This is a genomic window from Variovorax sp. 05T418 (genome assembly GCF_056396385.1).
In genome coordinates this window covers 55,438-111,928 of record NZ_JBFTLJ010000007.1, presented here as the reverse complement: position 1 = coordinate 111,928, position 56,491 = coordinate 55,438, and the positions used below count along the sequence as shown (strand labels likewise).

Annotated in this window: 47 protein-coding genes (2 of these 47 running past the window's edge); 20 read left to right on the top strand and 27 right to left on the bottom strand. The window is 68.6% G+C overall.

The genetic code is table 11. The annotated features are described in order from the left end of the window. The 3 genes from AC1DMS_RS16025 to AC1DMS_RS16015 form a co-directional block, all read left to right on the top strand. Positions 1–879, top strand: partial view of an ammonium transporter gene (locus AC1DMS_RS16025; RefSeq protein WP_478181380.1) — the 3' portion only. The gene continues 324 nt to the left of window position 1, outside the view; the window shows 879 of its 1,203 coding nt (coding positions 325–1,203); its start codon lies off the left edge, out of view; its stop codon occupies positions 877–879. Positions 880–951: 72 nt separating this feature from the next. Continuing rightward, positions 952–1,932 carry an MBL fold metallo-hydrolase gene (locus tag AC1DMS_RS16020; RefSeq protein WP_278879066.1) on the top strand — a complete coding sequence of 327 codons (981 nt, stop codon included), beginning with the start codon at positions 952–954 and terminating at the stop codon, positions 1,930–1,932. A gap of 122 nt (positions 1,933–2,054) precedes the next feature. Beyond that, complete coding sequence (locus AC1DMS_RS16015; protein ID WP_412511440.1) at positions 2,055–2,990, top strand: M14 family metallopeptidase; 936 nt, start codon at positions 2,055–2,057, stop codon at positions 2,988–2,990. A 90-nt stretch (positions 2,991–3,080) separates the two neighbouring features. On the opposite strand, the gene AC1DMS_RS16010 is transcribed toward AC1DMS_RS16015, so the two are convergent. Together AC1DMS_RS16010 and AC1DMS_RS16005 are read right to left on the bottom strand one after the other, a co-directional pair. Continuing rightward, positions 3,081–3,371: a nucleotidyltransferase family protein gene (locus AC1DMS_RS16010; protein WP_012748713.1), complete on the bottom strand. Its 291-nt coding sequence runs from the start codon at positions 3,369–3,371 to the stop codon at positions 3,081–3,083. Positions 3,372–3,403: 32 nt separating this feature from the next. Further along, the gene (locus tag AC1DMS_RS16005) at positions 3,404–4,300 is read right to left on the bottom strand and encodes a peptidoglycan DD-metalloendopeptidase family protein (protein ID WP_478181379.1); all 897 of its coding nucleotides are present in this window, start codon (positions 4,298–4,300) and stop codon (positions 3,404–3,406) included. 64 nt (positions 4,301–4,364) lie between these two features. Here AC1DMS_RS16005 and AC1DMS_RS16000 point away from each other — a divergent pair, with 64 nt between their 5' ends. Continuing rightward, positions 4,365–4,667 carry a hypothetical protein gene (locus AC1DMS_RS16000; protein ID WP_230537924.1) on the top strand — a complete coding sequence of 101 codons (303 nt, stop codon included), beginning with the start codon at positions 4,365–4,367 and terminating at the stop codon, positions 4,665–4,667. Positions 4,668–4,723: 56 nt separating this feature from the next. Here the strand turns inward: AC1DMS_RS16000 and AC1DMS_RS15995 are convergent, their stop codons facing one another. Beyond that, entirely contained in the window at positions 4,724–6,538 is a 1,815-nt protein-coding gene (locus AC1DMS_RS15995) for a glutamine--tRNA ligase/YqeY domain fusion protein (protein ID WP_062366289.1), read from the bottom strand. A gap of 134 nt (positions 6,539–6,672) precedes the next feature. Here AC1DMS_RS15995 and AC1DMS_RS15990 point away from each other — a divergent pair, with 134 nt between their 5' ends. After that, positions 6,673–7,023, top strand: a complete 351-nt coding sequence (locus AC1DMS_RS15990; protein WP_020610606.1) for a hypothetical protein — start codon at positions 6,673–6,675, stop codon at positions 7,021–7,023. An 88-nt stretch (positions 7,024–7,111) separates the two neighbouring features. Here the strand turns inward: AC1DMS_RS15990 and AC1DMS_RS15985 are convergent, their stop codons facing one another. Genes AC1DMS_RS15985 through AC1DMS_RS15965 form a run of 5 tightly spaced genes read right to left on the bottom strand, consistent with a single transcriptional unit; the run spans position 7,112 to position 10,988 of the window. After that, entirely contained in the window at positions 7,112–7,963 is an 852-nt protein-coding gene (locus tag AC1DMS_RS15985) for a LytR/AlgR family response regulator transcription factor (protein WP_478181378.1), read from the bottom strand. Continuing rightward, positions 7,960–9,027 carry a sensor histidine kinase gene (locus AC1DMS_RS15980; RefSeq protein ID WP_478181377.1) on the bottom strand — a complete coding sequence of 356 codons (1,068 nt, stop codon included), beginning with the start codon at positions 9,025–9,027 and terminating at the stop codon, positions 7,960–7,962. Before AC1DMS_RS15980 ends, AC1DMS_RS15985 begins: the two co-directional genes overlap by 4 nt. Next, positions 9,024–9,320 (bottom strand): 2TM domain-containing protein, encoded by a 297-nt coding sequence (locus AC1DMS_RS15975; RefSeq protein ID WP_012748706.1) that lies wholly within the window; start codon positions 9,318–9,320, stop codon positions 9,024–9,026. The genes AC1DMS_RS15980 and AC1DMS_RS15975 overlap by 4 nt, the downstream gene beginning before the upstream one ends. Continuing rightward, positions 9,317–10,270 (bottom strand): sterol desaturase family protein, encoded by a 954-nt coding sequence (locus tag AC1DMS_RS15970; protein WP_062366295.1) that lies wholly within the window; start codon positions 10,268–10,270, stop codon positions 9,317–9,319. The genes AC1DMS_RS15975 and AC1DMS_RS15970 overlap by 4 nt, the downstream gene beginning before the upstream one ends. A gap of 31 nt (positions 10,271–10,301) precedes the next feature. Continuing rightward, on the bottom strand, positions 10,302–10,988 hold the full coding sequence (locus tag AC1DMS_RS15965) for a DUF6622 family protein (protein ID WP_478181376.1): 687 nt from the start codon (positions 10,986–10,988) through the stop codon (positions 10,302–10,304). Positions 10,989–11,050: 62 nt separating this feature from the next. Between AC1DMS_RS15965 and AC1DMS_RS15960 the strand changes: the two genes are divergently transcribed. From AC1DMS_RS15960 to AC1DMS_RS15945, 4 genes are read left to right on the top strand one after another with little or no spacing between them, the layout of a single operon-like run. Beyond that, positions 11,051–12,367 (top strand): efflux RND transporter periplasmic adaptor subunit, encoded by a 1,317-nt coding sequence (locus AC1DMS_RS15960; RefSeq protein ID WP_478181375.1) that lies wholly within the window; start codon positions 11,051–11,053, stop codon positions 12,365–12,367. 43 nt (positions 12,368–12,410) lie between these two features. Further along, a complete protein-coding gene (locus AC1DMS_RS15955; protein ID WP_418145722.1) occupies positions 12,411–15,518 on the top strand; it encodes an efflux RND transporter permease subunit in 3,108 nt (1,035 codons plus the stop codon). Then, positions 15,515–18,757 (top strand): efflux RND transporter permease subunit, encoded by a 3,243-nt coding sequence (locus AC1DMS_RS15950; RefSeq protein ID WP_478181374.1) that lies wholly within the window; start codon positions 15,515–15,517, stop codon positions 18,755–18,757. Before AC1DMS_RS15955 ends, AC1DMS_RS15950 begins: the two co-directional genes overlap by 4 nt. Before the next feature lie 8 nt (positions 18,758–18,765). Then, complete coding sequence (locus tag AC1DMS_RS15945) at positions 18,766–20,274, top strand: efflux transporter outer membrane subunit (RefSeq protein ID WP_478181373.1); 1,509 nt, start codon at positions 18,766–18,768, stop codon at positions 20,272–20,274. Positions 20,275–20,364: 90 nt separating this feature from the next. Here the strand turns inward: AC1DMS_RS15945 and AC1DMS_RS15940 are convergent, their stop codons facing one another. Together AC1DMS_RS15940 and AC1DMS_RS15935 are read right to left on the bottom strand one after the other, a co-directional pair. Further along, positions 20,365–20,730 (bottom strand): SPW repeat protein, encoded by a 366-nt coding sequence (locus tag AC1DMS_RS15940; RefSeq protein ID WP_012748699.1) that lies wholly within the window; start codon positions 20,728–20,730, stop codon positions 20,365–20,367. A 107-nt stretch (positions 20,731–20,837) separates the two neighbouring features. After that, entirely contained in the window at positions 20,838–21,704 is an 867-nt protein-coding gene (locus tag AC1DMS_RS15935) for a MurR/RpiR family transcriptional regulator (protein ID WP_478181372.1), read from the bottom strand. A 136-nt stretch (positions 21,705–21,840) separates the two neighbouring features. On the opposite strand from AC1DMS_RS15935, the gene AC1DMS_RS15930 reads away from it, so the two are divergent. From AC1DMS_RS15930 to AC1DMS_RS15915, 4 genes are all read left to right on the top strand, one after another. After that, positions 21,841–23,175: an aspartate aminotransferase family protein gene (locus tag AC1DMS_RS15930; RefSeq protein ID WP_478181371.1), complete on the top strand. Its 1,335-nt coding sequence runs from the start codon at positions 21,841–21,843 to the stop codon at positions 23,173–23,175. A gap of 62 nt (positions 23,176–23,237) precedes the next feature. Further along, complete coding sequence (locus tag AC1DMS_RS15925) at positions 23,238–24,152, top strand: amino acid ABC transporter substrate-binding protein (RefSeq protein ID WP_062366304.1); 915 nt, start codon at positions 23,238–23,240, stop codon at positions 24,150–24,152. 13 nt (positions 24,153–24,165) lie between these two features. Then, positions 24,166–24,822, top strand: coding sequence for an aspartate/glutamate racemase family protein (locus AC1DMS_RS15920; protein WP_478181370.1), 657 nt, complete (start codon positions 24,166–24,168; stop codon positions 24,820–24,822). 80 nt (positions 24,823–24,902) lie between these two features. Continuing rightward, entirely contained in the window at positions 24,903–25,727 is an 825-nt protein-coding gene (locus AC1DMS_RS15915; RefSeq protein ID WP_012748694.1) for an undecaprenyl-diphosphate phosphatase, read from the top strand. A 21-nt stretch (positions 25,728–25,748) separates the two neighbouring features. Here the strand turns inward: AC1DMS_RS15915 and AC1DMS_RS15910 are convergent, their stop codons facing one another. Next, positions 25,749–26,570, bottom strand: coding sequence for an IclR family transcriptional regulator (locus AC1DMS_RS15910; protein ID WP_062366306.1), 822 nt, complete (start codon positions 26,568–26,570; stop codon positions 25,749–25,751). A 126-nt stretch (positions 26,571–26,696) separates the two neighbouring features. Here AC1DMS_RS15910 and AC1DMS_RS15905 point away from each other — a divergent pair, with 126 nt between their 5' ends. Then, on the top strand, positions 26,697–27,668 hold the full coding sequence (locus AC1DMS_RS15905; protein WP_478181369.1) for a Bug family tripartite tricarboxylate transporter substrate binding protein: 972 nt from the start codon (positions 26,697–26,699) through the stop codon (positions 27,666–27,668). A 10-nt stretch (positions 27,669–27,678) separates the two neighbouring features. Continuing rightward, complete coding sequence (locus AC1DMS_RS15900) at positions 27,679–30,027, top strand: cytochrome P450 (protein WP_478181368.1); 2,349 nt, start codon at positions 27,679–27,681, stop codon at positions 30,025–30,027. Positions 30,028–30,033: 6 nt separating this feature from the next. Here AC1DMS_RS15900 and AC1DMS_RS15895 read toward each other — a convergent pair whose 3' ends face one another. Together AC1DMS_RS15895 and AC1DMS_RS15890 are read right to left on the bottom strand one after the other, a co-directional pair. Beyond that, positions 30,034–30,711, bottom strand: a complete 678-nt coding sequence (locus tag AC1DMS_RS15895; protein WP_307591993.1) for a response regulator transcription factor — start codon at positions 30,709–30,711, stop codon at positions 30,034–30,036. Between the two features lie 187 nt (positions 30,712–30,898). Next, the gene (locus tag AC1DMS_RS15890) at positions 30,899–32,821 is read right to left on the bottom strand and encodes a sensor histidine kinase (RefSeq protein WP_478181367.1); all 1,923 of its coding nucleotides are present in this window, start codon (positions 32,819–32,821) and stop codon (positions 30,899–30,901) included. A gap of 85 nt (positions 32,822–32,906) precedes the next feature. Between AC1DMS_RS15890 and AC1DMS_RS15885 the strand changes: the two genes are divergently transcribed. After that, entirely contained in the window at positions 32,907–34,928 is a 2,022-nt protein-coding gene (locus AC1DMS_RS15885) for a YadA family autotransporter adhesin (protein ID WP_478181366.1), read from the top strand. A gap of 25 nt (positions 34,929–34,953) precedes the next feature. On the opposite strand, the gene AC1DMS_RS15880 is transcribed toward AC1DMS_RS15885, so the two are convergent. From AC1DMS_RS15880 to mutS, 4 genes are read right to left on the bottom strand one after another with little or no spacing between them, the layout of a single operon-like run. Continuing rightward, positions 34,954–35,661: a response regulator transcription factor gene (locus tag AC1DMS_RS15880; RefSeq protein ID WP_478181365.1), complete on the bottom strand. Its 708-nt coding sequence runs from the start codon at positions 35,659–35,661 to the stop codon at positions 34,954–34,956. Positions 35,662–35,675: 14 nt separating this feature from the next. Further along, on the bottom strand, positions 35,676–36,485 hold the full coding sequence (locus tag AC1DMS_RS15875) for an alpha/beta hydrolase (protein ID WP_436300420.1): 810 nt from the start codon (positions 36,483–36,485) through the stop codon (positions 35,676–35,678). Positions 36,486–36,499: 14 nt separating this feature from the next. Further along, positions 36,500–37,339: a proteasome-type protease gene (locus AC1DMS_RS15870; RefSeq protein WP_012748685.1), complete on the bottom strand. Its 840-nt coding sequence runs from the start codon at positions 37,337–37,339 to the stop codon at positions 36,500–36,502. A 27-nt stretch (positions 37,340–37,366) separates the two neighbouring features. Further along, complete coding sequence (gene mutS / locus AC1DMS_RS15865; protein WP_478181479.1) at positions 37,367–39,964, bottom strand: DNA mismatch repair protein MutS; 2,598 nt, start codon at positions 39,962–39,964, stop codon at positions 37,367–37,369. A gap of 157 nt (positions 39,965–40,121) precedes the next feature. On the opposite strand from mutS, the gene AC1DMS_RS15860 reads away from it, so the two are divergent. Together AC1DMS_RS15860 and corA are read left to right on the top strand one after the other, a co-directional pair. Next, complete coding sequence (locus AC1DMS_RS15860) at positions 40,122–40,736, top strand: hypothetical protein (RefSeq protein WP_478181364.1); 615 nt, start codon at positions 40,122–40,124, stop codon at positions 40,734–40,736. 36 nt (positions 40,737–40,772) lie between these two features. Next, positions 40,773–41,750, top strand: coding sequence for a magnesium/cobalt transporter CorA (corA, locus tag AC1DMS_RS15855; protein ID WP_478181363.1), 978 nt, complete (start codon positions 40,773–40,775; stop codon positions 41,748–41,750). Positions 41,751–41,790: 40 nt separating this feature from the next. On the opposite strand, the gene AC1DMS_RS15850 is transcribed toward corA, so the two are convergent. The 7 genes from AC1DMS_RS15850 to AC1DMS_RS15820 form a co-directional block, all read right to left on the bottom strand. After that, positions 41,791–42,630 (bottom strand): siderophore-interacting protein, encoded by an 840-nt coding sequence (locus AC1DMS_RS15850; protein ID WP_478181362.1) that lies wholly within the window; start codon positions 42,628–42,630, stop codon positions 41,791–41,793. A 15-nt stretch (positions 42,631–42,645) separates the two neighbouring features. Further along, positions 42,646–43,257 (bottom strand): PadR family transcriptional regulator, encoded by a 612-nt coding sequence (locus AC1DMS_RS15845; RefSeq protein WP_436300417.1) that lies wholly within the window; start codon positions 43,255–43,257, stop codon positions 42,646–42,648. Between the two features lie 98 nt (positions 43,258–43,355). Further along, positions 43,356–44,246, bottom strand: coding sequence for a 2OG-Fe(II) oxygenase (locus tag AC1DMS_RS15840; protein ID WP_478181361.1), 891 nt, complete (start codon positions 44,244–44,246; stop codon positions 43,356–43,358). A gap of 4 nt (positions 44,247–44,250) precedes the next feature. Further along, positions 44,251–44,859: a hypothetical protein gene (locus AC1DMS_RS15835; protein ID WP_478181360.1), complete on the bottom strand. Its 609-nt coding sequence runs from the start codon at positions 44,857–44,859 to the stop codon at positions 44,251–44,253. A 17-nt stretch (positions 44,860–44,876) separates the two neighbouring features. Beyond that, complete coding sequence (locus AC1DMS_RS15830; RefSeq protein ID WP_478181359.1) at positions 44,877–46,307, bottom strand: cytochrome-c peroxidase; 1,431 nt, start codon at positions 46,305–46,307, stop codon at positions 44,877–44,879. Further along, a complete protein-coding gene (locus tag AC1DMS_RS15825) occupies positions 46,304–48,598 on the bottom strand; it encodes an alkaline phosphatase family protein (RefSeq protein ID WP_478181358.1) in 2,295 nt (764 codons plus the stop codon). Before AC1DMS_RS15825 ends, AC1DMS_RS15830 begins: the two co-directional genes overlap by 4 nt. Positions 48,599–48,783: 185 nt before the next feature. Continuing rightward, complete coding sequence (locus tag AC1DMS_RS15820) at positions 48,784–49,611, bottom strand: HDOD domain-containing protein (protein ID WP_012748675.1); 828 nt, start codon at positions 49,609–49,611, stop codon at positions 48,784–48,786. A gap of 390 nt (positions 49,612–50,001) precedes the next feature. Here AC1DMS_RS15820 and AC1DMS_RS15815 point away from each other — a divergent pair, with 390 nt between their 5' ends. Together AC1DMS_RS15815 and AC1DMS_RS15810 are read left to right on the top strand one after the other, a co-directional pair. Next, positions 50,002–53,325, top strand: coding sequence for a bifunctional diguanylate cyclase/phosphodiesterase (locus tag AC1DMS_RS15815; protein ID WP_436300411.1), 3,324 nt, complete (start codon positions 50,002–50,004; stop codon positions 53,323–53,325). Between the two features lie 72 nt (positions 53,326–53,397). Continuing rightward, the gene (locus AC1DMS_RS15810) at positions 53,398–54,027 is read left to right on the top strand and encodes a glycine-rich domain-containing protein (protein ID WP_478181357.1); all 630 of its coding nucleotides are present in this window, start codon (positions 53,398–53,400) and stop codon (positions 54,025–54,027) included. Between the two features lie 51 nt (positions 54,028–54,078). Here the strand turns inward: AC1DMS_RS15810 and AC1DMS_RS15805 are convergent, their stop codons facing one another. The 3 genes in view from AC1DMS_RS15805 to AC1DMS_RS15795 are tightly spaced (at most 35 nt apart) and all read right to left on the bottom strand, a layout consistent with a single transcriptional unit that may run on beyond the window. Further along, on the bottom strand, positions 54,079–55,395 hold the full coding sequence (locus AC1DMS_RS15805; protein ID WP_478181356.1) for a sulfatase family protein: 1,317 nt from the start codon (positions 55,393–55,395) through the stop codon (positions 54,079–54,081). 14 nt (positions 55,396–55,409) lie between these two features. After that, entirely contained in the window at positions 55,410–56,402 is a 993-nt protein-coding gene (locus AC1DMS_RS15800; protein WP_012748671.1) for a Bug family tripartite tricarboxylate transporter substrate binding protein, read from the bottom strand. A gap of 35 nt (positions 56,403–56,437) precedes the next feature. Then, positions 56,438–56,491, bottom strand: partial view of a Bug family tripartite tricarboxylate transporter substrate binding protein gene (locus AC1DMS_RS15795; RefSeq protein WP_012748670.1) — the final stretch only. Its footprint extends 951 nt past the window's final position; 54 of the gene's 1,005 nt are visible here — the last part of the coding sequence; its start codon lies off the right edge, out of view; its stop codon occupies positions 56,438–56,440.

Below are 56,491 nucleotides of genomic sequence, written 5' to 3'. Positions count from 1 at the left end.
GAACGTGCCAAGTTCTGGCCGCAACTGATCGCTACCGCGGTCATCGTCGGCTTCGTCTATCCGCTGTACGAGGGCATTGCCTGGAACAAGGCCTTCGGCATCCAGGCCTGGATCGCTTCGGCCACGGGCAGCGAGTTCCATGACTTTGCCGGCTCGGTGGTGGTGCACGCGGTGGGCGGCTGGCTCGCCTTGCCGGCCGTGCTGCTGCTGGGCGCGCGCCGCAACCGCTACCGCGGCGACGGCTCGCTGAGCGCGCATCCGCCGTCGAACATTCCTTTTCTGGCGCTGGGTGCCTGGGTGCTGTGCGTCGGCTGGTTCGGCTTCAACGTGATGAGCGCGCAGAGCATCGACAAGATCTCCGGCCTGGTGGCCGTCAATTCGCTCATGGCGATGGTCGGCGGCACGCTGGTCGCGCTGGCGCTGGGCAAGAACGACCCCGGCTTTGTCTACAACGGCCCGCTCGCCGGCCTCGTGGCCGTGTGCGCGGGGTCCGACCTGATGCATCCGCTGGGCGCGCTGGTGGTGGGCGGCGTGGCCGGGGCCATCTTCGTGGTGATGTTCACGCTCACGCAGAACAAATGGAAGATCGACGACGTGCTCGGCGTCTGGCCGCTGCACGGCCTGTGCGGCACCTGGGGCGGCATCGCGGCGGGCATCTTCGGCACGCAGGCGCTGGGCGGCATCGGCGGCGTGAGCGTCTGGGCGCAACTCATCGGCACCTTGATGGGCGTGGCATGGGCTGCGCTCGCGGGCGCGGCGGTGTATGGCGCGCTCAAGGCCACGCTGGGGCTGCGGCTCACGCAGGAAGAGGAATACGACGGCGCCGACCTGTCGATCCACCACATCTCGGCGACGCCGGAGCGCGAGGTGAACTGGTAGGCCGGGTTCCTGCAGGGCCGGCCTGCTTGGGCTATTCTCGGCGCCCCTTACAACCGCCGAGGAGTAGAACCCATGACAACAACAACACCCGCTCGCTGGCTGCGCCGCGGCGTCGCCGCACTGGCCGGCAGCCTGCTGATGCTTTCGTTTTCTTCCACGGCGCAGGCCGGCGCTCCGCAGGTCAAGGCCCAGGCGCCGGGCTTCTACCGCACGATGCTCGGCGACTTCGAGGTGACGGCGTTGTTCGACGGCACCATCGACCTGGAGCCCAAGAAGCTGCTCACCAACACCACGCAGGCACAGGTCGGCAAGCTGCTCGATCGCGGCTTCGAGAAGGACACCGTGCCCACCTCGGTGAACGCCTATCTCATCAACACCGGCAGCAAGCTGGTGCTGGTCGACACGGGTGCCGGCGGCCTGTTCGGCCCCACGCTCGGCAGCCTGCAGGCCAATCTCAAGGCCGCGGGCTATCAGCCCGAGCAAGTCGACGACGTGCTCATCACCCATATGCACGGCGACCATGTCGGCGGCCTCGTGCAGGACGGCAAGCTGGTGTTCCCCAACGCCACCATCCACGCCGGGCAGGAAGACGCCGACTTCTGGCTCGACAAGGCCAACCTGGAGAAGGCTTCCGCCGAGATGAAGGGCTTCTTCCAGGGTGCGATGGCCTCGCTGAACCCGTATGTGGAGGCCGGCAAGTTCAAGGGCATGAAGGGCAACACCGACCTGGTGCCCGGCATCAAGGCCGTGCCCGCCCATGGCCATACGCCGGGCCACAACATCTACCTGGTCGAGTCCAAGGGCCAGAAGCTGGTGCTGTGGGGCGACCTGATGCACGTGGCCGCCGTGCAGTTTGCGCAGCCGCAGATCACCATCTCGTTCGACGTCGATTCGAAGCCGGCGGCGGCGGAACGCAAGAAGGCCTATGCCGATGCGGCCAAGGGGCGCTACCTGGTCGGCAGCGCGCACCTGCCGTTCCCGGGGCTGGGCCATGTGCGGGCCGAAGGCAAGGGCTACGTCTGGGTGCCCGTGGATTACCAGCAGGTGCGATAGACAGCCGGCCGGCCGGCCGGCTGAAGCTTGAACGGCGCGGGCAGGTGTTGCCGCGCCAGCAGCACGAATGTGCGCGCTGTAGCAAACTCGCCCGACCGCTCCGCTCCACACTCCACGCCAACATGACCCAAGCTCCCCCCGCCCTCGAAGTCCTCCCGCGCGATCTCTCCGCCTACCGCAAGGGCAACGTCGGCATCGACTATGTGCACCGCTTCGAGTCCGGCAAGCCGGGGCCCCACGTGCTGATCAACGCGCTCACGCACGGCAATGAAATCTGCGGCATGACCGCCGCCACGCACCTGCTCGACACCCAGGTGCGCCCCAAGATCGGCACGCTCACTGTGAGCTTTGCCAATGTGGAAGCCTACGAGTCCTTCGACCAGGCGCTGCCTTTCGACAGCCGCCAGCTGGTGCACAACCTCAACCGCATCTGGTCGCCCGAATGGCTCGACGGCACCGAGGACAGCCCCGAGCTGCGCCGCGCCCGCGCGCTGCGGCCGGTGGTGAGCGCGGCCGACCACATCCTGGACATCCACTCCACCAGCCAGCCGGTGATTCCGTTCTGGGTGTATCCCGCCTTCGAGCGCAACGCCGAGGCGGCGCTGGCCATCGGCCGTCCGTCGGTGCACCTGGTGATGCCCGACGGCCTGGGCTCCGGCACGCCGCTGATCCAGCATGGCCGCCATGGCCTGCCCGATGGCAAGGGCGTGGCACTGGTCGCCGAATGCGGCCAGCACTTCCTGCGCTCGGCCTCCGAGCTGGCCACCGCCATCTCGCTCGACTTTTTGGCGCACTTCGGCCTCATCGACAAGGACCCCGCCGCGCCGGCGCCCGGCCCGCAGCGCCGCTTCGAGCTGCTGCAGACGCACGTCATCAGGTCGGAAGACTTCGCGTTCGTGCGCCCGCTGATCGGCTTCGAGACCTTTGCCAAGGGCGAGCTGATCGCCACCAACGGCCCGGACGAGATCCGCGCGCCCTGCGACGAGTGCACGATCTTCATGCCCGCGCAGCGGGTGATCGTGGGGCGCGAGGCGGTTTATTTGACGAAGCCGATCTGAGTCGGCGATGAAGCCCTCAAGGCTCCATCAATTTCGAAATCTGTTCGCGAAGTGATGGCAGATCCACAAGACGCTGCGGATCACCTCGGCTCATACCGGCACCGCCTCGCGCAGCACCTGATCACGGAACTTCGGCGGCAAGCCGTTGGGCGTGAGCACGTCGACTTCCATGCCAAGAAGGGCCTTCAACTCGTGCCTGATGGCGCCGATGTCCATGAGAGTGGTCTGTTCCGTAGGTTCGACCAGCAGATCGAGATCGCTGTCGGGTCCGTCTTCTCCACGCGAAGCCGAGCCGAACACTCTCACGCTGCTGACGTGATGACGCAGTGCGATCTCGCGGATGCGGACGCGGTGCTGTGACAGAGCTTCAGAAGGACGCATGGGGCGCAGTGTAGTGCGGCTGCGGGTTCAATTCACGCCGCAACGAACAACGCCGGATCCACCATCGCCCGATTGAGCATCACGGACCAATGCAGATGCGGCCCCGTCACGCGCCCGGTGGCGCCGACGGCGGCGAGTTGCTCGCCGGTCTTCAGCACGTCGCCCACCTTTGAATCGATGCGGCTCAGGTGGCAATACATCGTGAGCAGGCCGCCGCCGTGGTCGAGCCACACCGTGCCGCCGTTGAAGAAATAGTCGCCAGTGTCGATCACGCGCCCCGGCAGCGGCGCCAGCACGGGCGTGCCGGTGCCGGCCGCGATGTCCATGCCGCTGTGCGGATTGCGCGACTGGCCGTTGAACACGCGGCGCAGGCCGAAGGAGCTGGAGCGGCGGCCGGGCACGGGCACGCGCATCTGCAGCGCGGCGTCGGGCCGCAGGTCGGTGAAGGTGGCCATCACGGTGGCGAGGTGCGCGCGCTCGCGCTCGTAGCGTGCTTCGTCCTCCGGCGACAGGTCGACGGTGCGCGGCGGCACCGTGAGGCGCTGCTCGCGGTATTGCTTGGGACTCACGGTGTAGGCGATCTGCTTTTCGTTGCCGCCCTCGGGGCGCACGGCGATGCTCGCCTCGCCGGGCACGGCCGCGAGTGGAATGCCCACGAGCGCGGTCCATTCGATGGCGTCGCCCACCACCAGCAGCGGCAGGTCGCCCGAGAAGGCCTGCGGGCGCTTGGCCGCCGGACCGAGCGACAGGCGGGCCACGCCGCCCGGCACCTGGGATGCATGCGGCCAGACCTCCGGCTGCTTCTTTTTGGCCGAGGGAGCCGCCGCAACGGCGCGCGCCGAGGCCAATGCCATGAGGCCGAAGGTGCCGAGCAGGGCGGAGCGGCGGCCGAGGCCGGACGGGGCGGATTCGGGAAGCAAGGGATGCATGGCGTTGAACTCGAGGCTTGCGAAGCGAACAAACAAGGGCGCAGCGAACACAAAGGAACCGGACATGAACATCCGAGCACTGGGCCGATGGGGCTTGATGGTAAGCGCGGCCGCGCTGGCTGCCGGGTGCAATAGCACCGCGATCCGTGTAGGCGGCGCGCCCGAGGCGAGCATCAAGAACTGCGTGGCCGCGGCCTCGCGCGAGTTTCGCGTGCCGGCGTCGAGCGTCGTTGCGGACAGGGGCACGACGCCGCGCGACGGCGTCTACACGATCAACCTGAAGATCGGCGCGCAGGGGCGACCGGCGCTGTGCACGACCGATGAGAACAGCGCGGTGCTGGGCGTGGTCTACAAGCGGGCGCAATAGGCAATAAAAAACCGGCGCCATTGCGGCCGCCGGTTTTGTACGAGCAGGGGGCGGTCTTACTTGCCCCAGCTGTCCCGCATGCCCGCAGCGCGATTGAACACGCGCTTGCCGCCGGCACTCGCCTTCGCATCGAGCACGAAGTAGCCGTGCCGCTCGAACTGGAATGCCGCACCGTCCTGCGCCTTGGCCAGCGACGGTTCGACATACGCGGAGCAAACCTCCAGGCTCGCCTTGTTGAGCTCGTCGAGCAGCTCGCCGCTGCCCGGATTGGCCGCCGCAAACAGCCGCTCATACAGCCGCACCTCGGCCTCGACCGCATCGGCCGCGGCCACCCAGGTGATGTTGCCCTTCACCTTGATGGCGTCCGCGCCCGGCGTGCCGCTTTTGGTGTCGGGCACCAGCGTGGCCTGCACTTCGACGAGCTTGCCGCTCGCGTCCTTGGTGCCGCCGGTGCACTCGATGACGTGGCCGTACTTCAGGCGCACCTTGTTTCCCGGGAACAGGCGAAAGAACCCCTTGGGCTGCACTTCCTCGTAGTCGGTGCGCTCGATCCAGACCTCGCGGCCGAGCTTGAATTCGCGTTTGCCCATTTCGGGGTGGTGCGGATGCACGGGGGCGGAGCAGTCGTCGAGCACGTCGTCGCCGCCCATCAGTTCGCCCCAGTTGGTGATCACCAGCTTGACCGGGTCGAGCACGGCCATGGCGCGCGGCGCGATGGGGTCGAGGGTGTCGCGCAGCGCGGCTTCCAGGCTCGCGTAGTCGATCCAGCCGCCGGACTTGGTGGTGCCGCTGCGTTCGCAGAACAGGCGCAGCGCCTCGGGGGTGTAGCCGCGGCGGCGCAGGCCGGCCAGGGTGGGCATGCGCGGGTCGTCCCAGCCGTCGACGTGCTTTTCCTCGACCAGTTGGCGCAGCTTGCGCTTGCTGGTGAGCACATGGGTGACGTTGAGGCGCGCGAATTCGTACTGGCGCGGATGCGGGCTTGCGATGAGGCCGCCTTCGGCCAGGCGGTCGAGCAGCCAGTCGTAGAAGGGGCGCTGGTCTTCGAATTCCAGCGTGCAGATCGAGTGGGTGATCTGCTCGAGCGCGTCCTCGATGGGATGCGCAAAGGTGTACATCGGGTAGATGCACCACTTGTCGCCGGTGTTGTGGTGTGTGGCCCGGCGGATGCGGTAGAGCGCCGGGTCGCGCATGTTGATGTTGGGGCTCGCCATGTCGATCTTGGCGCGCAGGATGGCGGCGCCATCGGGCAGCTGGCCGTCACGCATGGCGCGGAAGCGGGCGAGGTTTTCTTCCGCGCTGCGGCTGCGGAACGGGCTGTCGGTGCCGGGCGTGTTGAAGTCGCCGCGGTTGGCGCGGATTTCCTCTGCGCTTTGCTCGTCCACATAGGCCAGGCCGGCGCCGATCAGGTATTCGGCGGCCCGGTACATGAAGTCGAAGTAGTCGCTTGCGAAGTATTCGTGCGGCTGCAGGGTGCCGGGGGCCGTGGGGCGGTCGGCCAGGTGGGTTTCGTAGCCGAGCCACTGGACGGCGTCGCGGATGGAATCGACGTATTCCTGCTCTTCCTTCTCCGGGTTGGTGTCGTCGAAGCGCAGGTGGCAGACGCCGCCGTATTCCCTGGCCAGCTCGAAATTCAGCCAGATGCTCTTGGCGTGGCCGATGTGCAGGTAGCCGTTGGGCTCGGGCGGAAAGCGCATGCGCACCTTGGCCGGGTCGGGCATGCCCTGGGCGTGATGGGCGGCGTCGCCGGGCGAGCCACCCCATTTGCGGCCAGAATAGGCCCCCTGCGCAAGGTCGTTTTCGATCACGTGGCGCAGGAAATTGCTCGGTGCAGCGGCTGTTTTTGCGCTGTCTTTGTCGGTCGGGGAGGTCATTGCGGCATTCTAGAACGCACCCCCTGCCGGTTACCTTTGGCTACGTTCTTCACATTGCGGCGGGCAACCGCTTTGCATTTGGCGCGTTCAATACACACATGGGCGGGAAACGCCCCAACAAGGAGTCCAACATCATGAGCCTCACACGTTCAACCTTCTTCAAATGGGCCGCCGCGGGTGTCGTGGCAGCCGGTGCATTGTTTGCGGCCACCTCGGCCAGTGCCCGTGGCGACGTGAGCTGGTCGGTCGGCGTGGGCCTGCCAGGGGTTGCCGTGGGTGTGGGCGCTCCGGCCTACTACCCGGCGCCGGTCTATACGGCCCCCGCGCCGGTGTATTACGACGCGCCGCCGCCCGTGTACTACCGTCCGCCGCCGCCGGTCTACTACCGCCCGGCCCCGGTGTACTACGCGCCGCCGGCGTACTACGGCCCGCCGCGCTACTACGGTCCGCGCGGCTACTACCACGGCCATCGCCACTGGCGCTGAGCGGCTCCGCAGGCGGCAAGCAGCCGCCGGATGAAAAAGCCGACCTTCCGGGGTCGGTTTTTTTATGCGCGAACGCCGTTCCGCTATTTCACATGGCGCGAAACAGGTGGCCGTAGAGCCGGCTGACGGGGATTTTCTCGGGTCGGCCGCGCAGGTCGAGGTGCAGCTTGCCGGCCTCGTCGCGGTGCACGGCCTCGATAGCCGAGCTGCGCACCACCACGGCGCGGTGCACCTGCCAGAAGATTTCGGGGTCGAGCTGGGCCAGCAGCTGCTTGAGCGGCGTGCGGATGAGGTATTCGTGCGTGGCGGTGAGCACGCGGATGTATTTGTCGGCGGCTTCGAAGTACAGCACCTCGTCGATCGGAACCATGCGCACGGTGCTGCCGCCGGCTTCGCTGGCGGCAATCATCTTCAGCGGGGCGGTGGAGGCGGCGGGCGGCGCCGACGCGCCGTTGCCTGCTGCGGCGGCAAGCAGCTCGCGCCACTGCGCAAGCGTGCGCTCCAGGGCCTCGTCGGCGGCGGCAGGCGCTGGCTTGGCCTGTTGCTGCTGCTGCGCAGCCAGCGCCTGCTGAAGCCGCAGCACGGTCTTGCGCAGGCGCTCGGGCTGCACGGGCTTGAGCACGTAGTCGATGGCCTGCGTCTCGAAGGCGCGGGCGGCGTATTCGTCGTACGCGGTCACGAAGACCAATTGCGGCATGGGCGCCTCGTCGACGGGCCAGCGGTCGGCCAGTTCGGCGGCGGCGCCCAGGCCGTCGAGGCCCGGCATGCGGATGTCGAAGAACAGCACCTGCGGCAGCAGGCGCAGAGCCTCCCGCACGGCGCTGCGGCCGTCGCCCGCGGTGGCGAGCACCTGCAGTTGGGGCCATGCCGCGGCGAGTTCGGCCTTGAGGGCCTGGGCGAGCAGCGGTTCGTCTTCGGCGATGAGGGCAGTGGGATTCATGAACGGGGCTGCAATGGAAAGCTGAGTGTGGCAAGGGTTCCGCCCGAAGGCCCGGCGGCCAGGCTCATGCGGCCCTGGTCGCCATACACGGTGGCAAGCCGTTCGCGCACCTGCTCGAGGCCGAAGCCGCTGCCTTCGGAAGTCTGCGCTGCATCCAGGCCGACGCCGGTGTCGCTCACTTCGATGATCAACCGGCCGTCGAGCTGCCGCGCGCGCACGTCGATCGCGCCGCCTTCGACCTTGGGTTCGAGCCCGTGGCGGATGCTGTTTTCGACCAGCGGCTGCAGCAGCAGCGGCGGCACCGGCGTGCCGCGCAATTCATCGGGCAGATCGAGCGTGTAGCGCAGGCGCTCGCCCATGCGCACGGACATCAGCTCAAGGTAGTCGGCCAGCCGTTCGAACTCGGCCGACAGTGGGTGCGACAGGGCGCGCGAGCCGCTGAGCGTCATGCGCAGGTAGTTGTTGAGGCGGTCGAGCATGGCCACGGCGCGCGGCGGATCGGCCGTGATCAGCACGCGCAGGTTGGCCAGCGTGTTGAACAGCATGTGCGGCTCCAACTGCGTCTCCAGCAGCTTGAGCCGGGCTTCGGTGGCGTTGCGCTGCGCCAGGTCGAGCTGGCTGCGCATGTACTTGCTCCGGCCCAGGCTGTAGAAGAAGAAGCACATGCAGACGGTGGCCGTCAGCGTGATGACGATCGTGGTCGCGAGCTTGCGTTCCGTGAAGTTGCCGAAGTCGAGCAGGGGCTGGTGGGTCCAGGCATCGCCGATCGCATTGCCCCCCAGGAAGCCCACCGCCACGCCGCCTGCCACCAGCAGATAGCCCCAGGGGCCGGGCGGCCAGAGGACCTCCCGGTGGCCGCTGATCAGCAGCCGGCCCACGTCGATGAAGAGCCAGCTGATCAGCCCGATCGACAGCGAATACACCATCTGCGCCCCCCAGTCCCCGTGCTGTGTGATGGCCAGCGCAGCGGCAATGAAGCAGCAGAACACGACGGTGATCAGGCCATGCCGCAACATGCCCCGGACGTTCTCCGTGCGGAAACGAGGGAGCGCTTCAACACTCATCCGCGCTCCCCGGGATGCAGCGCTCGCCGTTCGCGTTCCACCAGCCGGTCATAGAAGCCGCCGCCGGGCGCGACGAACCAGATCACGGCGCCATGGATCAGCAGGCCCAGGCCCCAGCCCATGAGCGGATACACGGCCCAGGTGTGGCCGCGCGATGCGGAGAGGGCGACCAGCCCGAGGTTCACCAGCACATAGACGAAGGCATGGATGTACCAGCCCATCTTGGCACCGGCGCGGCGGCGGGCGAGTTTTTCGATGTCGGGACGGGACGCGTTCTGAAGGGTGGGGTTCATGACAACTCCTTGAATTGAACCGGAATGAATTCGGGGGCGGACGGCGGCTGCGCTGGCGACGATTGCAGCGCCGCCCGCTGCCGCAGCTCCTCGGTCGTCTCGCCGGGCCCGTCGGGCCGCCAGCCCGGCGGCTTGACGAGGTAGCCGACGAAAGCCCGCACCGAGCGCGCCGAGCGCAGGTCGCGCAGCAGCGCGCGCCAGTGGGTGAACTCGATCTCGAAGATGTTGTTGGAGACGATCGGCTGCACCAGCCCGTAGCGGCAGGGCAGGTCGGCGCGCTCGGGGATGTAGGTGCCGAACAGGCGGTCGAACACGATCAGCACGCCGCCGTAGTTGCCGTCCAGGTACTCGAGGTTCGAGGCGTGGTGCACGCGGTGGGCCGAGGGCGTGTTGAGCACCCATTCCAGCGGGCCGAGCTTGGGAATCCAGGCCGCGTGGATCCAGAACTGGTAGAGCAGGTTCAGCGTGAGCATCAGCAGGATCACCTTGGGCGGCATGCCCAGCAGCGGCGCGAGCATGAAGAAGGCGAGCGTGCCGCTGAGCCGGCCGGTCCAGCCGAAGCGGTAGGCGGCCGACAGGTTGAGCTGGTTCGGCGAATGATGGATGGCATGCGTGCACCAGAACCAGCGCACGCGGTGGGCGGCGCGGTGGTACCAGTAGTAGCAGAACTCCTGGCCGATGAAGCAGGCGACCCAGCCGCTCCAGTGGTCCATGGGCAGCGTGAAGAGCCGGTGGTTCCAGAACCAGTCCATGGCGCCGGTCCAGAAGGCCAGCGGCAGCAGCCAGCGCAGCGGGTATTCGCGCACCAGGAAGTCGACGACCGAGACGCCGGCCGCCTTCCAGTCGTAGCTGCGCCAGCCGTGGCGCCACGACAGCACCAGCGCTTCGGCGATGGAGGCGGCGAGCACCACCGTGACGGCAATCTTGAGGATCAGAAAGAGCACGGCCATGGTGGTTCCTGGAATGTGGGCGTCGGCGATCTTAGGCTGCGCGGGCACCGGCCGCCACGGCGTCGGTGCTGATCGCCAGCTTCCACAGCCGCACGGCGCGTGCCGCGAAGATGCCGCTGAAGGCGCCGTACAGCATCGGAACGCCAACCTCGAAGGCGGCCTGCTGGCGCAGCTCGGGGTGCATGGCCAGGGACGCGCCCACCACGTACTTGGTGAAGAAGATGCCCATCATCAGCAGCAGCGGCACCGCGCTGCCGGCCACGTGGAACTCGCGCGCCGCGCGGTCGTAGCGCGTGCTGGCGGGCAGCGGGCTCTGGAGCACCAGCAGCACCAGCGCGGCGGCCGCCACGGCCCAGCCGAGCAGGGCGCCGGGCGAGTCGCCGAAGGCCGAGATCACGCCGGCCAGCGAAAGCCCGGTCATGGCAATCGGTATCACTGTGACCTTGGCCAGGCTGACGCTGCCGGACAGCAGCTGCCTGCAGCCCAGCCACACGAGGAGGACGAAAACGGCGAAGACCCACTTGGGGGTGTGAAGAATGATCTGCAGCAGCATGGCGTTTCTCCGGGTTGAAAGACGATTCGATGGAGCGGACTGTGCCGGCGCCCCCGCGCCCCCGCCACGCTCCTGCGACGAAATGCAGATCGGCGGCGCCAGCCGCAGCGAACCGGCGCGAAATGCAGCCCTTGCACGCAGCTTTACCGGCGCTTTACGGTTCATAAGACAGGCGCGCTACGATGCGGCGCTCCACTAGCGGCTGTACTTGCGCACTGCCACACCTCATGGAATCTCCGAACTCCGAGCCTTCTTCCGGCGATTCGCCTGCCGTCCCACCGGCAACTCCCCCTTCTTCGTCTCCGCCTGCGCGGCCGCCCTCGCGCCGCAGGCTCTGGCTCGGCAGCCTGATCGCGCTGGTGCTGCTGCTGGTGCTGGGAGGCGGCGCCTGGTATCTCATCAACCGCAAAGGCAGCTCCGCCGGCGGGCCGGGCTTCGGCGGCGCCACCGTCACGGTGGGCCATGCCGCGGCGCGCGAGATCGAGCTGCCGGTGACCATCGATGCGCTCGGCACGGTCACGCCGCTGGCAACCATCACGCTCAAGGCGCAGGTCGGCGGCGTGCTGACCGAGGTGCTGTTCACCGAAGGGCAGACCGTGGCAAAGAACCAGCTGCTCGCGCGGATCGATCCGCGGCCCTACGAGCAGGCGCTGATGCAGGCCCGCGGCACGCGCCAGCGCGACGAGGCGCAGCTCGAAGCCGCGCGCGTCACGCTGGCGCGCTACCGCACCCTGCTGGGGCAGGACTCCATCGCCCGGCAGGACGTCGACACCCAGGCCGCGCTGGTCCGCCAGCTCGAAGGCACGGTCACCACCGACCTGGCCGCCGAGGCCGCCGCCAAGCTGAACCTCGACTACACCCGCATCACAGCGCCGGTGGCCGGCCGCATCGGCCTGCGCGCGGTGGATGCGGGCAACACCGTGACGGCCAACGCGACCACGGGCATCGCGGTCATCACGCAGATGAACCCGATCGACGTGCAGTTCTCGGTGCCGCAAGACCGCGTGCCCGACATCCAGGCGCAGCTGGCCAAGGGCGAGCCGTTGCTGGTCACGGCCTTCGACCGCACCCGCGCCGCAACGCTCGACACGGGCACCTTCTCCACGCTCGACAACGTGGTCGACACCACCACCGGCACGGTCAAGGCCAAGGCGCGCTTCGGCAATGCGCAGACCACGCTGTTCCCGAGCCAGTTCGTCAATGTGCAGATGCTGCTGCGCAAGGTGCGCGCGGTGGTGGTGCCGGTGACGGCGGTGCGCACCGGTCCCAACGGCGACTACGTCTATGTGATCAACGAGGACCGCACGGTGTCGATGCGCGCGGTGAAGCGCGGCGAGGCCAACGTCGAGGTGGTGGCCATCACCTCGGGCCTGAAAGCCGGCGAGAACGTGGTGACCGAGGGCGGCGACCGCATCAAGGACGGCGCGGTCGTGCAGCTGCAGGGCGACCGGCCTGCGGCCGGCCCGCGCGGCGGGGCTTCGGGTCCGCGCGGACCACGCGGCGAAGGCGGTGGGGAGCGGCGGCGCCAGCGTCCGCCGCAATGACCGGCAGCAACAGCAACCCACGGAACAAGCGAGCGCGTCCGCGATGAGCCCCTCCCGCCCCTTCATCGAACGGCCGGTGGCCACGGCGCTGCTGATGGTTGCCATCGTGCTGGCCGGCCTGGTGGGCCTGCGGCTCCTGCCGCTGGCCGCGCTGCCGCAGGTCGACTACCCGACCATCCAGGTGCAGACCCTCTACCCCGGCGCCAGCCCCGAGGTCATGAGCCGCACCGTCACGGCCCCGCTGGAGCGCCAGTTCGGCCAGATGGCGGGGCTCAACCGCATGAGCTCGGTGAGCTCGGCGGGCGTGTCGATCGTCACGCTGCAGTTCGCGCTCGACCAGACGCTGGACGTGGCCGAGCAGCAGGTGCAGGCCGCCATCAACGCCGGCGGCTCGCTGCTGCCGGCCGACCTGCCGGCGCCGCCCGTGTACGCCAAGGTGAACCCGGCCGACGCGCCCATCCTCACGCTGGCCGTGAGCTCCGGGACCATGCCGCTCACCGAGGTGCAGAACCTCGTGAACACACGGCTCGCGCAGAAGATCAGCCAGGTCGGCGGCGTGGGGCTGGTGTCGCTTTCGGGCGGGCAGCGGCCGGCGGTGCGCATCCAGGCCGACACCAACGCGCTCGCATCGGTGGGCATCGGGCTGGACACGCTGCGCAGCGCCATCACCGCGGCCAACGCCAACAGCGCCAAGGGCAGCTTCGACGGACCGCGGCGGGCCTACACCATCAACGCCAACGACCAGCTCGTGACGGCGGACGACTACAAGAACCTGATCGTCGCCTGGAAGAACGGCGCGCCGGTGCGCATGACCGACGTGGCGCGCGTGGTCGACGGCGCCGAGAACACGCAGCTGGGCGCATGGGCCGCATTGCGCGTGGGCGAGCGGGAACCCGTGCTGTATCCCGCGATCATCCTCAACGTGCAGCGCCAGCCCGGCGCCAACGTGATCGGCACGGTCGATGCCATCAAGAAGCAGCTGCCCGAGCTGCAGGCCTCGCTGCCGGGCTCGCTCAAGGTGGAGGTGCTGAGCGACCGCACTACCGGCATCCGCGCCTCGGTCTCGCACGTGCAGCTGGAGCTCGGGCTGGCCGTGGTGATGGTGGTGCTGGTGATCTTCTTCTTCCTGCACAGCGTGCGCGCCACGGTCATTGCCAGCCTGGCGGTGCCGATCTCGCTCGTGGGCACCTGCGGGCTGATGTACCTGCTGGGCTACAGCCTCAACAACCTGAGCCTGATGGCGCTCACCATTGCCACCGGCTTCGTGGTGGACGATGCGATCGTGATGATCGAGAACATCGCGCGCTACCTGGAGGAGGGCGACCCGCCGTTCAAGGCCGCGCTCAAGGGGGCCACGCAGATCGGCTTCACCATCATTTCGCTCACGGTGTCGCTCATCGCGGTGCTGATTCCGCTGCTGTTCATGGGCGACGTGGTGGGCCGGCTGTTCCGCGAGTTCGCCGTCACGCTGGCCATCACCATCCTGATCTCCGCCGTGGTGTCGCTCACGCTGGTGCCGATGATGTCGGCGCGCTGGCTCAAGCCGCAGGCCGAGGAGGGCGGGCGCTTCGGGGTCGGCGTGCAGCGCTTCCTTGATCGCGTGATTGCGCGCTACGACGTGTGGCTGCAATGGGTGCTGCGCCACCAGCCGCTGACGCTCGTCGTGGCGGTGGCCACGCTGGCGCTCACGGTGCTGCTCTACGTGGTGATTCCCAAGGGCCTGTTCCCGACGCAGGACACCGGCCAGCTGCAGGCGCGCATCGAGGCTGCGCAGGACGTGTCGTACACGCGCATGGCCGAGCTGCAGCAGCAGGCCGCCAACGCGATCCTGGCCGACCCCGAGGTGGCCAGCGTGAGCTCGGTGGTGGGCGTGGACGCCGCCAACAACACGGCGCTGAACACCGGCAGCATGCTCATCAACATGCGCGCCGACCGCGGCAACCAGGAAGCCACGATGCAGCGCCTGCGAGAGCGCGTGCGCGCCGTGGCCGGCGTCACGCTGTACCTGCAGCCCACGCAGGACTTGACCATCGACGCCGAAACCGGCCCGACCGAATTCCGCGTCTCGCTCGAAGGGGTGGACACCAACACGGTCGATGCCTGGGCGCAGAAGCTGGTGGAACGCCTGCGCACCGAGCCGCTGGTGCGCAACCCCACCACCAACGCGGGCGCGAAGGGCCTGGCCGCCTACGTGGACATCGACCGCAACACGGCCTCGCGCCTCTCGGTCACGGCCAGCTCGGTGGACGACACGCTCTACAGCGCATTCGGCCAGCGCATCGTCTCGACCATCTTCACCGAGACCAACCAGTACCGCGTGATCCTGGAAGCTCAGCGCGAGGCCCTGGCCTCGCCGCAGCTCCTGGGCAACCTGCAGCTGCGCACCGGCGGCGGCAGTGCCACCACGCTCTCGTCGATTGCCACGGTGCGCGAGCAGGCCGCGCCGCTGCAGGTGACGCACGTGGCGCAGTACCCGGCCGCCACCGTGGGCTTCGACACGGCCGACAACGTGGCGCTCGGAAAGTCGGTGGCGGCGATTCGCGCGGCGGCCAAGGAGATCGGCATGCCCGCGAGCATGACCATGAGCTTCCTGGGTGCGGCGGGGGCCTACGAGAAATCGCTTTCCAACCAGCTGTGGCTGATCCTGGCGGCGGTGGTGTGCGTGTACATCGTGCTGGGCGTGCTGTATGAGAGCTACATCCATCCGCTGACGATTCTCTCGACGCTGCCCTCGGCCGGCGTGGGCGCGCTGCTCGCGTTGATGGTCACGGGCAACGACCTGGGCGTGATCGGCATCATCGGCATCATCCTCTTGATCGGCATCGTCAAGAAGAACGCGATCATGATGATCGACTTTGCCATCGACGCCGAGCGGCGCGAGGGCAAGTCGCCGCAGGAGGCCATCCACCAGGCGGCGCTGCTGCGCTTCCGGCCCATCCTCATGACCACGCTGGCGGCGCTTTTTGCGGCGCTGCCGCTGATGTTCGGCTGGGGCGAGGGGGCCGAGCTGCGCCGGCCGCTGGGCCTGGCCATCTTCGGCGGGCTGGTGGTGAGCCAGGTGCTCACGCTCTTCACCACGCCGGTGGTCTACCTGGCCTTCGACCGCATGGGCCGGCGCTTCGGGCGCAAGCGGGAGGCCGCAGCCGCATGAACCTGTCCAGGCCCTTCGTCGAGCGCCCGATTGCGACGGTGCTGCTGACCATCGGCATTGCACTGGCCGGGATCGCGGCGTTCTTCGTGCTGCCTGTGTCGCCGCTGCCGCAGGTCGACTTTCCCACCATCTCGGTCACCGCCAGCCTCTCGGGCGCCAGCCCGAGCACCATGGCGTCGAGCGTGGCCACGCCGCTGGAGCGGCGGCTCGGGGTGATCGCGGGTGTCAACGAACTCACCTCGACCAGCTCCAACGGCTCCACCCGCATCAGCCTGCAGTTCGACCTCAAGCGCAACATCGACAGCGCCGCGCGCGAGGTGCAGGCGGCCATCAACGCGGCGCGGGCCGACCTGCCCGCCACCCTGCGCAGCAACCCCATCTACCGCAAGCGCAACCCGACGGCCGCGCCCATCGCGATCCTGGCGCTCACCTCCAGGACGCGCACGCCGGGCCAGATCTACGAGGCCGTGTCCAACATCGTGAGCCAGAAGCTCTCGCAGGTGGAGGGCGTGGGCGAGGTCGAGATCGGCGGCGGCTCGCTGCCGGCCGTGCGGGTGGAGCTGGAGCCTTTCTCGCTCAACCGCTTCGGCATCAGCAGCGAGGACGTGCGCGCCGCCATCCAGGCCAACAACGCCAACCGGCCCAAGGGCGCTATCGAGAACGACGAGCGCCGGCTGCAGATCTACACGCCCTCGCCGGGCCGCCATGCCGTGGAGTACCGCGACATGGTGATCGCCTGGCGCAACGGCTCGGCCGTGCGGCTGGGCGACGTGGCGCGGGTGATCGACAGCGTGGAGAACACGCGCACGCTGGGCCTGTTCAACGGCCAGCCCGCGGTGATCGTGCTGGTCACGCAGGAGCCGGGCGCCAACATCATCGACACCGTGGACGGCGTGCGCGAGCTGCTGCCGGAGCTGCGCGCGCAATTGCCGCAGGACATCGAGGTGCAGGTGGCCTCCGACCGCACCAACTCCATCCGCGCCTCGCTGCGCGAGATCGAGGCCACGCTCATGATCTCCATCGCGCTGGTGGTGCTGGTGGTGGGCCTGTTCCTGCGCCGCGCGCGCGCCACCATCATTCCGGCGGTGGCCACGGTGGTGTCGCTGCTCGGCACCTTCGGCGTCATGCACCTGCTGGGCTACAGCCTCAACAACCTGAGCCTGATGGCGCTCACCGTGGCCACGGGCTTCGTGGTGGACGACGCCATCGTGGTGCTGGAGAACACCAGCCGCCACATCGAGGCCGGCATGGGCCGCATCGAGGCCGCATTGCGCGGCGCGCGAGAGGTCGGGTTCACCGTGCTGTCGATCAGCCTGTCGCTGGTGGCGGTGTTCATTCCGCTGCTGTTCATGGACGGGCAGATCGGCCGGCTGTTCCGCGAATTCGCGGTGACGCTGTCGGTGTCGGTGCTGATCTCGCTGGTCATCTCGCTCACCACCACGCCCATGATGTGCGCCATGCTGCTGCGCGCCGAGGAGCCCGGCGCGAAGCCGCCGGGGCGCCTCGCGCGCATGGCCGAGAGCGTGTACCAGTGGAGCCTGCGCACCTATGCCCACAGCCTGGACTGGGCGCTCGCGAGCAAGGCCGTGGTCGTGGTGGTGCTGCTGGCGGTGGTGGGCCTGAACGTGTACCTGTTCTCCGCCATTCCCAAGGGCTACTTCCCCGAGCAGGACAACGGCCAGCTCAACGCGGGCCTGCGCGCGGACCAGAGCATTTCGTCGGTGGCGCTCAGCGAGAAGCTGCGCCAGGCCGTCGACATCATCCACAAGGACCCGGCCGTGGACACCGTGGTGGGCTTCTCGGGCGGCAGCCGTTCGGGCGGCGGCTTCATGTTCGTCAACCTGAAGCCGCTGTCGCAGCGCACCGAAAAGACCGCCGCCGTCATCAACCGGCTGCGGCCGCAGCTCAACCAGCTCACCGGCCTGCGGGTGTTCCTGAGCCCGGTGCAGGACCTGCGCATGGGCGGGCGTTCGAGCAATTCCACCTACCAGTACACGCTCAAGGGCGACAACCTGGCCGACCTGCGCACATGGACCGCCAAGCTGGCCGACCGGCTGCGCCAGGAAACCGCACTGACCGACGTCGACAGCGACCAGGCCGACAACGGCGTGGAGACCTTCGTCGACGTCGACCGCGAAAGCGCCGCGCGCCTTGGCGTGACTTCGAGCGCGGTCGACAACGCGCTCTACAACGCCTACGGCCAGCGCTCGGTCGCCACCATCTACGACGAGCTCAACCAGTATTCGGTGATCATGGAGTGGGCCCCGCGCTACCAGCGCGCGCCCGTGGTGCTGAAGGACCTGTACGTGCCTTCGACGCTCACCACCAGCACCACCGCGAGCGGCGCCACCACGGTGAGCTCGCTGGCCAACACCACCGACGCGAGCACCGGCACCTCGACCACCACCTCGGCCAACCCGGGCCTGCGCACCGCTTCCACCGGCCAGGCGCTGGCGGCCAGCACCACGCTGATGGTGCCGCTCTCGGCCATTGCCAAGGTCAGCGAGCGCGCGGTGCCGAGCTCCATCGACCACCAGGACACGGAGCTTGCGAGCACCGTCTCGTTCAACCTGGGCGAAGGCGTGACGCTGCAGGACGCGCGCCGCATCGTCGCGCAGGCCGAGGCCGACATTGCGATGCCGGTCAACGTGCGCGGCAGCTTCCAGGGCACGGCGCTTGCGGCGCAGCAGTCGCAGGGGCAGCAGCTGGCGCTCATCCTGGCGGCGATCGTGGTGATCTACATCGTGCTCGGCGTGCTCTACGAAAGCCTGATCCACCCCATCACGGTGCTGACCACGCTGCCTTCCGCGGGCGTGGGCGCGGTGCTGGCGCTGCTGCTGTTCCGCATGGAGTTCTCGATCATTGCGCTGATCGGTCTCTTCCTGCTGATCGGCATCGTGAAGAAGAACGCGATCCTGATCATCGACTTTGCGCTCGAGGCCGAACGTGCGCGCGGCATCTCGGCCGTGGAAGCGGTGCGCGAGGCCTGCATGCTGCGCTTCCGGCCGATCCTCATGACCACTCTGGCGGCTGCGCTGGGCGCGCTGCCGCTGGCCATCGGCTTCGGCCAGGGCGCCGAGCTGCGCCAGCCGCTGGGCGTGGCGATCATCGGCGGCCTGATCGCGAGCCAGCTGCTCACGCTGCTGACCACGCCGGTGGTCTACGTGCTGCTCGACAAGCTGCGCCGGCGCTCGGGCAACGAGCGGCACCTGAGCCGCGCTGCAGCCTCGCCGACCTGAACCGAAGAATGAACGAAGCCGCCATGACACACCGACAACGCATCCTTTCGCATCTGCCCGGCAGGCTGTCCGCCCTGGCATTGGCGGCCCTGCTGGCCGGCTGCGCCGTGGGCCCCGCCTATGAGGTACCCATCTCGGCTGCGCCCGCCGGCTGGAAAGAGCAGAAGACCGCCGAAGGCTGGCTGCCCGCAGCGCCGGCCGATGCGCTCGACCGCGGCGAATGGTGGAAGCTGTTCGGCGACGCCACGCTCGACGAGCTGGCTGCCCGCGTGCAGGTGTCGAACCAGAACATCGCCGCGGCCGTGGCCAACTACGCGCAGGCCCAGGCGCTGGTGCGGGGCGAGCGCGCCGCGCTGTTCCCCACGGTATCGCTCGACGGCAGCGGCCGGCGCAGCGGCAACATCGGCGGCACCAGCAACGCGTCCAATGCTTTTTCGGCGACGCTCGGGGTCGACTGGGCGCCCGACGTGTGGGGGCGCCTGCGGCAGGCCGTGAGCAGCGCGCAGGCCAATGCCGAGGCCAGCGAGGCCGACCTGGCGTCGGCGCGCCTGTCGGCCGTCGGCGACCTGGCCACCAACTACTTTTCGCTGCGCGAGGCCGATGCCGAGATCGTGCTGCTCGACCAGACCATCGAGGGCTACCAGCGCGCCTTCGAAATCACCAGCAACCGCTACAAGGCCGGCATCGCGGCCCAGACCGACGTGCTGCAGGCGCAGACCCAGCTGGTGAACGCGCAGGCCGAACGCGTGGGCCTGCAGCGCACCCGCACCACGCTGGAGCACGCCATTGCCATGCTGGTGGGCGTGGCGCCGGCCGATTTCAGCCTGCCCGCGGCGCAGTGGACGCCCACGGTGCCCGGCATTCCGACGGGCGTGCCTTCCACGCTGCTGCAGCGCCGGCCGGACATCGCGGCGGCCGAGCGCGCGGTGGCTGCGGCCAATGCGCAGATCGGCATCGCGCGCTCGGCGTACTTCCCCAACTTCGGGCTCAGTGCCTCGGTGGGCAGCAGCGCGAGCCGGGTGAAAGACCTGTTCAACGCGTCCAATACGCTGTGGGCGCTGGGTCTGTCGGTGGCGCAGGTGGTGTTCGATGCTGGCGCCATCGGCGCCACGGTCGACTCGGCCAAGGCGGCGCACGAAGCCAGCGTGGCGCGCTATCGCCAGACCGTGCTCACCGCCTTCCAGGCCGTGGAAGACCAGCTCACTGCCGGCGCTGCGCTGGCGCAGCAGGAGGGCCTTCGGCGCGAAGCCTCGGCCGCGGCCGACAAGACCGAGCAGCAGCTGCTCAACCGCTACCGCGCGGCCCAGGTGAGCTACACCGAGGTGGTCACGGCGCAGGCCGCCGCCCTCGGCGCGCGGCGCACGCTGGTGCAGCTGCAGGTGAATCGTCAGGCCGCCGCGGTGGCGCTGATCCAGGCCCTGGGCGGCGGCTGGCATGCCGGCGGGGCGGGCGGCACCGTGTCGTCCACGCCTTCGACGGCGCAGGCTGCCCCTTCTCCGCAGCGCGGAGTGAAGTAGCTGCCGGGGGAGGGGCGGCTGCCCCGTCCCCCTCAGCCCCGCTGCACGTGGCGCGCGGGGCCGCTTCTCACGACGCGATCGCCTGCGTGCTCAATGCGCGTGGCGATCCATGCTCCCGCCCAGGTAGTCCTTGTCGGTGACAAGCACCCACAGCGCGAGCACCAGGATGGCCGCAGCCACGAGCACCGCGTTGACCATCGCGTTCTCCACGGTGGCAAAGCCGAGCACCCAGGGCGACACGGCCAGCCAGATGGCGAGTGCGCCTTCGGTCCACTCTTCCCATGCACGCGGTACCAGGGTCGCTCCCAGCGCCACGGCGCCCAGCACGACACCCGTCGCCACTGCGCTCCACATCGCGGCAGTGACGCCCTGGAAGCCCAGGACCCAAGGCGAGATGATCAGCCACGCACCCAGGGCGACGTTGACCGGATCTTGCCAATGCTTCACTTGCTTCATGGTCATTACCTCCTGTCGCGACACACAACCGCGACAGCGGTTGGACCATGCCGACTTGGCGGGGTTCCGCGATGCGGCGCTGCAGCATGCAATCGGGCCTGCCGGGCCTAGCCTCCGCGTGCCACCGGCGCCACCAGGTACGCACCCGACTCGAACAGCTGCGCCTCGGCCTGGTCGATGCGCCGGATCACCGGCTTGCCCGCGCGGCTCGCGAGCAGCTCGACCAGCGCCTCGGTCACGGCCACGCCGGCCGCCACCGACGGAAAGAACGAGGGGCTGTTGATCGTGAAGAGCAGCGTTTCGTCCGCCAGCAGCGAGAGCGGCGAGGCCACGCTGTCGGTGATGGCCACGATGCGGCAGCCGGCCGCCCGGGCCGCCTGGGCCACCTGCAGCGCCTCGCGCGAGTAGGGCATGAAGCTGGCCACCACCAGCGCGTCGCCCTTGGCGAAGGCGCGCTGCTGCATTTCGAGCGAGCCGCCCTGGCCGTCGACCAGGTGCACGCTGGCGCGGAAGAGCCGGTAGACGTAGACGAACGAGAACGCGATCGGAAAGCAGGCCCTGAAGCCCGCCGCATGCACCGCCGGCGCCTTCTCGATCAGCGCGCAGGCCTTTTGCAGCGCCTGCTCGCTCTGCTGGTGCGTGGCCTCCAGGTTGCGGCGCTGCACCTCGAACATCTCGGCCGTGAGGCTGCGGTCCTGCGCGCGGCCGATCAGCTGCTTGGCGCGCCCGCCATAGGTTTCGCTGGCCAGGCCCATGTCGCCGGCAAAGGCTTCCTTGAGCTGCGGCCAGCCCGCATAGCCCAGGTGCTGCGCGAAGCGCACCAGCGTGGCGGGCGTGCTCTGCGCGCGCGTGCCCACGTTGCGCATCGACGCGGTCACCACCTCGTTGGGATGGTCGAGCACGTAGCGCGCCACCTGCTGCAAGGCGGGGCTCAGTTCGTTGAAGCGCTGGCGGATCTGGTCTCTGGCGCCCATGGCGGTGTCTCTCTTCTGGCGGTCGTTGGAACGAATGTACCGGACATGGAACGCTGGAACAGTTGACGGAACAAATGTTCCAAACAATAATCCGGTGGAAACGTTAGTTCCATAACCGGATCCGCAGCCACCCGCCATGACGCACGTCTTCCACCGCCACCTTCGCCACACCCCGCCGGTTGCCGCCGGCTCCAGCGGCATGTTCATCCGCGATGCCGAAGGGCGCGAATACCTCGACGCCTCAGGCGGCGCGGCCGTGTCTTCGCTCGGCCATGCGCACCCCGAGGTGCTGGCCGCCATGCACGCGCAGCTCGACAAGCTCGCTTATGCCCACACCAGCTTCTTCACCAGCGAAGTGGCCGAGCAGCTGGCCGACGAGCTGATTGCTTCCGCGCCCGAGGGCATGAGCCACGTGTACCTGGTGAGCGGCGGCTCCGAGGCGGTGGAGGCGGCGCTCAAGATGGCGCGGCAGTATTTCGTCGAGACCGGCCAGCCGCAGCGCACGCACTTCATCGCGCGCCGCCAGAGCTACCACGGCAACACGCTGGGCGCGCTGGCCGTGGGCGGCAACGCGTGGAGGCGCGAACCGTTCGCGCCCATCCTGGTGCCGGCCACCCATGTGCCGCCGTGCTATCCGTACCGCGAGCAGCGCGCCGATGAAAGCGCCGAGCAGTACGGCCTGCGTCTTGCGTCCGAGCTCGAAGCGGCCATCCTCGCGCAGGGTGCCGACCGCGTGATCGCCTTCGTGGCGGAAACGGTGGGCGGCGCGACGGCCGGCGTGCTCACGCCCGTGCCGGGCTACTTCAAGGCGGTGCGCGCGGTGTGCGACAAGTACGGCGTGCTGCTGATCCTCGACGAGGTGATGTGCGGCATGGGCCGCACCGGCACGCTGCACGCCTGCGAGCAGGAGGGTGTGGTGCCCGACCTGGTCACCATTGCCAAGGGCCTGGGCGGCGGCTACCAGCCGATCGGCGCGGTGCTGGCGCAGCGCAGGATCGTCGAGGCCATGTCCAGTGGCAGCGGCTTCTTCCAGCATGGCCACACCTACCTCGGCCATCCGATGGCCTGCGCGGCGGCGCTCGCGGTGCAGCAGGTGATCCGGCGCGACGGCCTGGTCGCCAAGGTGCGCGAAGACGGTGCGGTCTTTGGCGCGATGCTGGCCGAGGCGCTCGGCGGCCACGCCCATGTGGGCGACATCCGCGGCCGCGGCTTCTTCTGGGGTATCGAGCTGGTGGCCGACCGCGCGAGCAAGGCGCCGTTCGATCCGGCGCTGAAGCTCCACGCGCTCATCAAGAAGGACGCGATGTCGCGCGGCCTGCTGTGCTACCCCTTCGGCGGCACGGTCGACGGCCGGCAGGGCGACCACGTGCTGCTTGCGCCGCCCTTCATTGCCACGCGGCAGCAGCTGCAGGAGATCGCGGCCCGCCTCGCGGCTTCGATCGATGCGGTGACGCGCACCGCCGCGCGCTGACAGCTTCGCTGCCGATTTTCATTCGCCTGTTTTCTTCCACCGCCGTTCCGAGGAGCGCTTCCATGCCCAAGCTTCGTCTGCCGATCCCTTTCGGTGCTGCCGCTCTCGCGGTGGCCTTTGCCGCCCTGTTGCCGCACGTGGCCGCGCAGGCCCAGGAGAACGACACGCTCGCCAAGATCAAGGCGAGCGGCGCCATCACCTTCGGCTACCGCGAGTCGTCGTTCGGCTTCTCGTACCTCGACGGCAACCTGAAGCCGGTGGGCTACAGCATCGAGATCTGCAACCGCATCGTCGAGGCGGTGAAGACCGAACTCAAGTTGCCGGCCATCGAGATCAAGTACCAGGCCGTGACCTCGGCCAACCGCATTCCGCTGGTGCAGAACGGCACGGTGGACATCGAGTGCGGCTCCACCACCAACCTGGTCGAGCGCCAGAAGCAGGTGGCGTTCTCGCCCGACATCTTCCGCTACAACGTGCGCATGCTGGTGAAGGCCGATTCGGGCATCAGGAGCATTGCCGACCTGCAGGGCAAGACGGTGGCCACCACCACGGGCACCACCTCGTTCCGCCTGCTGCGCGAGGCCGACAAGGGCCGCAACCTCGAGGTCAACAACCTGGGCGGCAAGGACCACAGCGACTCCTTCCTGCTGGTGGAGAGCGGCCGTGCGCAGGCCTTCGTGCTCGACGACATCCTGCTGGCCGGCCAGATCGCGAATGCGCGCAATCCGAAGGACTTCATCATCACGGGCGAGAGCCTGCGCACCGAGAACCAGTCGCTGATGTTCCGCAAGGACGATCCGGCCTTCAAGGCGCTGGTGGACCGCGTGGTGTCGGGCATGATGAAGTCGGGCGAGATGGAGAAGCTCTACAACAAGTGGTTCATGTCGCCGATTCCGCCCAAGGGCATCAACATCAACTATCCGCTCAACGCCGAGACGAAGGAGGCCTTTGCCAACCCGTCGTCCAAGGGCATCTGACCCTTCCTGCCGCATGACCCGCATCGCACTGATCCACGCGCTCTCGCACTCGGTTGCGCCCATCAACGCCGCCTTCGAGCGCGACTGGCCCGAGGCCGTGCGCATGAACCTGCTGGACGACAGCCTCTCGGCCGACCTGGCGCGCGGCGGCAAAGGGCTCGACGCGGCGATGCACGAGCGCTTTCAGCGGCTCGCGCAGTACGCGGTCGACACGGGCGCCGAGGGCATCCTCTTCACCTGCTCGGCCTTCGGGCCCTGCATCGAGGCCGTGGCGCGGCGGCATGCGGGCATTCCGGTGCTCAAGCCCAACGAGGCGATGGTGGCCGAGGCCGCGCAAGGGCAGCAGGGCCGCCTCGGGCTCATCGCCACCTTCGCGGCCACGCTGGTGTCGATGCCGCCGGAGTTTCCGCCCGGCATCGCGCTCGAGCCCGTGCTGGCCGAAGGCGCGCTCGACGCGCTGAACGCCGGCGACACGCAGCGGCACGACGCGTTGATTGCCGCCCAGGCGGCGGCGCTGCGCGAGCGCGGCTGCACGCGCATTGCCCTTGCGCAGTTCAGCATGGCGCGCGCGCGTGCCGCCTGCGAAGCGGCCAGCGGCCTGCCGGTGCTCACCACCGTCGACAGCGCGGTGCGGGCCCTGCGGCTGCGCACGGATCAGGCTCTTCGATAAAGCCCGCAGATGCCAGGGGCCAGCTGAACCTGGCCTGACTCGATGCCTCGCCATAATTGCTGCTCTTTAAAGGAGTAAGCGTGGACATCGTTTTGCTGGTGAAGGCCGCCGTCATGGGCATCGTCGAGGGGCTGACCGAATTTCTTCCGATCTCGTCGACAGGGCATCTGATTCTTGCGGGCTCGCTGCTCGGTTTCGATGACGACAAGGCCAAGGTGTTCGACATTGCCATCCAGACCGGTGCGATCTTCGCGGTGATCCTGGTGTACTGGCAGAAGATCCACTCCACCGTAGTGGCGCTGCCAAGGCAGGCCAAGGCGCGGCGCCTCGCGCTCAACGTGGTCATCGGATTTCTCCCCGCCGTGGTGCTGGGCCTGCTGTTCGGCAAGATGATCAAGGCGCACCTTTTCATTCCCGTGGTGGTGGCCAGCACCTTCATCATCGGCGGCTTCATCATCCTGTGGGCCGAGAAGCGGCCGCCGGGCTCGGTGCGCATCGAGCATGTCGACGACATGACGATGTGGGACGCCCTCAAGGTCGGCCTGGTGCAGTGCTTCGCGATGATCCCGGGCACCAGCCGCAGCGGCTCGACCATCATCGGCGGCATGCTGCTCGGCCTGTCGCGCCAGGCGGCCACCGACTTTTCGTTCTTCCTGGCCATTCCGACGCTGATCGGCGCCGGCGCCTACAGTCTCTACAAGGAGCGCGCGCTGCTGTCGGTGGCCGACATTCCGCTGTTCTCGGTGGGGCTGGTGTTCTCCTTCATCAGCGCCTGGCTCTGCGTGCGCTGGCTGCTGAAGTACATCAGCACGCACGACTTCATTCCCTTTGCCTGGTATCGCATCGCCTTCGGCATCGTGGTGCTGGCCACGGCGTGGACCGGCACGGTGGTCTGGGCGGAATAAGCGCAGCAGCCGGCCCGGCGCTCAGGCGCCGTTCCCGTGCCCCAGGATGGCGCTCGCGGCACGGGCTTCCTGCCGCACCGCGGTGGCGATCGGGCCGTCGATGGCCGGGTCGAAGCCGCCCGTGGCGCCCAGCGCGGTCAGCACGGCGCACACCCGGCCCGCATAGTCGTAGACCGGCGCCGCCACGGCGCTGATGCCGCGCAGGTAGGTGTCCTTTACGCTCGCGCAACGGGCCAGTTGCACCTCGCGCCGCAGCTGGCCGATGGGGTCCTTCGCGTCCAGCGTGGCCCGCATGTCTTCCGGTGAATCGGCCAGTTCCTGCTCGGCCAGCGCCAGCACCCGCGACTCGTCGAGCAGGCCCAGGAACGCGCGGCCGGTGGCCGACCAGAGCATCGACATCACCGAGCCGGCGCGCACGTTCACCGTGACCGGCAGGCCCGGCTCCTCGAAGCGCACGATGGTCGGCCCCTTGTTGCCCATGACCGCGACGAAGCAGGTCACTTCCAGCGACTCGCGCAGCCGCACGAGGCAGGGCTCGGCCGCGCGGATCGGGTCCGCCTGGCGCATGGCGGCCAGGCCGATCTGGATGGCTTCCGTGCCCAGGTAGTAGTGCTGCGAGACGGCGTCCTGCAGCACCAGCCCTTCCTCCATCAGGCTGGCGAGGTAGCGGTGCACCTTGGCCGGGCTTTCGCCCACGTGGGCCGACAGGGCCGTGAGGCTGCTGCGGCCGCCCAGGTGGGCCAGCCCCTTGAGCACCGCCATGCCGGTTTCGGCCGATTGCACGCGCTGGCGGCGTTCGCGGGTCGCGGGTGAGAGAGGGGGGAGCTCCGGAGCTTGGGTCATGTGGGCTGCATGTTAGGTGCTGGGACCGGGCGCCGAGCGGCCGCTCGGGTTCAGGGTTGTCCCTTGAATCAAAATTACGCAATGCGTATGATAATTACGCAATACACAATCATGCCGGAGACATCCATGAAAAACCGCCTCGCTCGGTGCCTTGCCGTTCTTTCCCTTGCTGCCGCGGCAACAAGCGCCGGCGCCCAGGCCTTTCCCGCCAAGCCGATCCGCTGGCTCGTTCCGTACGCCGCCGGCGGCGGCTCCGACTTCCTCGCGCGCACGGTGGCGCAGACGCTTTCCACGCAGGTGGGACAGCCGGTGCTGGTGGACAACAAGCCCGGCGGCAACACCGCGCTGGCGGCGGCCGAGACGGCGCGCGCGCCGGCCGACGGCTACACGGTGCTGTCGGCCGACAACGGCACGCTGGTGTTCAATCCGGCGCTCTACAAGTCGCTCTCGTACAGCCCGACCAAGGACCTGGCGCCCGTCACGCTGATGGGCAAGTTCCCGATGATCCTGGTGGTCGGCGCCAATTCCGGCATCGCGACGGCCAAGGATTTCATCGCCAGGGCCAAGGCCAAGCCGGGCGACGTGAGCTACGCCTCGGCCGGCGCCGGCAGCCCGCACCACCTGGCAATGGAACTGCTCAAGGTGGAGGCCGGCCTTTTCATGGTCCATGTGCCGTACCGCGGCGCGGCGCCGGCGCTGGCCGACGTGGTGGGGGGGCAGCTGCCGGCCATGATGGTGGACCTGGCGGCCGGCGCCGGCTTCATCAAGGGCGGCAAGGTCCGCGCGCTGGCGGTGGCCAACCCGACGCGCCTGCCGCAGCTGCCCGACGTGCCCACCTTCGCCGAGCTGGGCTACAAGAACGTCGAGGCCGCCGCGCTGGTCGGCGTGGTGGTGCCCTCGGCCACGCCGCCGGAGGTGGTGAACACGCTCAACCGCCAGCTGGTGGCGGCCATCCATGAGCCCTCGGTGAACAAGCGCATGGTCGACTTCGGCGTCGAGCCGGTCGGCAACACGCCCGCGCAGTACACCGCGCTGCTGAAGGCCGAGACCGTGCGCTGGCACAAGCTGATCCGCGACTTGAAGATCACGCTGGACTGAGTCTGCTGCCATGTCCGATACCGCCATGCCTTCGCGCACTTCAGGCTGCCCCGTCGCGCACGGGCCGCTGTCTTCCGAGCGCACGCCCACCGGCTGCCCTGTGAGCGCGCGCGCCGCCGAGTTCGACCCCTTCGAGGACGGCTACCAGCAGGACCCGCCCGAATACGTGCGCTGGGCGCGCGAGAAGGAGCCGATCTTCTTCAGCCCCAAGCTCGGCTACTGGGTGATCACGCGCTACGACGACATCAAGGCGGTGTTCCGCGACAACATCACCTTCAGCCCCTCCAACGCGCTCGAGAAGATCACGCCCACCGGCGACGAGGCCAACGCCGTGCTCGCCTCCTACGGCTTCGCGCTGAACCGCACGCTGGTCAACGAGGACGAGCCCGCCCACATGCCGCGCCGCCGCGTGCTGATGGACCCGTTCACGCCCGAGGCGCTCAAGCACCACGAGCCGATGGTGCGCGAGCTGGCGCGCAGCTATGTCGACCGCTTCATCGACGACGGCCGTGCCGACCTCGTCGACCAGATGCTGTGGGAAATTCCGCTGACCGTGGCGCTGCACTTCCTTGGCGTGCCCGAGGAAGACATGGACACGCTGCGCAAGTATTCGATCGCGCACACCGTCAACACCTGGGGCCGGCCCAAGCCCGAGGAGCAGGTGGCCGTGGCGCATGCGGTCGGCAACTTCTGGCAGTACGCCGGCAAGGTGCTCGAGAAAATGCGCCAGGATCCCGACGCGCCCGGCTGGATGCAGTACGGCATCCGCAAGCAGAAGCTGCACCCCGAGGTGGTGACCGATTCGTACCTGCACTCGATGATGATGGCCGGCATCGTGGCCGCGCACGAGACCACCGCCAACGCCACCGCCAATGCAGTCAAGCTGCTGCTGCAGCATCCGCAGGTGTGGCAGGAGCTGTGCGAAGACCCGGGCCTCATTCCCAACGCGGTGGAAGAGTGCCTGCGCCACAACGGCTCGGTGGCCGCGTGGCGGCGCCTCGTCACGCGGGACACGCAGGTGGGCGGCGTCGACCTGCCGGCCGGCTCGCGGCTCCTGATCGTCACCTCGTCGGCCAACCATGACGAGGCGCATTTTTCCGATGCCGACCTGTTCGACATCCGCCGCGACAACGCCAGCGACCACCTGACCTTCGGCTACGGCTCGCACCAGTGCATGGGCAAGAACCTCGCGCGCATGGAGATGCAGATCTTCCTGGAGGAATTCACGCGGCGGCTGCCGCACATGCGGCTCTCGGAGCAGCGCTTCAGCTACGTGCCGAACACCTCGTTCCGCGGGCCCGAGCACCTGTGGGTCGAGTGGGACCCTGCGGCCAATCCGGAGCGCAGGAACCCCGCGCTGCGCGCGGTGCAGGTGCCGGTGCGCATCGGCGAGCCCTCGCGGCACGCGATCACGCGGCCGGTGGTGGTGGAGCGCGTGACGCCGGTGGCCGAGGGCATCGTGAAGCTGCGCCTGGTGTCGCCCGATGGCAAGCCGCTGCCGCGCTGGACCGCGGGTTCGCACATCGACGTGGAATGCGGCTCGCCCGAGCGGTCGCGCCAGTATTCGCTGTGCGGCGATCCGGGCGAAGCCGGCGTGCTCGAGATCGCGGTGCTGCATGAGCCCGAGGGCCGCGGCGGCTCGGCCTGGGTGCATGCGCAGGTGAAGGCGGGCGACCGGCTGCGCATTCGCGGGCCGCGCAATCACTTCCGGCTCGACGAGTCGCTGGCGAAGGCGATCTTCATCGCGGGCGGCATCGGCATCACGCCCGTCAGCGCGATGGCGCGCCGCGCGAAGGCGCTCGGCATGGACTACGAGCTGCACTACAGCGGCCGCAACCGCGCGCGCATGGCCTTCCTGGACGAGCTCGCGGCGCTGCACGGCGAGCGGCTGCAGGTCCATGCGAGCGACGAGGGGCGGCGCTGCGACCTGCGCGCGCTGCTTGCCGAGCCGGTGGCCGGTGCGCAGGTCTATGCCTGCGGACCGCTGCGCATGCTCGAGGCGCTCGAAGACTGCTGCGCCGCCTGGCCCGAGGGTGCCTTGCGCGTCGAGCATTTCGAGTCGACGCTCGCCACCCTCGATCCGTCGAAGGAGCAGGCCTTCGAGGTCGAGCTGAAGGATTCGGGCCTGGTGGTCAACGTGCCGCCCGGCCAGACCCTGCTGTCGGCGCTGCGCGCCGCCAACGTCGACGTGCAGAGCGACTGCGAGGAGGGGCTGTGCGGCTCCTGCGAAGTGCGGGTGCTGTCCGGCAAGGTCGATCACCGCGACGTGGTGCTGACCCGCCCGGAACGCGAGGCCCACAACAAGATGATGGCCTGCTGCTCGCGCGCCTGCGAAGGCCGGCTGGTGCTCGAGCTCTAGGGCTGGTCAGCGCGCCAGGGCGTGCCCGCCGCCCATGTGCGCCGTCTCGGCGCGCGAGCCAAGCGCCAGCTTTCTGTAGATGCCCTTGATGCGGCATTCCACCGCCAGCCGGGGCATCGCCAGCGCCTGGGCGACGTCGCGGTGCTCGAGCCCCTGCACCACCAGTTCGAGCGTCTTGCGCTCCTGCGGCGTCAGCGCCGCTTCGGGCATCGACCCCGGATCGGCCGCGTGCCCCGCATGCCAGGCCAGCACGCGCCGCGCAATGGCCGGATCGATGGTGGCGCCGCCCTGCTCGATGCTGCGCAGGCCGATGCTCAGCTCGAGGTCGTCGCGCTCCTTCAGGAGATAGGCCACCGCGCCGGCGCGGAGTGCGGAAAAAATGGTTTCTTCGCTGCGGGAGGCGGAAATGGCCACGGCGGGCACTTGCGGATGGTGGGCCTGCAGCCATTCGACGAGCTCGACCGCGTCGTCGCCAGGCAGGCCGATGTCCACCAGCATCACGCCGAAGCTCGGCTTTTCCAGCAGCTGCATGGCCATCTCGGCATCGTCGGCCCAGGTGATCTGCGGCTCGTCGCAGCCGAGCGTGGGCAAGATGTAACGCAGGCGTTCCTGCATTGCCGTGTCGTTTTCGACCACGAGCACCGAGCTCAGCGAAACGGTTTCGGCGGCTTCCGAGGAGAACATTTGGGCGGCATTCTGAGACTGTGGCCGAGAAACTGGGACGTTTTGACTTATTTTGCGCGAATGTTGCCGGAATTGACATTTATGTCCCCCGGTTTGCCCATGCCCTGAACAGGGCCTTGCACAGAGGGGCCGGACCGGGTGGCGCAACCCGCTCCGGCACGGGCCGGGACGGGAGTGCGCAGGCCCCTCAGGACGCCGCTGCCAGCGGCATGCGCAGCGCCAGCTGCGTCTGGCCGGGGCGCGACTGCAGCTGCAATTCGGCCCCCAGGCGGCGTGCGCGCGTGCGCAGGCTGCGCAAGCCCGCGCCGGCGCCCTTGTCGGCGCCGTCCACCACGAAGCCGCGGCCGTCGTCGCGTACGCTGAGCTGCAGTTCGGCGCCGGTGCGCGTCACCGCCACGTCGACGCGGCGGCTTGCGCTGTGCTTGAGCACGTTGGTCAACGCCTCCTGCAGGAAGCGCAGCAGATCCAGGCTCTGCGACGGCGGCAGCTCGAGCGTCTCGATGTTCGATACCTGCCAGCGGCAGTCGATGCCGTTCGCGTCGAGCAGCTGAGAGGTGCGGTGCCGCAGGGGCACGAGCAGTTCGCCGAAGGCCCGCGTGCCATCGTGCTGGCCGGTGGCCTCGATGATCAGCCGCAGGTCGTCGCGCAAGCGCTTGAGCATGGCGAGCAGTTCGGGCGCGGAGAGTTTCTCGGGTTTGCGTTCGAGCGTTGCGATGCTGCCGACCAGCATGCCGCCCAGCCCGTCGTGCAGGTCGCTCGCGAGGTTCACCCGCTCGCCGATGCGCGCATGCGCCAGCTCGAGCGCATGCTGCTGCGTCAGCGTGACGCCGAGTTCGGCCTTGGCCGCGTTCACTTCCTCGATCAGCTCGGTGTTGAAGTTCTCGATGCGCTTCAGGCTCTGCACGAAGCGCCCGGCCTGCGTCAGCGCCATGCCCAGCAGCAGGCCGTACGAGGACATGGTCGCGTAGTAGATGTTGCTGTCGATCACCTGCGTGAACACCAGCAGGTCGTGCGCGCCCGTTGCCGCCGACAGGGCCATGAAGGGCGCGAGCGAGCGCATCGGGCTGCGGCAATGGCGCAAGGCATGGATCAGCGCGGCGCTGTTCACCGCGATGATCGTGAGGCCGCCCACCAGCGTCCAGACGGCGCGGTGAGCGAGCAGGTTGGCGGAGCCGGCGAGCCACAGGTCGAGCACGCCGGCCACCGCGACCAGCAGCGCAAGGCCTTCCAGCCGCGGCATGCGCCGCTCGCAGAAGCGCAGCGCGAACACGGCGTAGGACACACTGAAGAGCAGCAGCAGCGAGGTGTTCAGCGCCTGCCAGCTGTGGTTGCTCGCAAAGGGCCAGGGGCTGGTGGCGATCTGGTTGTAGCCGAACAGGAGCCACAGCACCGACATCAGCGCGAACCAGCCGTAGGCCGTCTCGCGCCGGCGCATGGCCCACAGCGCGGCAAAGAAGGCCGAGACCGCGGCGCTCACCGCGAGGCCGAGCATCTGGAGATCGCGGCGCCAGACGCGCTCGAGTCCGTACTCCGCCTGCATGGCCGCGGGTGCGCCGAGGCTGACCGGACCCAGGCCGGCCTGGTAGGCGGACAGGCCCGAGACGCGCACCAGCAGCGTGTTGCGGCCCGCCCGCAGCAGCGGCGGCGCCAGCAGCCAGTAGCGCGGGCTGTTCCAGGCGCGGGTCAGCGGCTCGACCAGGCTGTGGTCGCGCCAGATCGGGGTGCCGTTGAACGACACCGCGCCGGCCATGTTGAGGTAGTGCAGCAGCAGGCCGGCCTCGGCGACCTCGGCGGGCTGGTCCCAGGTGAGCCGGTACCAGACCACGCCGTCGAAGCCGGGCCAGCGCGCAGCCCAGCTGTCGGGCAGGGCGACGGGCGTCCAGCCATCAGCCGGCGGGCCGGCGTCGTCCCAGCCGGTGCCGCGCACGGCTTCGACATGGAATGCAGCCCGGAATGCAGGGGCGGGCTGCGCCTGCGCCAGGCCGGCCGCGGCGAGAAGAACAACAACACCAAGGAGGAAGCCGGCGCCGGCCCGTGCAGCAAGCCATGCCGCAAGGCCCGGGCGCGCTCGTCGGCGGCCGGCCTGCGGTGGAGATTCTTCGTACGGCATTTACCAGCTTTCGGGGATGGCTTGGTCGGGATGCGAAATACACACTTCGTCTTACTTGTTTTATTTGCTTTCAAGGAGGAAGTCCATGCCCACACGAATCCATGACAGCGGCGCCCAAGTCGGCTTGCATGAGGCGCCAGCCGGAAAACAGCGGTGGGTGCGCGCATTGCGGCATCTGCCCGCGGTCGCGCTGCTGGTCGGGGGAAGCGCCTACGCAGCGGGTTTTGTCGATGGGAGTGCAGGCAATGCCGGTCCGGGAACCATCAACGGGACGGCAGGAACCGGTGGCGCTGCGGCCGCTGTCTCGGGAGACGGAGCCACCGCGCTCGGTGCGGGCGGCGACGGCGGCATGGGCACTGCGGGCGGCACCGGCGGCGCGGGCGGGGCAGGAGCCCGCGCGACCGCGGGCGGCGCGACAGCCGTCGGGGGCGGGGGGACCGGCGCGCTCGGCGAGGCGGGGGGAACCGGCGGCGCAGGGGGACGTGGCGCCCAGGCCACGGCCGGCGGCGCGATTGCGCTCGGCGCAGGTGGCGCGGGCACCGAGAGTTGCTGCCTCTACACCGGCCCGGCGGGCGGCAGCGGCGCGCAGGCTTCGGGCAATGCCGCCATCGCCATCGGCAGCGCCTCGGGCGCCAGCCAGGGCGCCGTGGCATCCGGCAACGGCAGCACCGCGATCGGCGGCGCCAACGCAGGTGCTTCGGGCGCGGCCGCCCTGGCAACGGGCGGCGTGGCGATCGGCACCGGCAGCCGGGTCGCGAGCGGCGCGACCGGCGGCGTGGCCATTGGCGCGAATTCCGTCGCCACGGCGGCCAACACGGTGTCCTTCGGGTCCACCGGCCAGACGCGCGGCCTGGTCAACGTCAGCGCCGGATCGGTGAACTCCACGAGCACCGACGCTGTCAACGGCAGCCAGCTGTACGCCGTGCAAAACGCTGCGGACCTGGCGCAGGCAACTGCCAGCGCCGCCACGGGCTCCGCGGTTCTTGCCCAGGCCGATGCGGCGCTGGCCCAGGGCACGGCGAACACCGCGCTTGCCACCGCAGGCACCGCGCAGACCACGGCCGTTGCCGCCCAGGGCACGGCAAATACTGCGCTCGCGAATGCGGCCACTGCTCAGGCCACGGCCAACGGTGCCCAGACCGCGGCGGCTGCCGCCCAGGGCACGGCGAACACCGCCCTGGGCGTGGCCAACAACTCGGTCCAGTACGGCCCGGGCGGTATGAGCGTCAGCCTGAACGCCAACGACGGCGCGGGAACCACGCTCAACAACGTGCGCGCCGGCACCGCCGCAACGGATGCCGCCAACGTCGGGCAGGTCCAGCAGGCGGAGCAAGGCGCCGTCACGGCCTCCAACAGCTTCACGATGCAGCAGGTGACTGCCCTGCAGAGCGTCATGAACCAGGCCCTTGCCAACGGCCTGTGCAGCTTCAGCGGGGGCAGCGTGACCTGCGGCACGGGCAGCAAGGCCACCGGCGCGGGTGCCACGGCCATGGGCACCAACGCCATTGCCGACGGCGAGGGCACCACCGCGCTGGGCAGCGGCGCCGAGGCCCGCCACGCCGGCTCGGTGGCCATCGGTGCCGGCGCCAGGGCGCTGGCCGATCCCACCACGGCCGTGGGCAACAACGCGGTGGCCACCGGCAACAACGCGGTCGCGCTGGGCGCCAACACGCTGGCCTCGGGCAGCAATGCGGTGGCGCTGGGCCAGGGGTCGGTGGCGGACCGCGACAACACCGTGTCGGTGGGCAATGCGGCCACCGGGCAGTTGCGCGGCATTGCGAATGTCGCCCCCGGCGTGCTGGGCACCGATGCCGTCAACGTCAACCAGCTGCAGCAGGCGGTGAGCAGCGCGACCAGCCAGGCGAACGCCTTTGCCGCGCAGGGCGTGGCGTCGGCACTGGCCATGCCGTCGATGCCGGCCCTGTCGGCGGGCAAGAAATGGATGGGTGCGGCGGTCGGCAACTACGCCGGCGCAGCGGCCATCGGCTTTGCCTTCGGCTACCAGGTCAACGACAACCTGAACCTGGGGCTGGGGGTTTCCACCGCCACCAGCAGCGGCAGCAGCAACCGCATTGCCGCCCGCGTGCAGGCCGGCTATTCGTGGTGAGGCGTGCAGGGAAGAACGCGTGCCCTCAGTCCAGCAAGCCGTGCCTGCGGGCCTGGTAGACGGCCTCGGTGCGTGAGCTGACGGCGAGCTTGCGGTAGATGTTCTTGGTGTGGCATTCCACGGTCAGCCGGGAGATCGACAGCGATTCGGCCATGTCGCGGTTGCTCAGCCCTTGCGCCACGAGTTCGAGGATCCGGCGCTCCCGCGGCGTCAGCGCGACGGGCAGCGTAGCGGGTGCATCGGCCGCCGGCACGGCGGGCGGCGAAGGCAGCTGCGCCGCAAGCCAGCCCAGGATATGGCGCGCAATGGCGGGATCGATCGGCGAGCCCCCCTGCTCGATGCTGCGAAGCGCAATGCCCAGTTCGAGATCGTCGCGGTCCTTCAGCAGGTAGCCGATGGCGCCGGCCCGCAGCGCCGCGAAGATGACGTCCTCGGTCCGGAAGGCCGAGATCACCACCGCGGGCACCTTGGGATGCTGCGCCTGCATCCAGCCGATCAGTTCGACCCCACTGCCGTCCGGCAGTCCGATGTCGACCAGCGCGATGCCGAAGCTCTGCGCATCGAGCAGTTCCTTGGCCGCGGCAATGCTGTCGGCCCAGGCGATCTGCGGCGCGCCGTGGCCGAGCGTGGCCAGCACATGGCCCAGGCGCTCGCGCATCGCGGGATCGTCTTCGACCACCAGCGAAGGGCTCAAGGAAACGCCTTCGACGGCTTCCGGCCTGGAATTGGACATATGTTTCCGTGCGATCAGCCCATCAGGTTGCGCAGCGCCGCTTCCACCGCCGCCGCGGTGGCCAGCGGCTTTTCCATGGGAAACAGGTGCGTGCCGTCGAGCATGGCGATGCGTCCCCGGGTGACCTTCTGGGTCATGGCCATGCCCACCTGCTTCATCTCGGCGGACTGGCGCCCGCCGATGAAGGCCGCCTTGCACTTGAGCGGATGGCGGCGCAGCAGCGCGCCCAGGTTGTGGGGCAGGGTGTCGTAGATGGCTGTTTCCACGTCGCGGTCGAAACTCAGCTCGCGCATGTCTTCGCTCGCGAAGGTGCCGTGGTCGATGTAGTCGTGCAGCACCTGCTCGTCCCACTTGGCAAAGGCCTTCTTGCTGCGGAAGTGCTCGAACACCGCTTCGCGGTGCGCCCAGCTGTTCCTGCGCTTGCGGCTGATGGCGCCGGGCGAAATGCTCTTCATGAGCGGCGTGCGCTTGACCACGTTGAGCGTGTTCGCGCGCCAGCCGCTGAGGACCGGCGAATCGAGCAGCACCACGCCGCAAGCAAGCGCCGGATGCAGCGCCGCGCACATCAGGCTCAGGATTCCGCCCAGCGAATGGCCGACCAGGAACACCGGGCCGCCGGCGCGGTCGGCATGCCGCTGCGCGAAGTCGGCCAGCTGTTGCACCAGGTGCGGCCAGTTGTCGGTGACGGGGTACTTCGGGTCGTGCCCGAATTTCTCGATGGCATCGACCTCGAAGCCGCGGCTGCGCAGGCTGTCCAGGACGACGCGGTAGGTGCTCGCGGGAAAGCTGTTGCCGTGCGAGAACACGACGGGAGGCATCGGCATGGCCGCGGTCGGCTTCAGATCAGCTTTTCGTCGGGCGTCGAGATCTTGCGCAGCGGGCTGTGCCGCGTGGCCGGCATCTTCAGCGGATGCTCGGTGGCGGAGTCGTCCCACACCGGGTCCTCGATGCTGTCGAACACCTCGCGCAGCTTCTGGCCCCAGCTGTTGTGCATCATGCGGTAGTAGGGGTTGTCGGCGTCGATGCAGATCACGCGGTCGGTCTCGAGCTTGTTGGCCTCGTACACCACCAGGTCGAGCGGCAGGCCCACGGAGAGGTTCGACTTCATGGTCGAGTCCATCGACACCAGCGCGCACTTGGCGGCCTCGTCCAGCGGGGTCTCGGGCGTGAGCACGCGGTCGAGCACCGGCTTGCCGTACTTGGATTCGCCCACCTGGAAGTAGGGCGTCTCGGTGGTGGCCTCGATGAAGTTGCCGGCCGCATAGACCAGGAACAGGCGCATGCCTTCGCCCTTGACCTGCCCGCCGAAGATGAAGGACACGTTGAAGTCCAGCCCCGCATGCTTGAGCGCCTCGGCGTCGCGGTCGTACACGTGGCGCACGGCCGAGCCGAGCACGCGCGCAGCATCGAACATGCTCTTGGCGTTCCAGATGGTGATGGGGTCGCCCTGCGAACCGTCTTCGCGCGTTTCGCGCAGTTCCTCGATCTGCAAAATTTCGCGCACCGACTGCGAGATGCTCAGGTTGCCCGAGGACAGCAGCACCATGACGCGGTCGCCCGGCTGCTCGTAGACGATCATCTTGCGGAAGGTGCTGATGTGGTCCACACCCGCATTGGTGCGCGAGTCGGAGAGAAACACCAGGCCGGCGTTGAGTTTGATGCCTACGCAATAAGTCATTTTTTCATCTCGCACGAAGGATGCCCGCTACGCGGCGCCGCGTTCGCGCGTGTTCAGTTTTTGTAAGGCATAGAGCGCGTCGAGCGCCTCCCGTGGCGTCATCGCATCGGGATCGAGCGCGGCCAGGGCGGATTCTACGGCGCTGGCCATGGGCGTTTCGGCCGCCGGGGGCGGGGCGAACAGGTCGACCTGCGCGCGCGTCTGGGCGTGCTGCGACTCCAGCGCCTCGAGCGCCTGCCGCGCGTGGTTGACCACCGCGGCCGGCATGCCGGCGAGTCGCGCCACCTGGATGCCGTAGCTCTTGCTGGCCGGGCCGGGCTGCATTTCGTGCAGGAACACGATGTCGCGGCCCGCCTCGGTGGCGCTCACGTGCATGTTCACGGCGCAGTGGTGCGTGGCCGGGAATTCGGTCAGCTCGAAGTAGTGGGTGGCAAAGAGAGTGAAGGCCTTGCTGCGGTCGTGCAGTTGGGCCGCGATGCCCGCGGCCAGCGCCAGGCCGTCGAAGGTGCTGGTGCCGCGGCCGATCTCGTCCATCAGCACCAGCGACTGGGCGGTGGCGCTGTGCAAAATTTGCGCGGCCTCGGTCATCTCGAGCATGAAGGTCGACTGCGCGTTGGCCAGGTCGTCCGCGGCGCCGATGCGGGTGTGGATGGCGTCGATCGGCCCGAGCCGGCAGGCCGCCGCCGGCACGTGCGAGCCGATGGACGCCAGCAGCACGATGATCGCCACCTGCCGCATGTAGGTTGACTTACCGCCCATGTTGGGGCCGGTGATCACCTGCATGCGCTGCTGCGGCCCGAGCTGCGTGTCGTTGGCGATGAAGCCGCCCGACGATTTTTCGGCCAGCCGCGCTTCCACCACCGGATGGCGGCCCTGCTGGATCTCGATGCAGGGGTGCGAGACGAAGCTCGGCGCGCGCCAGTGCAGCGTGTGCGAGCGCTCGGCCAGCGCGCACAGCGCATCGAGCGTGGCAATGGCGCCGGCCAGCTGCGTGAGCGCCGGCACCGAGGGCTGCAGCGTGTCGAGCAATTGCTCGTAGAGCCACTTCTCGCGGGCGAGGGCCCGGTCCTGCGCGCTCAGCGCCTTGTCCTCGAAGGCCTTGAGCTCGGGCGTGATGAAGCGCTCGGCATTCTTCAGCGTCTGGCGGCGGCGGTAGTTGTCGGGCACCTTGGAGAGCGCGCTTTGCGTGACCTCGATGTAGAAGCCGTGCACGCGGTTGAACTGCACCCGCAGGTTGCTGATGCCGGTGCGCTCGCGTTCGCTGACTTCGAGCTTCAGCAAAAAATCGTCGCAGTTCTCGCTGATCGCGCGCAGCTCGTCGAGCTCGGCGTCGTGGCCGGTGGCGATCACGCCGCCGTCGCGCACCAGCGCCGAGGGGTCGGGCTTGATCGCACTCGCCAGCAGGCCGGCGCAGCCCGGCGGCGGCGCGAGCCGTTCGATGATGCGGCCCAGCAGCTCGCCGGACGCCGGAAGCGCCGGGGCCAGCTGCTCGGCCTTCGCAAGCGCGAGGCGCAGCGCGAGCAGTTCGCGCGGGCGCACCTGCCTGAGCGCGATCCGCGCCGCGATGCGTTCCACGTCGCTGGTGTTCTTGAGCTGTTCGCGCAAGGTGCGCCAGGGCGCGGCGGTGCCGCCCAGCACCGTGGACTGGAGCGCGGCAATGGCTTCGAGCCGGGCCTGTGCCTCGCCGCGGTCGCGCCGGGGCGACAGCAGCCAGCGCTTGAGCAGCCGGCTGCCCATGCCCGTCATGCAGGTGTCGAGCAGCGAGAACAGCGTGGGCGAGTCTTCGCCGCGCAATGTCTGCACCAGTTCGAGGTTGCGCCGCGTGGTGGGCGGCAGCTCGACCAGGTCGCCGTCGCGCTCCACCGACAGGCGCTGCACATGCGACAGCGCGCGGCCCTGCGTGTGCTCGGCATAGCCCAGCAGCGCGGCCGCGGCGGCATGCGCGTTGGCGAGCGATTCGGCGTTCCAGGCCGCGAGGCTGTTGCTGCCCATCTGCTCGCTGAGCTTGCGCTCGCCCAGGCCGCCGTCGAACTGCCACGCGGGGCGGATCGAAAGCGTGAAGGGCGTGGCCGAACGCGCGGCCTTCAGGCGCTGCTCGAAAGCGGGCGTGACCTCGGCGCTGTACAGCAGCTCGCTCGGCGCGATGCGCGCGATCCAGGCTTCGAGCGCATCGGCCGGGCACTCGGCCAGCCGCAGCTCGGCACCCGTCACGCTGAGCCAGGCCAGGCCGCAGAAATTGCGCGTGCCCGCATGCACGGCGAGCAGCAGCGAATCGCTCTTGTCGTTGAGCAGTTCCGAATCGGTCAGCGTGCCGGGCGTGACCACCCGCACCACCTTGCGCTCGACCGGGCCCTTGCTCGCGCCGACTTCGCCCACCTGCTCGCAGATGGCCACCGATTCGCCCAGCTTGATGAGCCGCGCAAGATAGGTGTCGACAGCATGGAAGGGCACGCCGCACATCACCACGGGCTGGCCGGCCGACTGGCCGCGCTGGGTGAGCGTGATGTCGAGCAGGCGCGCGGCCTTTTCGGCGTCGGCCCAGAACAGCTCGTAGAAATCGCCCATCCGGTAGAACAGCAGGGTGTCCGGATGGTTCGCCTTGAGGCCCAGGTACTGCGCCATCATGGGGGTATGCCCGGAGAAGTCGCTGGTGGAGGGGGAGGGTTGCGCGGTCGTCGTTTTCACTCGGACGATTATCGGGGACGCGAATGCCTCGGACGGGCCGGCGCCCCACCTTTAAAATCCGCCGGCGCGAACCCCGCGCGAAAGAAACAAGGCGCCCATGGTCCACCCGGATGAATTCAAAGGCCCCGAAGCGGACGCGCTGCCCGACACCGCCACCGTGCCCGCAGAACTCGCCGCGCTGTACCTCTGCATGGCGCCGGCCCAGCTCGCCGACCTGCGCAAATCGAAACGGCCGGACGGCCGGGCAGGCAATGGCGCGTCCATCATCAAACCGGTGGAAGGCGGCGCGAAAGACCCGGTGCTCTACCAGCTCGGCACCTTGCGCGGCTTCGCAAAGACGCACACCGCCCCCACGGCCTTCGACACCGCGCTGGACTCCGGGCTGCCGGGCTGGGTGTCCGCGAGGCTGCCTTTCTTTGCCGAGCGCGAACCCCGCATCAAGCGCGGCCGCCGCGTACTCATCGGCGGCGCCTGGGACCGGGCGGACCCGCTGCGCGAGAAACGCTTCGCCGACCTGGCGAAGGGCCGCATCCGCTTCACGTCATTGACGTGCGCCGAAGCCGCCGCGAGCCTGTGGGCCGACGTGGCAAGCCACAGCGCGCTTGCCGAAAAGGGGCTCGCCCTGCTCAGGCGCGAGACCGCGGCCATCGATGCCGCGCTGGCGGCCACCGGGCAGCTGGCCGCGGCTTCCAATCCGGATGCGGTGGCCTGACCCGCTTCCTTCCAGACCGACCATGGACGAGTACCGATGCTGATCAACTGCGTGGCCTACGAGAACGGCGCCAAGCTTGCCGACATTCCGGTCGAGGACATCAGCGAGTACATCTCCCGGCCCGGCTGCTTCGTCTGGGTGGCGCTGAGCGACGCCACGCCGCAGGAGCTGGCCCAGATGCAGGAGGAGTTCAACCTGCATCCGCTCGCGGTGGAAGACGCCCAGCACGGCCACCAGCGGCCCAAGGTCGAGGAATACGGCGATTCGCTCTTCGTCGTGATGCACCTGGTCGAGCCCTCTGCCGAGGGCGAGCACTGCGTGAACGTGGGCGAGGTCGACGTCTTCGTCGGCAAGAACTACGTGCTGTCGGTGCGCAACCGCAGCCGGCAGGGCTTCCTGGGCGTGCGCGAGCGCTGCGAGCGCGAGCCCGAGCTGCTGCGCAATGGCGCGGGCTTCGTGCTGTATGCGCTGATGGATGCGGTGGTCGACCGCTACTTTCCGGTGATCGATGCGCTCGAGGTGGAGCTCGAATCCATCGAGCAGCAGATCTTCACGCAGGGCGGCGCGGCGCGCGACAAGATCAAGCAGCTGTACGACCTGAAGCGGCGCAGCATGATCCTCAAGCGCGCGGTGGCGCCGCTGGCCGAGGCGGCGGGCAAGCTGCATGGCGGGCGAGTGCCGCAGATCTGCATGAGCTCGCAGGAATATTTTCGCGACGTGGCCGACCACCTGGTGCGTATCAACGGCTCGATCGACGCCATGCGCGACACCATCGGCACGGCCATTTCGGTGAACCTTTCGATGGTCACGATCGAGGAGAGCGAAGTCACCAAGCGGCTGGCTGCCTGGGCCAGCATCTTTGCGGTGTGCACCGCGTTCGCGGGCATCTGGGGCATGAACTTCGAGCACATGCCGGAGCTGAAATTCCGCTATGGGTATCCGGTGGCGCTGGTGCTGATTGCGGCCACCTGCAGCTATCTCTACTACCGGTTCAGGCGCGCGGGCTGGCTCTGAGTTTTTTTCTTTCTCCCTCCCCTTCCGGGGAAGGAGCAAGTCACTCGTCGTGCGTATCGTGCGTGGCCACCGCACCGCGTCGCCAGTAGCCCGAGGCCCGGATCCACTTGGGGTTGGCGCCGCGTTCGCCCACGAGGTGCGCGCGCAAGGCCTTCGCAATCGCCGATTCGCAGCCCACCCAGGCGTGGAAGTCGCCGGCCGGCAGCGCCATGGCCCGCAGCGCATCGATCAGCACCGGGCTCAGGCCCGGTTCGGCGCCGTTGCGGTGCACCCACGTCAATGTGAGCTGCGCCTTCGTCTCGAACGGAACCTGGTCGGCTTTGCTGTCGACCTCGGCCAGCACCACCACCCGGCCACCGGCCGGCAGCTCGGCCAGGCGCCGCGCGATGGCGGGCAGGGCGGTGTCGTCGCCGATCAGCAGGTGCCAGTCGAAGGCCGTCGGTACGATGAACGAGCCGCGCGGGCCGCCCACGCCGAGCACATCGCCGGGCTTGGCCTGCTCGGCCCATTGCGTGGCGGGGCCGGCGTCGTGCAGCGCGAAGTCAAGTTCGAGCGTGTTGGCGCTGGCGTCGTGACGGCGCGGCGTGTAGTCGCGCATGGTGGGCCGGCCGCTCGCGGGCCACACCGGGCCGTCGGGCCCCACGGTCGGCAGCGTGAGCTGGCCGGTCACGGCATCGGGGAAAAAGATCTTGGCGTGGTCGTCGAAACCCGGGCTCGTGAAGCCCGCGAGGTCGTCGCCCGTGAGCGTGATGCGGATCAGGTGCGGCGTCACGCGCTGCACGGTCTTGACCGTGAGCTGGCGAAAGCGAAGCTCGTGGCGCACGCGGCGCGGCGTGCGGTCGGGTGTGGTGGAAGCAGAAGTGGTTGTGAAGTCGGTCATTTCAAAAGAAGAAGTTCAGATGCGCTCTAGCTGTTGAGCGGCGCTGTCGAGCACCGCGGCGAAATCGTGGGCTTGTTGTTCGGTGAGGGGGGCGCCCGAGAGGCGCATGCGCATCGCGAGCTTGAGGTTCTCGATGGCGCGCGTGACCTGCGGCGGGCGGCCGCCGCGCGGGCCGGCGCCGTCGACGCCGCCGCTCATGCGGGCCATCATGGCGTCGGCCGTGTCGCGGTTGGCGGCCAGGAATTCCCGGCCGCCGGCGGTGATGCTGTAGCGCTTGCGCCCGCCGGTGTCGGCCGTTTCCACGCTCAGGTAGCCCATCTCCTCGAGCAGCGTGAGGGTGGGGTAGACCACGCCGGGGCTGGGCGCGTAGCTGCCGCCCAGGCGGTCTTCGATAGCCTTGATGAGCTCGTAGCCATGGGCGGGCTTGTCGGCGATGAGCTGCAGCAGCACGAAGCGCAGGCCGCCATGGCCGAACACCCGTCCGCCGCCGCGTCCGCCGCGGCCTCCGCCGTGCATGCGCTCTTCGCCGCCGTGACGTCCACGGCCGCCCGAGAGGCCGTCTTCGTGTTCGCCGCGCGGAGAGTGGCAGTGGTGAGAGTGGTGGTGGCCGAAGTGGAAATGTCGCATGATCGATGCCTTCTCGATGTGTATCTGACTTATTTTAGATATATCTAAATAAAAGTCAAACCGATACGCATCCGAATGCCCCGAGGGGCGCGTTGCCCTCAGGGGCGCGGCGCCTGGGCGGCGGCCACGAAGCGCCGCTGCCGCATCCATTTGGTCGCCACCCACTTCTCTCCGCGCAGCACGGGCGCGCCCGCGTGCAGCGATGCGTGGTCCACCTGGCCGAGGCTGTTGCAGTACTCGAAGTACACCGCGCCGCCGCGTTGCGGCGACACCGACCACCCCGTCTCCGGAAACACCGTTTCGCCGCCTTCTTCCACCTCGTTGAGGTAGGCCACGAGCGTGCTCACGCGCTGGCCGCTGCGTTGCAGCGAGGCCTGGTTGGCGGCGTTCGACGGCACCAGGAAATCGAAATGCGGCAGGCTCTGCGCGCCGGCCGGGTAGTGCAGCACCTGCAGGCCTTCGCCGTTTTCCACCGGCAGGTTCATGAGTTCGGACAGGCGTTCGTCGAGCCGCGCGATGAAGGCGTTTTCGCGCAGCCGGAAGAACATGCCCAGGCTGCTGCGCTGTGCCCCCGAGCGGTTGCGTCCGGTCAGCGGATCGACGCTGGTGGAGGGCGCGAGCCGCGGCCGGGCCAGTGCGATCAGCGCCTCGCATTCCTCGGCGCTGAAGACGTCGCTCAGCACCGCGAGGACCGGCTGCGCCGCGCGCGCCGCCACGCGCACGATGCGGTCCGCGGTGCGGATCGATGCGCCCGGCGGCAGCCGCGATGCTTCGTGGCGGTAGGCCGGCGCCACCGTGACCGAATCGGTCGGCACGGGGCCCGCGGTGCGCAGCGCGAACACGAAGGCGTCGACGATGGCCTTGGCCGCATCAGGCGGCATGTCCTGCGTGCGCATGGCCTGCACCACCTGCGCGGGCGTGCAGCCCTGGCGCAGGTTGTGCAGCACCCAGTCGCTCAGCGCGGGCGAAAAGCGCAGCACGGCATCCATCGGGTCAGATGCCCTCTGCAGCCCAGCCAGTGGGCGTGCGCCTGAAGTTCTGCTTGAGCTGCATCGTGCCGGCCCCGCGCACCACGCGGTCCACCATCGGAAAGACCTGCTGCACGTCGGCGTCGCCGGTCCACGGCGCGGCGTCGATCCTGTAGGTGTAGGTGACGGCGACGGCCGATGCGTCCTTGGCCGCTTCCCAGCCCACGATCCTGTCGAGCGTCAGGTGGGCGGCGCAGAAATCGCCCTGCGGCTCGCGCGCGTGGAAGTATTTCTTTCCTTCGTCGGTCAGCGCATAGCGCGTGACGGTGACCTGGGTGGGCTGCTCGCCTTCCCTGGCTTCCCCGACCTGGGCCGTGGACGCGCTCACCAGCCCCAGGTGCTCCAGCACCGGCATCTGCACGGCGTTGCGCGCGCGCGTGCCGGCTTCGCGCTGCGGCACGTCGATGGGCCAGCGGGTCTTGCCCAGGCACAGGTCGCCCTTGGCCGCGAGATAGGTGTTCATCGCGGCGGTCAGGTCCTGCAGATTGGCCTGGGGCTGCTGCGGGCCGCAAGCGGCGAGCATGGCGAGCGCGGCCGCAGCCAGTGCCGTGGGGATTTTTCTGTTGTTGTTCATGGAAGAGGGAGAAGGGATCAGTTGGCGCAGGCGCCGGGCTTCGCGGGCGCCGCGGGTTGGGTGTCCGCGTCGCTCAGGGTGTGGAGGAAGCAGACCAGGTCGGCCATGTCCTGCTCGGACATGGGGGGCGCCGAGCCCGCGGCGCGGCCGTCCATCGGCAGTTGCGTGTCGATGTTCGATGCGTAGGCGGCCGGCAGGTCGTCGTACTTTTGCACCTTGCCGCCCGTGTACTGGGTGGTGACGAGGCCGTAGGCCGGAAAGCCGGGGTCGTTCTTCGCCTTCGGCGTGCCGCCCACGGTGGGATACCAGAGCTCGGGCTGGGTGTCGCGCGTGTTGTAGAAGCGGATGACCTGTTCCAGCGAATGCATCACGCCGTTGTGGAAGAAGGCCGTGCGCGTTGCCACGTTGCGCAGTGTCGGCGCCTTGAACATGCCGCAGAAGCCGTTCGCGGCGTTGGGCGCCGCCGGCGCATGGTCGGTGCGCATCGGGCCGCACACGCCCATGTCGAAATACTGCACGTTGTTGTTGGCGGGAATGCCGGCGTTGCGCGGCACGCCGATGGCCTCGTAGGAAAAGTCGGTGAACAGCGCGGAACTGCCGCCGAGGCCCGCGCCCTGGTAGTGGCACGAGGCGCAGTTGCCGGTGTCCGGATTGGTGAACACCTTGAGGCCGCGCGCTTCGGCGGGCGTGAGCGCGCCGCCGATCTTGTTGCCCGCGTACAGGTCGAACTTGCTGCTGTACGGATGAAAGCTCTTGTCCTCGAGCTGGTAGGCCTGCAAGGCCTGCAGCGCATTGGCGAAGGCGGCGTCGCTGTCGTCGAAGGCCTTGGCACCGAAGGCCTTGGCGATGAGCGGGGCGTAGTCGGCGGCCTGGAGCTTCTTCACCACGTCGGCGCTGCTGGCGTTGGCCATCTCGAGCGGATCGAGCAGCGGGATGTGGGCCTGGGCGGCCAGCGTGTCGGCGCGGCCGTCCCAGGCCAGCCCGCCGCCCGGGCCCGGCACGCTGACGCCGTCGGGGTTGTCCAGCAGGTCGGCGTAGGGCGGGGTCACCTCCTTGTAGCGCAGCGAGGGCACGGCGCGCAGGCCGGCCCGGTCCATGTGCGGGCCGCCGAGCTGCACCGAAAGACCGTTGGCCGGCGCGTGCGCATGCGCCGGGTCGTGGCAGCTCGCGCAGGACATGGCGCCGGAGCCCGAGAGGTTCTTGTCGAAGAACATCTTCTGGCCCACCTGCGCTGCAAGGCTCAGCGTGCCGGAGGGCGCGGGCGCCGCGGGGGCGGCACCGGCAGCCGCGGCGGCCGCAACCGCACCCGGCGGCACGGAAGCAGCGCCGCTGCCGTTGCTGCCGCCGCATGCGACCAGCAACGTGCCCGCGCCGAGCGCCGCCAGCGCGAGCCGGCCCGCGCGCGCCGCCGCCGCCGGCCCTTTCGGGCCTGAACGGCGCAGCCTCATTGCTTCAGCGACCAGACATTGAGCTGGTTGGCGTCCGGCCCGACCTGCGCCGTGGTCGACACGTCGCCCGACTGCTTCTGCGTGTAGCCCGCCGGAATCACGAAGGCATGGTTGATCGGCCGCACGCTGTCGAAGTGCGTGTCCGCGCTGCCTGCGTATTCGGGCAGGTTCACGATGTTCTGGGCGATGAAAGCCTCGGTGTACTTCGAGCGGTTCATGTACGTGCCGTCGACCGCCGGGTCGGCCAGCTGGAACATGTCCTGCAGCGTGCGCACGAACGAGAAGTGGCTGTAGGCATCGCTGTCGGACACGCCCTTGGGCGCGCCGGCCTGGTTGGTCAGGATGCCGAAGATGCTCTCGCCGTGGCCGCGGTTGCCCTTGGTGTAGTTGTTGATGCTCGCGTCCACCGACCAGCTGCCGTCCGCGTTCTGCTTGACCGGATTGGCGACCGTGCTGTTCGACACGTTCCAGCCGCAGCAGGAGTTGAAGCCGCTGGTGGCGCTGCCCTCGTCGAACATCAGCACGATGGCCACGCGCTTTTGCGGGTTCTGCCACAGCGGCGAAGCCTGGATGCGCTTGACCGTGTAGTCGACGTAGTTGTCGCCGCGCGTGATGATCGGCGAGACGGCGCTGGTCGACACGTTGTTGGCCACGCTGGCGCAGTCGCTCGCGGTGCCGACGCCGCCTGCGCCCTTCACGCTGATGCCGTGCATGTCGTCGCACTGGTCCGGCACCAGGAAGTTCAGGTTGCCGACGTTGCCGCTGGCCAGGTCGGTGCCGAGCTGGTCGTAGTCGTAGCTGGCGGGAATGGCGTAGTCGGTGCTGTTCTTCAGCGCCGCGTCCCATTGGCCGCCGCCCATGGTGCGGTTGCTGTACTTCCATTCGGGCGCGCTGCGCACGTTCTGGTAGGCCATGCCGGGGTGGTGCTTGGTCTTGTACAGGCCGCCCGGCAGCGGCAGCGTGAGCGTGGCGTCGCCAATGGCCGTGGTGTTGCCGCCCAGCGTGCCCGGCGCGTAGACGTTGTCCTTGGCGGTGACGGCGGCATCGGCCACGCTGTCGGTGCGGAAGTCCTGGCCCGGGTTCATCGATTCGCTGTAGGTGCGCCAGGTCAGGCCGGCATTGGTGATCGCATTGAACAGGTTCGTCCTGCCGACGATGTTGTGGTTCACCGCGGCGGCCTGGGTGCAGGTGGCTGCAAAGGGCGACTTGGCCAGGCCCGGCTGGGTGTTGTCGGGCACGGGCAGGTCCTGCACGGCGTTGGCGCCGGTGGCGTCGCAGTTCCATTGGCTGTCGTCCGTGATGCCCCAGTCGTCGGCGCCGCCCAGGGCCGTGTAGTTGGGCTCGCTCGGGTTGCCGGTGGCGTAGTAGCTCACCAGCTGGTTGCCGGCCTTCAGGTAGCCGTTGATCTTGGGCGCATAGGCCGAGTTCAGGATCGACATCGTGGCCTTGTTCTCGAGCATCACGATGAAGATGTTGTCGTAGCGCGGAATGCCCTCCACATTGAACGCCGCCTGCTGCGATTGCAGGAAGGTGATGGGCTTCCGGTTGTCCGCGACGTTGGCCGTGGCCGCGGTCACGCCGGCCATGCCCGCGAGGCGCGGATCGCCGCCGGGGTTGGCCAGCGCGTCGGGGAACTTGTCGCCGCGGTCGAGCTTGGTGGTGGCGTAGGCGAAGCGGTTGTTCAGTGCATTGGCTTCATTGAGCAAGGCGGTCTGCACGGCGCCGCTGGCGGCATTGACATCACCGAGCAGGGCGCCCACGGGCACGCCCAGGCGCGCGGCCAGGTTCTGCTTCTCGGCGGCATAGCTCGTGCCGTTGGCCTCGACCAGCCGCGCCACTTCGGAGGACAGCGGGCTGACCACCACGGCCGCGCCCTGTTCCTGCACTTGGTCGAGCATGACGCGCAGCACTTCGCGCGTGGGCACGCTGGTGTTGGTGGCGGTGTTCTTCGCACTGGTGCCGATGTCGGCGATGAGTGCCGAGGGGCCGGGCAGCGACAGGCTGAACCTGCCGCCGGCATCGGTGACCGCGGCCGGCTCGCCGCTGTCGCAGCGGCCGTTGCCGTTGCTGTCCACGCAGACGGTGGCGCCGGCGTAGTAGCCCGGCGTGACCACCGGGTCGGTGCTGCTGCCGGGCTTGAAGGCGCTGGCCGTGAGGACGCCGCTGAAGGTGGTGCTGCTGGCCTGGTTCGCGGGCGGCGGCAGGAAGGCTGCCGGGCCGGCGCCGTGGCCGCCGCCTCCGCACGCGGCCAGCAGCGAGGCTGCGAGCACGCTCAGGGTGGGGTACAGCAAGCCGGATCTGATGTTTGGAATGGCTTTTTTCAATTCGTTCTTTCGACGTGGAAGGGCATGACGCAGCGCGGCGCGGCGCTGCGTCGGCACTGGGGGCCGCGAACGAATCTAGGTTTGCCCCGTGTCAGTCGAAAGGCAGAAGACTTAGCTGTGAATGAGCGAGGGCGGGGCGCCCGCCGCGGTGATCAGGCGATCATCGATTCCAGGTCGGACGCCAGCTCGCGCGGTGCCGGCATGTCCTGCATCACGTCTTCGGACAGGCCGATCGCGTCCGCCGGCTGGGCCGGCCAGACATGCTGCGCGTCGCCGATGCGCAGCCCTTCGCGCTCCAGCGCGACGCGCCAGACCGCCAGGTGCAGCACGCTGGCGAGCGGGTCGACCTGCTCGGCCTCCATCGGGTTGGCGAAGGAGGACAGGGCGCTGACGAACTCGGGCGCGAATTCCCAGCGGGCGGCCAGCCGCGCGCCGACCTGGCCGTAATGGAAGCCGAACTTCTGCCGTTCGACCTCGAGCCGTCCCATGCGGTCGAAGGGGTGCGCGGCGTTGAGCTCGGCCATCGGCTGCTTCATGGCGCCGGCCATGATCAGGTGGCCGATGGCGTGCATGCTGCCGACCGTGAAGGCCAGGCTCTGGTCCACACGGCGCGTCTTGCCCGCGAGGTAGCGGGCCACGGCGGCCACGCGCAGGCTGTGCGACCAGAAGGCCGGCAGGTTCACGCCCTCGACCTTGCGGAAGGTGCCCGTGAGGCCGGAGCTCACCACCAGGGAGCGGATCGAGGAAAAGCCCAGCAGCTGGATCGCGTCCTGGATCGACAGGATCTTGCGGCGCAGCCCGAAGTACGGCGAATTGGCCATGCGCAGCACGCGGGCCGTCAGCACCTGGTCGAGCTCGATCTTGCGTGCCACCACGGAAACCGCGGCGTCCTCGTTGCGAAGGAGCTCGATGAGATCGAACACCACCTTGGGCACCGTGGGAAGCAAGTGGCTGTCGGTAAACAGTTCGTCCAGGGTCATGGCGATCTCGGGCTGTAGTTTTTTGCTGCCCGGGATTGTCCTGCAACCTTAGTGTTACATGTTGATGTCTTCGGAATCGGGCCGGTTCCCGCGGCCTGGTTGCAGACTTCCTGCAACACCGATGCGGCTGCGCGCTGGTCCGCGCGGTGGCTACCCCGGGCGCGTAAGTAGATGTTTCTCCGCGGGGTGTTTGATCCATCTCAACACGGCCCGCGGCCGCGGCGCGCAGCATGGTTTTCCCGTGCTCTCACCCTTGTCGAGACAAATTGCGTGACGTTCTCGCTCCGGCCATATATATTTCGCGGACGATACAACCTGTTGCGTTCTCTGTCGTGCCGCGCTGCTGCACACGGAACCGACCGGCCTGTGCCGACGACAGGATCAAATCCGATGTCATCGTCCATCTGGGTCAGGATTCGCTTGCCGCTGGTGATTTTCGCGGCTGGCACGGTGCTGTCGATCGCCCTCGGCGTCTCCGCCCGGCAGGAGATCGGGCGCAGCGCCCAGGCGCGCTTCGACGCCACCGCCTTCGATCTGGCGCGCAAGGTCGAAGCCCGCTTCGATGACTACGTTGCCGTCCTGATCGGATTGCGTGCGCGATTCAACACCTCCGAAACCGTGACGCGAAGCGATTTCAGGGACTACGTCGCGGGGCTGGACCTGGCGCGCGCCTACCCCGGTTTCCAGGCCGTCAACTATGCGCCCCGCATCACGGTCAACGACAGGCAGGCCTTCGAGGAACAGGTCCGCCGCGATGCCAGCCTCGACACCGGCGTTGCCTCCAGCTTTGCCATCAAGCCGCCCGGTGAGCGGGACACGTACTACCCACTGATCTACATCGAACCGCAGGCCGGCAACGAGAGGCTGCTCGGCAATGACCTGGGCGCGATGCCCGACAGGGGAGACGCGCTCGAGCAGGGGCGCGACACCGGCGGGCTCGTCACATCCGGCCGCAAGGTGCGCATCGCGGGCCGCGAGTCCGACATCGGATTGGCGATGCGGCTGCCGGTCTACCGCCCCGGGCAACCGCTCGATACGCTCGAACAGCGGCGCAGTGCCTATATCGGTTCGGTCGGCTCGGGCTTCAGCGTCGCAGGGATGTTGAGCGACGTGGTGGGTACCGACGCCATGAGGACGCTCCGGTTGCGCCTGATCGATGCCGGGCCGAGCCGGGGAGCGATCGGGACACGGGTCGAGACCAGGTTCGTGACGACGGCCTCATTCGGCGAGCGGCAATTGCTGTTCGACAGCGCGGCCCTGGCCAGGCCCGCTGCCGCACCTGCGCGCAGCCTGGAGCGCATGCTCGGCTTCGAGTTGGGCGGCCACTCCTGGCTCGTGGAAGTCGGCCAGGACGAAAACCAGGTCTTCGGTCCGCTCGACAAGGCGATCCCGTGGTTCATCGTCCTTGGCGGCCTGGCCACCAGCATGCTGCTTGCCGGCATCGTCTTTTCGTTGACCACCGCACGCAGCCGAGCCCAGATCCTGGCGAACGAGATGACCCGCCACCTGCGCACGAGCGAACGGCAGCTGGAGGAGGCGCAGCACCTGGCAAGCCTGGGCAGCTGGATCCTCGATCCCGAAACCGGAGCCCTGCAGTGCTCCGAAGAAGCCCGGCGCATCCTGGGCTTCGAGGCCGGCCACTTGCGGCCGGAGCTGCCCGCGCTGCTCTCGCGTGTTCCGGCCGCAGAACGCCCCGCGGTCGAACAGCAGATCGCGCAGGCCTCCCGGTCCATGGAACGCAGCGAATTCGAGCATCACCTGTGCCTGCCCGATGGCACCGAGCGCTGGCTCCACGTCATCGCGCAGTCGGCCGAAGAAGACGGAAAGACGATGGTGCGCGGCACCGTGCGCGACGCCACGCGGCCGCGCAAGGATGCGTTGCGCCAGGGGCTCGAATACAGGATTGCCCGGCTGCTTGCCGGCGATGGCAGGGCCGAGACGGTGATCACCCAAGCGCTGGAAGCCCTGTGCACCGACCTGCGCTGGGACTGCGGCGCGTTGTGGAGCGTTGGCGAGGACGGCGTGGTTCGCTGCGCTGCCGCCTGGCATGCCGACCACATTCCCCCGGCGGTGCGGCAATTCGCCTCCGACAGCCGGTCGTTCGAATACCGGGCCGACGAAGGCTCGCTGGGCCGCGCCTGGAAAACCGGCGGCATCGTGCAAATCGACGTGCTGGCGGCTCCGGGCCATTTCGCGCGCGATGCGATGGCCCGCGAGGCCGGGCTGGCCGTCGGCGTCGTCGTGCCGATGGCCGTGACCGATTCGATCACGGCGTTGGAGCTCCTTGGCTCCAATCCGTACGCCGTCGACGCCCAGACGCAGGAGTCGCTGCGTGTGATCGCCTTGCAGATCGCCCAGTACAAGCAGCGCAAGCAGGCGGAGAGAAGCCTTCGTTTCATGGCCAGCCACGACGGACTGACCGGGCTGTTCAACCGCGCTGCGCTGCAACACGAGCTTGCTCGCGCCATCAAGCGCAGCAACCGCCATCAGAAGCAGTTCGCGGTGATATTCGTCGACCTGGATCGCTTCAAGCACATCAACGACACGCTGGGCCACGGCGTGGGCGACGAGATGATCAAGATCTGCGGCGAGCGCCTCACGGCGCTGCTGCGCGAGGCGGATGTCGTGGCGCGTTTCGGTGGCGATGAGTTCGTGCTGCTCCTGGAGAACCTGTCCAGCGCAAACGATGCCGCGGGGCTCGCCGAAAAAGTGCTGGCCTGCTGCGCCGAGCCTTTCTTCCTCGCGGGGCGCGAACTGCACGTCAGCGCCAGCGTCGGCGTGAGCATCTATCCGGACAACGGCGCAGACGCCGAAGCGCTCTTGAAGAATGCCGATACGGCGATGTACCGGGCCAAGGAAAGAGGCCGCAACACCTTCCGGTTCTACGCCGCGAAGATGAATGCGCAGAATACCGAACAGCTGATGCTCGAAAGCGCGCTGCGCCATGCCTTGGAGCGTGGCGAGCTCGAAATGCACTACCAGCCGAAGATGGATCTGCAGACCCAGCGCATCGTCGGTGTCGAGGCGCTGATGCGCTGGCACCATCCGATCCTGGGCATGATCCCGCCGGTGCAGTTCATTCCAATCGCCGAAGAGCTCGGCCTGATCGTGTCCTTGGGCAAATGGGCGCTGGAGAGGGCTTGCGCCGATTCGCGTTCGTGGCAGAAATACGGTTTGCCGAAGGTGTTGATGAGCGTCAATCTATCGCCGCGCCAATTCGAAAGCCGCACGCTCATCGCCGACATCCAGGCTGTCCTGGAAGCCTCGGGCCTGGAGCCGTCGCTGCTGGAGCTGGAGATCACCGAAGGCGCGGTGATGGCGAACCCCGAGCATGCGGCGAAGTTGCTCAGGGCGATCCGGGACATGGGCGTCGGCCTCGCGATCGACGATTTCGGAACGGGCTATTCCTCGCTCTCCTACCTCAAGCATTTCCCGCTGTCGACGGTCAAGATCGACCGCTCCTTCATCAACGACCTGTCGCAAGACGCCGACGCGCGGGCGCTCATCGACGGCATCATCACCCTGGCCCACGGGCTGCGGATGAAGGTGGTCGCCGAGGGCATCGAGACCACGGCCCAGCTCGATTACCTGCGCAGCCACGGTTGCGACGAGGCCCAGGGCTATTGGCTGTGCAAGCCCGTGCCTGCCGACGAGGTGCGCAATTTCATGGCGCGTCACCTGCGCAACCAGTTTGCTCCATCGGAGGCGGCCTGACGGCCGAGCTCCTGAAGCAATCGTCACCGGGCACGTTCGCTCGGACCTTCCCGCAACTTCACAGGAGCATTCATGATCCATTCCACCCAGCGCAAGACACTGGAGCAGACGATCGCCGCCATCGAGGCGATCGACCTCACGCCGATCAAGTTCAAGGCCTGCCGCAAAGAGGACGGCTACGGCTGGTCGGCCGGCTACGCGGACCAGATGGAGGTGGCCTACAAACGCTACCTGATACTGCACGCCAAGCACCCCGAGCTGACGCTCGCTCCCGAGCAGGACGTCGACCGCTTCTGGCACATGCACATCCTCGACACGAGAAAGTACGCAGCCGATTGCGAAACCACTTTCGGCTACTTCCTGCACCACTTTCCGTACCTCGGCCTGCGCGGCGAGGAAGACGCCAAGGCGCTGCAGGCGGCCTTCCTGGAGATGCAGCGCCTGACCGCCGAGGAATTCGGCGAGCCGGCGGCCGCGGCCCGATACGCGCCGGGCAAGGATGCGCCCGCATGGTGCTCGCTGGAGGCGGGCAAGCCTGCAGCCGCATGGTGTTCGCTCGAGGCGGGCAAGCCCACAGCGGCATGGTGTTCGCTCGAGGCGGGCAAGCCCACAGCCGCATGGTGTTCGCTGGAGGCGGGCGCTGCCTCCGCGTCTGAACTGGCCGCTTCTGCTCGCAGGGCCTCGCTTGGCGTGAACAGGTGAAGGATCGGCGAAGGGACGCGGCGGCGGGTCCGCCCGTTCCCTCGCCTGGGTTCAGCGCTGCGGCATGTCCTTGACCGAGTAGCCCAGGCTCACGGTCGCGTCCTCCGGAATCGCGGGCATGGTCGCGTTCCAGGCCAGCCAGTCTTCCCGCATGGCCGCGAGCCGCTGCGGCTCCTTCTTGCCCAGGTTCGCGCGCTCGCGCTCGTCGGCCGGAATGTTGAAGAGATACTCGTTGCCGTCCACCTTCAGGTACTTCCAGTCGCCGTCGCGCATGGCCTGCTGGTCGCGGTGGTTCATGCGCCAGTGCAGCGGACGGCGGAAGCTGTGCCTGGCGTCCTTCAGCACGGGCATCAGCGACACGCCGTCCAGCGGGTAGTCCGCATCGGCCTTGACGCCGGCCGCATCGAGCATGGTGGCGGACCAGTCCATGGTCATGCACAGCTGCCGGCTCTCGCCGCCCTTGGCAATCACCGCGGGCCAGTGCGCGATCCATGGCACGCGGATGCCGCCTTCGGTCAGGTCCATCTTGCCGCCCACCAGCGGCCAGTTGTCGGAGAAGCGCTCGCCGCCGTTGTCGCTGGTGAACACCACCAGCGTGTTGTCGGCCATGCCGTGCTTGCGCAGCGCGGCCATGATCCAGCCGATGCCTTCGTCCATGTGATGGATCATGCGGCGGTACACGTGGATGTTGCCGCCGGCCAGGTCGAACAGGTTGTCCTTCACGAGCGGCGCCTTGTCGGCGTCGTCCCGCGTTTCCCAGGGCCAGTGCGGCGCGGTGTAGTGCAGGCTCAGGAAGAAGGGCGCGTCCTGCTTTGCCATGCGCTCCACGTAGTCGACGGCGCGCTTCGAAAGGATGTCGGTGAGGTAGCCCTCTTCCTGCTTGTCTTCCTCGCCGAACCACAGGTCGTGGCGGCCGGTGGAGTCGCAATGCGTGAAGTAGTCGACGCCGCCCGACATCGGCCCGAAGAACTCGTCGTAGCCCGAGCGCAGCGGCCCGAAGGTGGGCGGATAGCCCAGGTGCCATTTGCCGATGAGCGCGGTCTGGTAGCCGCCGGCCTTCAGCAGCGAAGGCAGCGTGGGATGCTCGGTCGGCAGGCCGAGCGTGGTGCTGCCGCGGCTCTTGCTGTTGATGGGTTCCTCGGCCGCGCCGCGCAGCCGGTACTGGTAGCGCGCGGTGATCATCGCAAAGCGCGTGGGCGAGCACACGGGCGAGTTCGAGTAGCCCTGCGTGAGCTTCAGCCCGTTGGCCGCCAGGCCGTCGAGCACGGGCGACACGGGGCCGAAGGCGGCGTCGCGGCCGCCGTAGCAGCCGAGGTCGGCATAGCCGAGGTCGTCGGCCACGATGAAGATGATGTTGGGTCTGGTCATGTCTTTTGGAAAGGTCAGGGCTGGTAGCCGGACTTTTGCACCACGGGCGCCCATTGCGCCTTGTAGGCCTTGAGCATCGCCGCGGTCTGCGCCTGCGTGCTCACCACCGGCGTCATGCCGGCGTCCTTGAACTTGCGCTGCGTGTCCGCATCCTGCATGACTTCGCGGATGGTGGCGGCCAGGCGTTCGGCCTTGGCCTTGGGCATGCTGGCCGGCGCAAAGAAGGTGTTCCAGCCGGTGGCGGCCAGGTCGAGGCCGGCTTCCTTGAAGGTCGGGATGTTCGGCGCGAAGGGCGAGCGCTTGTCGCCCGAGATCGCCAGGATGCGCAGCTTGCCGGTGTCGTGCAGCGGCAGCACCACGTCCTCGGTGTCGACCGAGATGGGCACCTGGCCGCCGATCAGGTCGTTCAGCAGCGGGGCCGAGCCGCGGTAGCCGATCACCTGCGTCTGCACCTTGGCCTTCTCGCCCACCATGAGGCCGAAGAAGTGCGGCAGGCTGCCGGTGGCCGGCACGCCCACGTTGGCCTGGTTGGGGTTGGCGCGCATCCACGCCAGCAGGTGGTTGAGTTCGCGCACCGGCAGCGTGGGCGACACCGACAGCGCGAAGTTGTAGCTGTTGACGTGCGACACGGGCACGAAGTCGCGCTCGGGGTCGTAGTTGTTGTCCTTGAAGACGAGCGGCGCCACCACCATCACGGCCGGGTTGGCGAGCATCAGCACGTTCTGGCTGGCGGGCGTGTTCCTGGCCTGCTGCGCGGCCAGGCGGCCGCCGGCGCCGGGCTTGTTGTCGACGACCACCGGCACGCCCAGCCTCGCGCCGAGCTTGTCGCCCACGATGCGCGCCACGCGGTCGGTGGCGCCGCCGGGCGCGTAGCCGACGACGATGTGCAGCGGGCTGTCGAGCGCCTGTGCGCCCGCGCTGGCGGGCACGGCGGCGATGGACGCCATGAAGCCGGCTGCGGCAAGCAGCGCGGCAAGGCGGCGGGTGATGGGGGCGGTCTTGGGCATGTGGGGGTTCCTCCTCGGTTCGTTCGTTCGGTCGTTCAGTCGGTGGCCTGGAAATTCACGGCCTTCATGATGCCCGCCCAGCGCGCGGT

Excerpts from the sequence above, each read along its gene's own strand:
- AC1DMS_RS15835 (WP_478181360.1), bottom strand. The coding sequence starts at position 44,859 with ATGAACAACAACAGAAAAATCCCCACGGCACTGGCTGCGGCCGCGCTC.
- AC1DMS_RS15910 (WP_062366306.1), bottom strand. The coding sequence starts at position 26,570 with ATGACCCAAGCTCCGGAGCTCCCCCCTCTCTCACCCGCGACCCGCGAA.
- AC1DMS_RS16010 (WP_012748713.1), bottom strand. The coding sequence starts at position 3,371 with ATGCGTCCTTCTGAAGCTCTGTCACAGCACCGCGTCCGCATCCGCGAG.
- AC1DMS_RS15980 (WP_478181377.1), bottom strand. The coding sequence starts at position 9,027 with ATGAGTGTTGAAGCGCTCCCTCGTTTCCGCACGGAGAACGTCCGGGGC.
- AC1DMS_RS15840 (WP_478181361.1), bottom strand. The coding sequence starts at position 44,246 with ATGGATGCCGTGCTGCGCTTTTCGCCCGCGCTGAGCGACTGGGTGCTG.
- AC1DMS_RS15875 (WP_436300420.1), bottom strand. The coding sequence starts at position 36,485 with ATGCCGATGCCTCCCGTCGTGTTCTCGCACGGCAACAGCTTTCCCGCG.
- AC1DMS_RS15805 (WP_478181356.1), bottom strand. The coding sequence starts at position 55,395 with ATGACCAGACCCAACATCATCTTCATCGTGGCCGACGACCTCGGCTAT.
- AC1DMS_RS15900 (WP_478181368.1), top strand. The coding sequence starts at position 27,679 with ATGTCCGATACCGCCATGCCTTCGCGCACTTCAGGCTGCCCCGTCGCG.
- AC1DMS_RS15975 (WP_012748706.1), bottom strand. The coding sequence starts at position 9,320 with ATGAACCCCACCCTTCAGAACGCGTCCCGTCCCGACATCGAAAAACTC.
- AC1DMS_RS16000 (WP_230537924.1), top strand. The coding sequence starts at position 4,365 with ATGAACATCCGAGCACTGGGCCGATGGGGCTTGATGGTAAGCGCGGCC.
- AC1DMS_RS15945 (WP_478181373.1), top strand. The coding sequence starts at position 18,766 with ATGAACGAAGCCGCCATGACACACCGACAACGCATCCTTTCGCATCTG.
- AC1DMS_RS15885 (WP_478181366.1), top strand. The coding sequence starts at position 32,907 with ATGCCCACACGAATCCATGACAGCGGCGCCCAAGTCGGCTTGCATGAG.
- AC1DMS_RS16020 (WP_278879066.1), top strand. The coding sequence starts at position 952 with ATGACAACAACAACACCCGCTCGCTGGCTGCGCCGCGGCGTCGCCGCA.
- AC1DMS_RS16015 (WP_412511440.1), top strand. The coding sequence starts at position 2,055 with ATGACCCAAGCTCCCCCCGCCCTCGAAGTCCTCCCGCGCGATCTCTCC.
- AC1DMS_RS15960 (WP_478181375.1), top strand. The coding sequence starts at position 11,051 with ATGGAATCTCCGAACTCCGAGCCTTCTTCCGGCGATTCGCCTGCCGTC.
- AC1DMS_RS16005 (WP_478181379.1), bottom strand. The coding sequence starts at position 4,300 with ATGCATCCCTTGCTTCCCGAATCCGCCCCGTCCGGCCTCGGCCGCCGC.
- AC1DMS_RS15930 (WP_478181371.1), top strand. The coding sequence starts at position 21,841 with ATGACGCACGTCTTCCACCGCCACCTTCGCCACACCCCGCCGGTTGCC.
- AC1DMS_RS15860 (WP_478181364.1), top strand. The coding sequence starts at position 40,122 with ATGGTCCACCCGGATGAATTCAAAGGCCCCGAAGCGGACGCGCTGCCC.
- AC1DMS_RS15815 (WP_436300411.1), top strand. The coding sequence starts at position 50,002 with ATGTCATCGTCCATCTGGGTCAGGATTCGCTTGCCGCTGGTGATTTTC.
- AC1DMS_RS15925 (WP_062366304.1), top strand. The coding sequence starts at position 23,238 with ATGCCCAAGCTTCGTCTGCCGATCCCTTTCGGTGCTGCCGCTCTCGCG.
- AC1DMS_RS15955 (WP_418145722.1), top strand. The coding sequence starts at position 12,411 with ATGAGCCCCTCCCGCCCCTTCATCGAACGGCCGGTGGCCACGGCGCTG.
- AC1DMS_RS15895 (WP_307591993.1), bottom strand. The coding sequence starts at position 30,711 with ATGTTCTCCTCGGAAGCCGCCGAAACCGTTTCGCTGAGCTCGGTGCTC.
- AC1DMS_RS15920 (WP_478181370.1), top strand. The coding sequence starts at position 24,166 with ATGACCCGCATCGCACTGATCCACGCGCTCTCGCACTCGGTTGCGCCC.
- AC1DMS_RS15985 (WP_478181378.1), bottom strand. The coding sequence starts at position 7,963 with ATGAATCCCACTGCCCTCATCGCCGAAGACGAACCGCTGCTCGCCCAG.
- AC1DMS_RS15850 (WP_478181362.1), bottom strand. The coding sequence starts at position 42,630 with ATGACCGACTTCACAACCACTTCTGCTTCCACCACACCCGACCGCACG.
- AC1DMS_RS15940 (WP_012748699.1), bottom strand. The coding sequence starts at position 20,730 with ATGAAGCAAGTGAAGCATTGGCAAGATCCGGTCAACGTCGCCCTGGGT.
- AC1DMS_RS15905 (WP_478181369.1), top strand. The coding sequence starts at position 26,697 with ATGAAAAACCGCCTCGCTCGGTGCCTTGCCGTTCTTTCCCTTGCTGCC.
- AC1DMS_RS15890 (WP_478181367.1), bottom strand. The coding sequence starts at position 32,821 with ATGCCGTACGAAGAATCTCCACCGCAGGCCGGCCGCCGACGAGCGCGC.
- AC1DMS_RS15800 (WP_012748671.1), bottom strand. The coding sequence starts at position 56,402 with ATGCCCAAGACCGCCCCCATCACCCGCCGCCTTGCCGCGCTGCTTGCC.
- AC1DMS_RS15830 (WP_478181359.1), bottom strand. The coding sequence starts at position 46,307 with ATGAGGCTGCGCCGTTCAGGCCCGAAAGGGCCGGCGGCGGCGGCGCGC.
- AC1DMS_RS15880 (WP_478181365.1), bottom strand. The coding sequence starts at position 35,661 with ATGTCCAATTCCAGGCCGGAAGCCGTCGAAGGCGTTTCCTTGAGCCCT.
- AC1DMS_RS15965 (WP_478181376.1), bottom strand. The coding sequence starts at position 10,988 with ATGAACCGTAAAGCGCCGGTAAAGCTGCGTGCAAGGGCTGCATTTCGC.
- AC1DMS_RS15870 (WP_012748685.1), bottom strand. The coding sequence starts at position 37,339 with ATGACTTATTGCGTAGGCATCAAACTCAACGCCGGCCTGGTGTTTCTC.
- AC1DMS_RS15970 (WP_062366295.1), bottom strand. The coding sequence starts at position 10,270 with ATGGCCGTGCTCTTTCTGATCCTCAAGATTGCCGTCACGGTGGTGCTC.
- AC1DMS_RS15820 (WP_012748675.1), bottom strand. The coding sequence starts at position 49,611 with ATGACCCTGGACGAACTGTTTACCGACAGCCACTTGCTTCCCACGGTG.
- AC1DMS_RS15950 (WP_478181374.1), top strand. The coding sequence starts at position 15,515 with ATGAACCTGTCCAGGCCCTTCGTCGAGCGCCCGATTGCGACGGTGCTG.
- AC1DMS_RS15990 (WP_020610606.1), top strand. The coding sequence starts at position 6,673 with ATGAGCCTCACACGTTCAACCTTCTTCAAATGGGCCGCCGCGGGTGTC.
- mutS (WP_478181479.1), bottom strand. The coding sequence starts at position 39,964 with ATGATGGCGCAGTACCTGGGCCTCAAGGCGAACCATCCGGACACCCTG.
- AC1DMS_RS15935 (WP_478181372.1), bottom strand. The coding sequence starts at position 21,704 with ATGGGCGCCAGAGACCAGATCCGCCAGCGCTTCAACGAACTGAGCCCC.
- AC1DMS_RS15810 (WP_478181357.1), top strand. The coding sequence starts at position 53,398 with ATGATCCATTCCACCCAGCGCAAGACACTGGAGCAGACGATCGCCGCC.
- AC1DMS_RS15995 (WP_062366289.1), bottom strand. The coding sequence starts at position 6,538 with ATGACCTCCCCGACCGACAAAGACAGCGCAAAAACAGCCGCTGCACCG.
- AC1DMS_RS15845 (WP_436300417.1), bottom strand. The coding sequence starts at position 43,257 with ATGCGACATTTCCACTTCGGCCACCACCACTCTCACCACTGCCACTCT.
- corA (WP_478181363.1), top strand. The coding sequence starts at position 40,773 with ATGCTGATCAACTGCGTGGCCTACGAGAACGGCGCCAAGCTTGCCGAC.